The sequence below is a fragment of the Thermostichus sp. OS-CIW-20 genome, assembly GCF_054061455.1.
Window position 1 is genome coordinate 1 of record NZ_JBSSEF010000011.1, and the last position, 54704, is coordinate 54704.

The 54704-nt window shown below is 61.1% G+C and carries 53 protein-coding genes, 2 tRNA genes and 1 pseudogene (1 of these 56 running past the window's edge); 26 read left to right on the plus strand and 30 right to left on the minus strand.

Annotated elements, in window-relative coordinates:
* Window positions 1–215: pseudogene (locus ACVWXC_RS05970) on the plus strand (hypothetical protein); the annotation flags it as partial.
* On the opposite strand, the gene ACVWXC_RS05975 reads toward ACVWXC_RS05970, so the two are convergent.
* Together ACVWXC_RS05975 and ACVWXC_RS05980 are read right to left on the minus strand one after the other, a co-directional pair.
* Window positions 202–3045 carry a tetratricopeptide repeat protein gene (locus tag ACVWXC_RS05975; protein WP_457391697.1) on the minus strand — a complete coding sequence of 948 codons (2844 nt, stop codon included), beginning with the start codon at window positions 3043–3045 and terminating at the stop codon, window positions 202–204. The pseudogene ACVWXC_RS05970 and the gene ACVWXC_RS05975 sit on opposite strands and share 14 nt — an antisense overlap.
* An 87-nt stretch (window positions 3046–3132) precedes the next feature.
* Window positions 3133–4548, minus strand: a complete 1416-nt coding sequence (locus ACVWXC_RS05980; protein ID WP_457391695.1) for a hypothetical protein — start codon at window positions 4546–4548, stop codon at window positions 3133–3135.
* Window positions 4549–4935: 387 nt separating this feature from the next.
* Here ACVWXC_RS05980 and ACVWXC_RS05985 point away from each other — a divergent pair, with 387 nt between their 5' ends.
* The 8 genes from ACVWXC_RS05985 (at window position 4936) to gatA (ending at window position 10521) form a co-directional block, all read left to right on the plus strand.
* Entirely contained in the window at window positions 4936–6129 is a 1194-nt protein-coding gene (locus ACVWXC_RS05985) for an RNA-guided endonuclease InsQ/TnpB family protein (protein WP_457391693.1), read from the plus strand.
* Window positions 6130–6292: 163 nt separating this feature from the next.
* Complete coding sequence (locus ACVWXC_RS05990) at window positions 6293–6592, plus strand: ferredoxin (protein ID WP_011430272.1); 300 nt, start codon at window positions 6293–6295, stop codon at window positions 6590–6592.
* A gap of 228 nt (window positions 6593–6820) precedes the next feature.
* Window positions 6821–7201 carry a hypothetical protein gene (locus ACVWXC_RS05995; RefSeq protein WP_011430270.1) on the plus strand — a complete coding sequence of 127 codons (381 nt, stop codon included), beginning with the start codon at window positions 6821–6823 and terminating at the stop codon, window positions 7199–7201.
* 66 nt (window positions 7202–7267) lie between these two features.
* Complete coding sequence (locus ACVWXC_RS06000) at window positions 7268–7942, plus strand: Uma2 family endonuclease (protein ID WP_457391691.1); 675 nt, start codon at window positions 7268–7270, stop codon at window positions 7940–7942.
* Window positions 7933–8005: transfer RNA gene (locus ACVWXC_RS06005), tRNA-Ala, on the plus strand. The genes ACVWXC_RS06000 and ACVWXC_RS06005 overlap by 10 nt, the downstream gene beginning before the upstream one ends.
* Window positions 8006–8081: 76 nt before the next feature.
* Complete coding sequence (locus ACVWXC_RS06010) at window positions 8082–8420, plus strand: hypothetical protein (RefSeq protein ID WP_099812128.1); 339 nt, start codon at window positions 8082–8084, stop codon at window positions 8418–8420.
* Between the two features lie 107 nt (window positions 8421–8527).
* Entirely contained in the window at window positions 8528–8824 is a 297-nt protein-coding gene (locus tag ACVWXC_RS06015) for a hypothetical protein (protein ID WP_099834899.1), read from the plus strand.
* 167 nt (window positions 8825–8991) lie between these two features.
* A complete protein-coding gene (gene gatA / locus ACVWXC_RS06020) occupies window positions 8992–10521 on the plus strand; it encodes an Asp-tRNA(Asn)/Glu-tRNA(Gln) amidotransferase subunit GatA (RefSeq protein ID WP_457391688.1) in 1530 nt (509 codons plus the stop codon).
* A gap of 5 nt (window positions 10522–10526) precedes the next feature.
* On the opposite strand, the gene psb28 is transcribed toward gatA, so the two are convergent.
* The 4 genes from psb28 to gyrA form a co-directional block, all read right to left on the minus strand.
* On the minus strand, window positions 10527–10841 hold the full coding sequence (psb28, locus tag ACVWXC_RS06025) for a photosystem II reaction center protein Psb28 (RefSeq protein WP_011430265.1): 315 nt from the start codon (window positions 10839–10841) through the stop codon (window positions 10527–10529).
* A 171-nt stretch (window positions 10842–11012) separates the two neighbouring features.
* Window positions 11013–12197 (minus strand): glycerate kinase family protein, encoded by a 1185-nt coding sequence (locus tag ACVWXC_RS06030; RefSeq protein WP_457391686.1) that lies wholly within the window; start codon window positions 12195–12197, stop codon window positions 11013–11015.
* Between the two features lie 86 nt (window positions 12198–12283).
* Window positions 12284–12679 carry a DUF760 domain-containing protein gene (locus tag ACVWXC_RS06035; RefSeq protein ID WP_011430263.1) on the minus strand — a complete coding sequence of 132 codons (396 nt, stop codon included), beginning with the start codon at window positions 12677–12679 and terminating at the stop codon, window positions 12284–12286.
* Window positions 12680–12869: 190 nt separating this feature from the next.
* Complete coding sequence (gene gyrA / locus ACVWXC_RS06040; RefSeq protein ID WP_457391701.1) at window positions 12870–15425, minus strand: DNA gyrase subunit A; 2556 nt, start codon at window positions 15423–15425, stop codon at window positions 12870–12872.
* Between the two features lie 301 nt (window positions 15426–15726).
* Between gyrA and ACVWXC_RS06045 the strand changes: the two genes are divergently transcribed.
* Window positions 15727–17424, plus strand: a complete 1698-nt coding sequence (locus tag ACVWXC_RS06045) for a SulP family inorganic anion transporter (protein ID WP_011430261.1) — start codon at window positions 15727–15729, stop codon at window positions 17422–17424.
* 67 nt (window positions 17425–17491) lie between these two features.
* Entirely contained in the window at window positions 17492–18331 is an 840-nt protein-coding gene (locus tag ACVWXC_RS06050; protein WP_457391683.1) for a DUF6671 family protein, read from the plus strand.
* A 258-nt stretch (window positions 18332–18589) separates the two neighbouring features.
* Here the strand turns inward: ACVWXC_RS06050 and ACVWXC_RS06055 are convergent, their stop codons facing one another.
* The 7 genes from ACVWXC_RS06055 to groES all read right to left on the minus strand — a co-directional run bounded on the left by ACVWXC_RS06055 (window position 18590) and on the right by groES (window position 26965).
* The gene (locus tag ACVWXC_RS06055; RefSeq protein ID WP_457391681.1) at window positions 18590–20170 is read right to left on the minus strand and encodes an iron uptake porin; all 1581 of its coding nucleotides are present in this window, start codon (window positions 20168–20170) and stop codon (window positions 18590–18592) included.
* Between the two features lie 444 nt (window positions 20171–20614).
* Entirely contained in the window at window positions 20615–22195 is a 1581-nt protein-coding gene (locus ACVWXC_RS06060) for an iron uptake porin (RefSeq protein ID WP_457391679.1), read from the minus strand.
* Window positions 22196–22496: 301 nt separating this feature from the next.
* Window positions 22497–22568, minus strand: a tRNA-Val gene (locus ACVWXC_RS06065).
* Window positions 22569–22608: 40 nt separating this feature from the next.
* A complete protein-coding gene (locus ACVWXC_RS06070) occupies window positions 22609–23772 on the minus strand; it encodes a GuaB3 family IMP dehydrogenase-related protein (protein ID WP_457391677.1) in 1164 nt (387 codons plus the stop codon).
* A 155-nt stretch (window positions 23773–23927) separates the two neighbouring features.
* Entirely contained in the window at window positions 23928–24755 is an 828-nt protein-coding gene (locus tag ACVWXC_RS06075) for a DUF429 domain-containing protein (RefSeq protein WP_011430256.1), read from the minus strand.
* Window positions 24756–24928: 173 nt separating this feature from the next.
* Window positions 24929–26563, minus strand: coding sequence for a chaperonin GroEL (groL, locus tag ACVWXC_RS06080; RefSeq protein WP_011430255.1), 1635 nt, complete (start codon window positions 26561–26563; stop codon window positions 24929–24931).
* Between the two features lie 90 nt (window positions 26564–26653).
* Entirely contained in the window at window positions 26654–26965 is a 312-nt protein-coding gene (gene groES / locus ACVWXC_RS06085; RefSeq protein WP_414508742.1) for a co-chaperone GroES, read from the minus strand.
* 243 nt (window positions 26966–27208) lie between these two features.
* On the opposite strand from groES, the gene ACVWXC_RS06090 reads away from it, so the two are divergent.
* Window positions 27209–28021 (plus strand): PhzF family phenazine biosynthesis protein, encoded by an 813-nt coding sequence (locus tag ACVWXC_RS06090; protein WP_011430253.1) that lies wholly within the window; start codon window positions 27209–27211, stop codon window positions 28019–28021.
* Window positions 28022–28082: 61 nt separating this feature from the next.
* On the opposite strand, the gene ACVWXC_RS06095 is transcribed toward ACVWXC_RS06090, so the two are convergent.
* A complete protein-coding gene (locus ACVWXC_RS06095; protein WP_457391674.1) occupies window positions 28083–29066 on the minus strand; it encodes an apocytochrome f in 984 nt (327 codons plus the stop codon).
* Window positions 29067–29543: 477 nt separating this feature from the next.
* A complete protein-coding gene (locus ACVWXC_RS06100) occupies window positions 29544–30062 on the minus strand; it encodes a cytochrome b6-f complex iron-sulfur subunit (RefSeq protein ID WP_011430251.1) in 519 nt (172 codons plus the stop codon).
* Window positions 30063–30235: 173 nt separating this feature from the next.
* On the opposite strand from ACVWXC_RS06100, the gene ACVWXC_RS06105 reads away from it, so the two are divergent.
* Window positions 30236–30553 carry a DUF3067 family protein gene (locus ACVWXC_RS06105; protein ID WP_041439037.1) on the plus strand — a complete coding sequence of 106 codons (318 nt, stop codon included), beginning with the start codon at window positions 30236–30238 and terminating at the stop codon, window positions 30551–30553.
* 101 nt (window positions 30554–30654) lie between these two features.
* Here ACVWXC_RS06105 and ACVWXC_RS06110 read toward each other — a convergent pair whose 3' ends face one another.
* Genes ACVWXC_RS06110 through ACVWXC_RS06120 form a run of 3 tightly spaced genes read right to left on the minus strand, consistent with a single transcriptional unit; the run spans window position 30655 to window position 34188 of the window.
* Window positions 30655–32001, minus strand: a complete 1347-nt coding sequence (locus ACVWXC_RS06110; protein WP_240527913.1) for an ATP-binding protein — start codon at window positions 31999–32001, stop codon at window positions 30655–30657.
* Complete coding sequence (locus ACVWXC_RS06115) at window positions 31961–32287, minus strand: hypothetical protein (RefSeq protein WP_011430248.1); 327 nt, start codon at window positions 32285–32287, stop codon at window positions 31961–31963. Before ACVWXC_RS06115 ends, ACVWXC_RS06110 begins: the two co-directional genes overlap by 41 nt.
* Before the next feature lie 29 nt (window positions 32288–32316).
* Window positions 32317–34188: an FAD-dependent oxidoreductase gene (locus ACVWXC_RS06120; RefSeq protein ID WP_457391671.1), complete on the minus strand. Its 1872-nt coding sequence runs from the start codon at window positions 34186–34188 to the stop codon at window positions 32317–32319.
* 76 nt (window positions 34189–34264) lie between these two features.
* Between ACVWXC_RS06120 and metG the strand changes: the two genes are divergently transcribed.
* Complete coding sequence (gene metG / locus ACVWXC_RS06125) at window positions 34265–35815, plus strand: methionine--tRNA ligase (RefSeq protein WP_011430246.1); 1551 nt, start codon at window positions 34265–34267, stop codon at window positions 35813–35815.
* Window positions 35816–35818: 3 nt separating this feature from the next.
* On the opposite strand, the gene ACVWXC_RS06130 is transcribed toward metG, so the two are convergent.
* Together ACVWXC_RS06130 and ACVWXC_RS06135 are read right to left on the minus strand one after the other, a co-directional pair.
* Entirely contained in the window at window positions 35819–36346 is a 528-nt protein-coding gene (locus tag ACVWXC_RS06130) for a hypothetical protein (RefSeq protein ID WP_011430245.1), read from the minus strand.
* Window positions 36343–36714 (minus strand): YtxH domain-containing protein, encoded by a 372-nt coding sequence (locus ACVWXC_RS06135; protein ID WP_011430244.1) that lies wholly within the window; start codon window positions 36712–36714, stop codon window positions 36343–36345. The genes ACVWXC_RS06130 and ACVWXC_RS06135 overlap by 4 nt, the downstream gene beginning before the upstream one ends.
* Window positions 36715–36897: 183 nt before the next feature.
* Between ACVWXC_RS06135 and deoC the strand changes: the two genes are divergently transcribed.
* The 3 genes from deoC (at window position 36898) to rpaB (ending at window position 39678) form a co-directional block, all read left to right on the plus strand.
* A complete protein-coding gene (gene deoC, locus ACVWXC_RS06140) occupies window positions 36898–37599 on the plus strand; it encodes a deoxyribose-phosphate aldolase (protein WP_457391668.1) in 702 nt (233 codons plus the stop codon).
* Window positions 37596–38501: a DNA repair protein RecO gene (gene recO, locus ACVWXC_RS06145; RefSeq protein WP_457391666.1), complete on the plus strand. Its 906-nt coding sequence runs from the start codon at window positions 37596–37598 to the stop codon at window positions 38499–38501. Before deoC ends, recO begins: the two co-directional genes overlap by 4 nt.
* A gap of 445 nt (window positions 38502–38946) precedes the next feature.
* On the plus strand, window positions 38947–39678 hold the full coding sequence (gene rpaB / locus ACVWXC_RS06150) for a response regulator transcription factor RpaB (RefSeq protein ID WP_011430241.1): 732 nt from the start codon (window positions 38947–38949) through the stop codon (window positions 39676–39678).
* Here rpaB and ACVWXC_RS06155 read toward each other — a convergent pair.
* The 3 genes from ACVWXC_RS06155 to ACVWXC_RS06165 form a co-directional block, all read right to left on the minus strand.
* Window positions 39648–41450, minus strand: a complete 1803-nt coding sequence (locus ACVWXC_RS06155) for a tetratricopeptide repeat protein (protein WP_011430240.1) — start codon at window positions 41448–41450, stop codon at window positions 39648–39650. The genes rpaB and ACVWXC_RS06155 overlap by 31 nt on opposite strands.
* 169 nt (window positions 41451–41619) lie before the next feature.
* Window positions 41620–41820: a DUF2811 domain-containing protein gene (locus ACVWXC_RS06160; protein ID WP_011430239.1), complete on the minus strand. Its 201-nt coding sequence runs from the start codon at window positions 41818–41820 to the stop codon at window positions 41620–41622.
* 607 nt (window positions 41821–42427) lie between these two features.
* Window positions 42428–43102: a RibD family protein gene (locus tag ACVWXC_RS06165; RefSeq protein ID WP_011430237.1), complete on the minus strand. Its 675-nt coding sequence runs from the start codon at window positions 43100–43102 to the stop codon at window positions 42428–42430.
* A 90-nt stretch (window positions 43103–43192) separates the two neighbouring features.
* Here ACVWXC_RS06165 and ACVWXC_RS06170 point away from each other — a divergent pair, with 90 nt between their 5' ends.
* The 3 genes from ACVWXC_RS06170 (at window position 43193) to clpS (ending at window position 46009) form a co-directional block, all read left to right on the plus strand.
* The gene (locus ACVWXC_RS06170; protein ID WP_099812140.1) at window positions 43193–43588 is read left to right on the plus strand and encodes a hypothetical protein; all 396 of its coding nucleotides are present in this window, start codon (window positions 43193–43195) and stop codon (window positions 43586–43588) included.
* A 145-nt stretch (window positions 43589–43733) separates the two neighbouring features.
* Window positions 43734–45500, plus strand: a complete 1767-nt coding sequence (locus tag ACVWXC_RS06175; RefSeq protein WP_457391663.1) for a hypothetical protein — start codon at window positions 43734–43736, stop codon at window positions 45498–45500.
* Window positions 45501–45703: 203 nt separating this feature from the next.
* A complete protein-coding gene (clpS, locus tag ACVWXC_RS06180) occupies window positions 45704–46009 on the plus strand; it encodes an ATP-dependent Clp protease adapter ClpS (RefSeq protein ID WP_011430234.1) in 306 nt (101 codons plus the stop codon).
* Here clpS and cobT read toward each other — a convergent pair.
* Window positions 45958–47085, minus strand: a complete 1128-nt coding sequence (cobT, locus tag ACVWXC_RS06185; protein ID WP_457391660.1) for a nicotinate mononucleotide-dependent phosphoribosyltransferase CobT — start codon at window positions 47083–47085, stop codon at window positions 45958–45960. The two genes, clpS and cobT, sit on opposite strands and share 52 nt — an antisense overlap.
* Window positions 47086–47236: 151 nt before the next feature.
* Here cobT and ACVWXC_RS06190 point away from each other — a divergent pair, with 151 nt between their 5' ends.
* The 4 genes from ACVWXC_RS06190 (at window position 47237) to ACVWXC_RS06205 (ending at window position 49297) form a co-directional block, all read left to right on the plus strand.
* The gene (locus tag ACVWXC_RS06190) at window positions 47237–47560 is read left to right on the plus strand and encodes a DUF1825 family protein (RefSeq protein WP_011430232.1); all 324 of its coding nucleotides are present in this window, start codon (window positions 47237–47239) and stop codon (window positions 47558–47560) included.
* Window positions 47561–47594: 34 nt separating this feature from the next.
* Window positions 47595–48044, plus strand: a complete 450-nt coding sequence (locus tag ACVWXC_RS06195; RefSeq protein ID WP_011430231.1) for a Fur family transcriptional regulator — start codon at window positions 47595–47597, stop codon at window positions 48042–48044.
* On the plus strand, window positions 48041–48544 hold the full coding sequence (locus ACVWXC_RS06200) for an AbrB family transcriptional regulator (protein WP_228375487.1): 504 nt from the start codon (window positions 48041–48043) through the stop codon (window positions 48542–48544). Before ACVWXC_RS06195 ends, ACVWXC_RS06200 begins: the two co-directional genes overlap by 4 nt.
* 75 nt (window positions 48545–48619) lie before the next feature.
* Window positions 48620–49297: a chorismate pyruvate-lyase family protein gene (locus tag ACVWXC_RS06205; RefSeq protein ID WP_240530983.1), complete on the plus strand. Its 678-nt coding sequence runs from the start codon at window positions 48620–48622 to the stop codon at window positions 49295–49297.
* Here ACVWXC_RS06205 and ACVWXC_RS06210 read toward each other — a convergent pair.
* Entirely contained in the window at window positions 49294–50094 is an 801-nt protein-coding gene (locus ACVWXC_RS06210; RefSeq protein ID WP_099812143.1) for a DnaJ domain-containing protein, read from the minus strand. The genes ACVWXC_RS06205 and ACVWXC_RS06210 overlap by 4 nt on opposite strands.
* A gap of 252 nt (window positions 50095–50346) precedes the next feature.
* Between ACVWXC_RS06210 and ACVWXC_RS06215 the strand changes: the two genes are divergently transcribed.
* Window positions 50347–50577, plus strand: coding sequence for a hypothetical protein (locus tag ACVWXC_RS06215; RefSeq protein ID WP_041438301.1), 231 nt, complete (start codon window positions 50347–50349; stop codon window positions 50575–50577).
* A 3-nt stretch (window positions 50578–50580) separates the two neighbouring features.
* On the opposite strand, the gene ACVWXC_RS06220 is transcribed toward ACVWXC_RS06215, so the two are convergent.
* Together ACVWXC_RS06220 and ACVWXC_RS06225 are read right to left on the minus strand one after the other, a co-directional pair.
* A complete protein-coding gene (locus ACVWXC_RS06220; RefSeq protein WP_457391656.1) occupies window positions 50581–50892 on the minus strand; it encodes a hypothetical protein in 312 nt (103 codons plus the stop codon).
* 161 nt (window positions 50893–51053) lie between these two features.
* Complete coding sequence (locus tag ACVWXC_RS06225) at window positions 51054–51341, minus strand: hypothetical protein (RefSeq protein ID WP_011430225.1); 288 nt, start codon at window positions 51339–51341, stop codon at window positions 51054–51056.
* Between the two features lie 319 nt (window positions 51342–51660).
* Between ACVWXC_RS06225 and ACVWXC_RS06230 the strand changes: the two genes are divergently transcribed.
* Window positions 51661–51903, plus strand: a complete 243-nt coding sequence (locus ACVWXC_RS06230; RefSeq protein ID WP_041438297.1) for a hypothetical protein — start codon at window positions 51661–51663, stop codon at window positions 51901–51903.
* A gap of 16 nt (window positions 51904–51919) precedes the next feature.
* On the opposite strand, the gene ACVWXC_RS06235 is transcribed toward ACVWXC_RS06230, so the two are convergent.
* The 3 genes in view from ACVWXC_RS06235 to ACVWXC_RS06245 are tightly spaced (at most 36 nt apart) and all read right to left on the minus strand, a layout consistent with a single transcriptional unit that may run on beyond the window.
* Entirely contained in the window at window positions 51920–53134 is a 1215-nt protein-coding gene (locus tag ACVWXC_RS06235; RefSeq protein WP_011430221.1) for an SLC13 family permease, read from the minus strand.
* A 21-nt stretch (window positions 53135–53155) separates the two neighbouring features.
* Complete coding sequence (locus ACVWXC_RS06240) at window positions 53156–54664, minus strand: UbiD family decarboxylase (protein ID WP_457391653.1); 1509 nt, start codon at window positions 54662–54664, stop codon at window positions 53156–53158.
* A 36-nt stretch (window positions 54665–54700) separates the two neighbouring features.
* Window positions 54701–54704, minus strand: the 3' end of a protein-coding gene (locus ACVWXC_RS06245; protein WP_099812146.1) for a carbohydrate ABC transporter permease. The gene runs 893 nt beyond the window's last position; 4 of the gene's 897 nt are visible here — the last part of the coding sequence; its start codon lies off the right edge, out of view; it ends in the stop codon at window positions 54701–54703.

A 54704-nucleotide genomic window follows, 5' to 3' on the forward strand; every position in this document is an offset into this window, starting at 1 on the left:
AAGAGCTGGTTGACGCCTTGCAGCGCATTCAAAGCTACCCGGTGCGCTCTCCTCTGATTGCCAAGGGGCTGGAACGGGCCAAGGAGCTGAGCTGGTCAACAGTGGCCGCCAAGCTGTGGGAGATCTTTGACCGGGTTGCCCCCCCTGGTGAGACTTCCCGCGAATCCCAGGAATCACCAGGATCAGCCGCTGGCGGCAAACTTACTGGCCGCTGACCACCAGGTTTTTCCACATCTGCCAATAGGCCCGCTCCAAAGCGCGAGCATGGCTTTGCGGATCCCTCAGGGGCGATTGCTCCATCCTGTCCCGGAGGGTGTGGCGCAAATGGCGCAGCCGCTCCAGATCACTGGCCAAGTTCACGGCAATTTCCACGTATTCTTCCGGGGTTTGGGCCACCAGCTCCGGCAGCCCCACGTTGGTGAGGATGGAGACCCCCACCCGGCAGACATGGGCATTGCCCGCCAAGACCACCACTGGCGCACCGCCCCAGAGGGTTTCACAGGTGGTGGTGGTGCCGTTGTAGGGGAAAGGATCTAGGCCAATGTCAATCTCGCTGTAGATCTGGAGGTGCTCTGGAATGCTGCGGCGATCTCCCACCAAGTGCACCCGCTGCCGCTCCACCCCGTGCTCCTCAAAGTGCCCCCAGAAGATCTCGCAGACGCTGCGGTCGGTGTAGCGCATGTTTTTGAGCAGGATGCGGGCGTTAGGGAGCCGCTTGAGGATCTCTGCCCACACGGCCACCACGTTAGGGGTAATTTTGGTGGGGTTGTTGCAGCAGCCAAAGGTAATGTAGCCGGCAGCCAGGGCCGGCAGCTCGGAAACCGGCGGAAAGATATCCACAGGGTTGTAGCAGAGAAAGCTTTTGGGCAGGCGCATCAACTTTTCTGTGTGGTACCTTTCCGTCATGCCCGGCGGGTCGGCATAGGCATCGGTGATGCGGTAGTCCACCAAGGTCAGGCCGGTGGTGTTGGGGTAGCCCAGATAGGTGGCCTGGATGGGGGCAGGTTTGAGGGCCAGCACGCCCAAGCGGTTGTAGGCCGTATGGCCGGCCAGATCCACCAAAATGTCGATCTTGTCCTCGTGGATGAGGTCGGCCACCTCCACATCGGAGCGGATCTTGTGGATGTCTCGCCAGCCGTCAGCCTTTTCCTTCATCCGCTCGGTCACGATGTCCGAATACGGCCCGTTGGAATAGCAATAAATCTGGAAGCGCTCGTGGTCGTGGTGGTTATAGACATGCTCAAAGAACATGCTCACGGAGTGCAGCTTAAAGTCTCCGGAGATGTAGCCGATGCGCAGAGGCCGCTTCAGATCCCGATCCCGGTGGTAGGGCCGCCGCAGATGGGCCACCGAGGCTTGGGTGGCATCCCCCCACTTCTTGTGCTCCCGCAGGGTCTCTTCGGGGTCGAAATCGGGCGCGTAGTGCAGACCCATGAGGATGTTGCCGTGGAAGGCGATCACCCCCGGAGCCAGCTTGGCCGACTTGCGGTAGGCTTTGATGGCCTCCTCGTGGCGGCATTGCTGGAGGAAGGTGCCTGCCAACCCTGCATAGGTGGAAGGATCCTCGGGGTTGATCTCCAGGGCGCGCTGGAAAGATTCCAGTGCCTCGGTTAGGCGGTTCAGCTCTTTGTAAACGGATCCCAGCGCCCGGTGAACATCCAGGAAGTCCGGCTTGAGGCGGGCGGCTTCCTGCAAAACCGGCAGGGCCTCTTCGTTGCGGTGCTGGCTTTGCAACAACAGCCCCAAGTTGCAGTAGGCTTCTCCCAGTTCTGGGTCGTGCACCAGCGCCTGCCGGTATTGAATCTCTTCTTTTTCCGGCTCGTTCAAATGCCGATAGGCTAGGCCCAGGTTGTTGTAGGCCAGGGCAAAATCGGGCTTGTGCTCCAGGGCCGCCTCCAGTAGGGGGATGGCTTCCTTGAATCGCAGCTGATCCAGCAGCAGACACCCGGCCTCGAAGTAGGCCTCGGCCAGGTTGGGCCGCACACCCAGAGCGCGGCTGAGGTGGGCCATGCTGTCTAGCAGTCCATTGGAGAACACCTTGCGCAGCTTGCGATCTGACAGAAGGTTGGCCAAGCCGCGATGGGCCTCGGCGTAGTCTGGCTGCAGGCCAAGGGCCACGTGGTAGTAGTCCAAAGCGCGTTCCGGCTGCTGTAGCTTGCGAAAAGCCGTGGCCAGGTTGAAGTAAACCCGCGGGCGATCCGGCTGCAGGGCCAGGGCTGCCCGATAGGCCTCGATGGCCGCCTCCGGCTGATCCTGCTCCAATAGAGCAGTGCCCAGGTTGATGTGCGCTTCCACCAAGTGCCCATCCAGCTCCAGCGCCCGCCGGAAGGCGGCAATCGCTTCCTCCCACTTCCCCTGCTCTGCTAGAGTCAGGCCCAGGCCGTTGTGTAGCTCTGGCCGCTGCGGATCCTGCTCCAGGAGCTGCCGATAGAGCTCAGCGGAGCGCTCCAACTGCCCCGCCTCGCGGCAGAGCTCTGCCAACTGCTGTGCCCGTTCGGGGGTGAACTCCGCTTTCAGAGTCTCTTCTAAATAGTCAATAGCCGTCGTCAGCCGCCCTTTTTGCCGCTCAATGTGGGCCAAATCTGTCAAAATCTGAGGATCTTGGGGCTGCAGGGCCAGGGCCCGCCGGTAATACTCCTCGGCTTGGTCATACTGGCCCAGTTGAAAGTGGCAGAGGCCCAGGTTGAAGAGGGCCTGCAGGTGATCCGGCTGCAGAGCCACCGCTTGGCTGTAGCATCCGATGGCTGCTTCCCGCTTGCCCAGCGCTTGATATACAGCGCCCAAGTTGCTGTGAAAAGCTGCCTGCTCTGGCCGCAGCTGAGTGGCTTTGGCCATGTGGGCCGCGGCTTCCTCAAGGCGGCCCGTCTGGTAGCAGAGGATGCCCAGAAAATGCAGAGCCTCCGGTTGGTCGGGCTGGAGAGCCAGCACCTGGCGGTAGGCCGCCTCCGCCTGCTGCAGATCCCCTGCCTGGTGGTGGCGGATGGCCACTTCCAAAGTAGCTATCAGCGCATCGGGTGTCACTTGGCCTGGATCCCTAGATTTCATAACCTCTAATCCTACACCATCTGAGTTCCGCGAGAAAAAAACGGGCCTGAACTTTCAGGCCCGCCGAGGGGTTAAACAGCCTGCCGACTAGCGCGGGACAGTGAAGGTGATGTCCAGCCGTGGCCCGCGAGCGGTGGTGATAGGGCCAGCACCCGTACCCGTGGCCGGCTCTTTGTCGAACTCGGCGCGGCAGGTGCCCGTAGCCCCCTGGCTAATCTCGAAACCAGCCGCATTAGCTGGCGTCCCCGCCGTGCTGGTGCTGGTGCTGAAGCTGGTCGAGAAGCTGGCCGTGTAGGAGAAGGTCTGGTTGGGGATAACCAGGGTCAGGTTGACAGGGCCTACTAGGAAAGTGTTGGAGGCAGTGGCGTTGGGACCAGCAGCTGGTGGGCCTGTGAATGTAAAGTTTGCGGTGATACCCAGGTTAGACAGCTGGAAAAAGCTTTGGCTGATCGTCGTGCTACTGGTGGGCAAGAAGGCCGAGAAGGTGCTGCCCGCCGCACTGAAGCTCACCGTGATGGGGCCGGTGGCCAGCAGCGTAATCGTAGCAGTGGCTGGGTTGGTAGCGGGAGCTGAGTAGGTAGTTTCGTTGGGGGCTGCTGCGGTTCCTGTAACCACAACCGCAATGGGAGCCACTGCGTTAAACTGAGGAGCGCCACTGGCCGTGCCACTGTCCGAGCTGGAGACAGAGGTGGAAACCGACGCGAACACAGAGGTAGCCTGGTTGTTCCACACCTCCTTGGCGCACTGCAGCCGCACCTGGTAGAAGCGCGGGCCTGGCGCCGATACCGCCCGCTGCACCCCAGGCCCCACATCCGCCAGCCGCGGCCCCGCCGACACATCGCCCCCCAGCACGTTGCCGGTGAAGCTCAAAGCCACAAAGCCAGAAGTCGCCGGCGCAAAGAAGTCACTGGACACCACGTTGTCAACCGCGCCCAGCTGCACCTCTTGGAACACCACACTGTTGGCCGCTAGGTTGTGGGGAGTGACATCCAGGAAGAAGAAGCCCCGCCCCTTCTCGCCAGTAATACCAGGAATGGTGGTCGAGTCGTTGGAGGGCAACTGCACCAGCGTCAACTGCGCCCCCTGCACAATCGCGTTGCGGGGAATGGCGTCGGGAATGGGGAAGGAAAGCACCGCTCGGTAGTCAGAGTAGGTGGCCAGCGGCAGGTTCTCGGCTGTGCCGGAGCGGCGGATGCCAAAGCCAACGGGAATGACAATGGGGTTGGAGAAGACTTGTCCCCCCGGAGTGAGAGCGGCCAGTTGGGTGGGCAGAGCGCTGATGGGGCCAGCAGTGGTGGGAGTGGGAGCAGGAACAGGGGTTGGAGGTGGTGGCGGCGGAGCCGGGGGAGCCGGTGGGGGTGGTGGGGGCGGCACGGGTGTGACGGTGCTGGTGCTGCTTTCTTCGCCGCAACCGGTGAGCAGCAGGGGCAGCAGCACCACTGTGGAAGCCAGAGACAGAGACCCGAGTGACTTCAGGAGCCACTTGTGCATTGTTCCGTTCATTGTTCTCCTCTTAACCAAAAAAGTGGGGCTCGGCTGAACACTTTCCTTAACCTACCCGATCAACTCGCCCAGGGCAAGCCAGGCCGTAGGAAAGAGCCAATCGAGGAAAGACGCACACGCGCTTGGATAAGCGGCTCGTCTGTTTACTCTGCTTATCATACAAGCCCATTAGCCCGCTTTGGCAAGTACTGCCGATTTTTTCTGGACAAGATCAAAGGTGACGTGGGTCACAGACACTGGGCAGGGTCCCGGGAAGGAGTCGGGTGGCGGCTTCTGGGAGCAAAGCAGGTGGAGCCACCGGAAGAGCAGTCAGCTAGAAATCGCAGGAGCCCCGCACTGCACCCGTAGGGTCAGTGCCGGGAGGAATGCGGAAGTTATGATAGAACCATGATCCAAGTCCTGACCGTCTCCTGCAAGCTCAAGGTGTCCCAGTCGCAAGCCGCCAAATTGGACGCGACGATGGATGTCTTTGTGCAGGCATTGAACTGGGTCAACCAGAACACGCCGGAGAAGATCGTCAACGCGGTCAAGTTGCAATCCCTTTGCTACTACGAGATTCGAGCTCGGTTCGGCTTGTCCAGTAACTTGGCTCAACAGGTGTGCAGACGGGTGGCGGGCGCTCGCAAAGTGGCGAGACAGCGCAACCGTCCGGTTAAAGAGTTCAAGCGTAGGTTCGTTACCTACGATGCACGTATCTTCTCATTTCGCGAGAAAGACTGGACGGTGTCGCTGACCACGGTTGAAGGGAGAGAACGCTTTGAGCTAGCCATTGGCAACTACCAGCGTGGGATGCTGGCTGGCTCTAACCCCAAATCGGCCACCCTAGTCCAGCGGAAGGACGGCTCCTACTACATCCAGATTTGCGTAGAGAAAAAACCACCCAAGCAACAAGATACCGACAGGGTGATCGGGGTGGACTTTGGAAGGACAGATATTGCCCATACGTCAGAGGGGGACAACTGGAATGGACAGCAGTTGAGCAGAGTCCGAGAGCGCTACTCCCGGTTGAGGGCGGCACTTCAACGTAAAGCCAGTAAGGGCACACGCAGTTCGCGGCGCAGATGCCGTCAACTGTTGCAACGGCTGTCTGGCAAGGAGAGACGCTTTCAAGTGTGGGTCAATCATCGCATCTCTAAAGCTATTGTCTCTAGGGCAAAAGCTACCAACAGCGCTATTGCTCTGGAAGACCTGACAGGGATCCGGGAAAGGGTCAATCAACAGCCGCGCAGCAAAGCCGAGCGGCGCAGGACCAACAGTTGGGCGTTCTACCAACTACGCCAGTTTCTGGAATACAAGGCGAGGGTTGCAGGGGTTTCTCTGATTCTTGTGCCGCCTGCCTACACGTCGCAGACCTGTCACAAGTGTTTACACATCCATCCCGATCCTGCGCAATCCTACCGCAGTGGCAAGTCGTTCAAGTGTGGGCACTGTGGATGGGAAGGGGATGCGGATTTGAATGGTGCAAACGTAATTGCGCTCTTGGGGGCTGTCGTAAACCAGCCTAGAGGTTCGGGCTTGTTTTGTTCTCTGGTAGAGCAGAGCAGGCTCAGGGCTACTGAAAGCCCGCTCCGTACCGCTTAGCGGTCGGAGCCGGGTAGTTTACAATCCTTGCCCGGCACGGCTTTTGCGGATCCACCTGCAAAAAACCGGAAGATTTGCCTATTTCCTCACAAAAGGATGCTTGATCCGGGGCAGAAGGGTGGCAGGATGAGGAGTGGACGTTTTTTCTGGAGACCCAAGCAGGATGGCTGTCTACAAAGTTCGGTTGATCAACGAAGAGCGGGGCCTGGACGTCACCATCGATGTGCCGGACGACGAGTACATTCTGGACGTGGCGGAAGAGCAAGGGATCGACCTGCCCTACTCCTGCCGCGCCGGAGCCTGCTCGACCTGTGCTGGCAAGCTGGTGAGCGGCACGGTGGATCAAAGCGATCAATCCTTCCTGGATGACGATCAGATCGAGCAGGGCTATGTGCTGACTTGCGTGGCCTACCCCACCTCCGACTGCACCATCATCACCCACCAAGAAGAAGCGCTGTACTGAGCCCTCACCTCCGATCCCTCACCCCTGGCCCCTCTCCCATAGGGAGAGGGGTTTTTGTTTTGGGTGGTTCTTTCCGGCAGCCTCAAGCGCTGTGCGCCGCCGGCGGCCCTCACCCCCAGCCCCTCTCCCAGCCCAAGCGCTCCGCGCCGCTAACGCGACCACCCCCAGCCCCTCTCCCTGAGGGAGAGGGGAGTAGGATTTTTTTATCCTCTGTAGAACTTTTTGACGATGACCCCAGAACAAGAAGAGTGGTTAATCCGAGCTGTCCAGGAGCTGCAGGCTGCCCAAAAAGAGCTGCAAGCTGCCCAGCAGGAGCTGCGCCTTGTCCAGCAAAACCAGGAGGTTTTGATTCGAGAGCTGCAAGCGGGCCAGCAAAATCAACAGGTTCTGATTCAGGAAGTGCGCGAGGGGCAGGCGATGCTGGCGCAGTTTTTCCGCGAGGCGCTAGATCGCTTTGACGAGCGCACCCGCGCTATTGAACGCCGCACCGAAGCCCTGGAACGGCGCACAGAAGCCTTGGAACGGCGCACGGAAGCCCTAGAGCGCCGCACTGATGAGATGGCAGCGGAGATGAGGGATCTGCGCCGCGATTTTTTGGAACGGCGGTAGCAGCCTCAAGTGCTCCGCGCCGGCCCTCACCCCCAGCCCCTCTCCCTGAGGGAGAGGGGGGTTAGGATGGCAGCAGAGCAGCCTTTGGAGGTGGCTGTGGCTTTGACGATCGGATCCGTTTCTGCTTCTGGATCGACAACGGCTCGCCTGAGTTTGGCAGAGTACCTCAAGTATTCCGATGGCGGCGATACCCGCTATGAGTTGGTGGCGGGGGAGTTGGTGCCCATGGCCCTTCCAACCGGACGGCATGTCCAGATCCAAAAGTTTCTCAGCCAGGTTTTTGAGGCGGAGATCGCCAGACGGCAGTTGCCTTGGACAACAATCCAGGGCGGCCTGGGGATCCAGTCGCCGCGGGGCAACCGCTGGGAAACGGTGCGGATCCCGGATGTGGTGGTGCTGCCTTTGGAGCAGTGGCAGGAGATGGGATCCCGAGAGGCTTTGATTCGCTTGGAGGATCCGCCGCCGCTATTGGTGGTGGAGGTGGTGAGCGAATCCAGCCGGGCGGCGGACTACCGGGCCAAGCAAGCAGAGTATTGCGTTTTGGGGATCGGCGAGTATTGGGTTGTGGATCCTTTGGAAGAGAAGGTGAGCCTGCTGCTGTTGCACGAGGGCTGGTACGACCTGCTGGAGCTGAAGGGATCCGAGGGGGTACCTTCGCAGGTTTTTGTGGGGCTAGAGTTGCAGGTGGGGGAGATCTTGGCTGCCGATTCAGGTTATCCTGGTAGAGCTACGGGGAGTTAGCTCAGTTGGTAGAGCGCTGCGATCGCACCGCAGAGGTCAGGGATTCGAGTTCCCTACTCTCCATCGCCCTCACCCCTGGCCCCTCTCCCAGGAGGAGAGGGGTGGTAGGATTTCCTTATTCCGTAGTGCTTCAGTAACCATGACGCCCGAGCAAGAACAGTGGCTGATTCAAGCCATCCAAGAGTTGCAAGCCTCCCAAAGAGAGCTGCAAGCCTCCCAAAAAGAATTGCAAGCTGCCCAGCAGGAGCTGCGTCTTGTCCAGCAAAACCAGCAGGTTTTGATTCAAGAGCTGCGGGAGGGACAGGCGATGCTGGCGCAGTTCTTTCGCGAGTCAATGGATCGGTTTGACGAGCGTACTCGGGCCATCGAACGCCGCACAGAAGCACTGGAACGGCGCACTGACGAGATGGCCCGAGAGATGCGGGAGATGCGGCAAGAGATTCGGGATCTGCGCCGCGACTTTTTGGAACGGCGGTAGCTTGGGCCCAAGCGCTCTGCGTTGCTAGTGTAACCATCCCCGGATCCTTCTCCCAGGAGGAGATTTAGGGTGGTAGGATTTCCTTGTTCTGTAGCGCCTTGGTAACCATGACACCTGAGCAAGAGCAGTGGCTGATTCGGGCCGTCCAGGAGTTGCAAGCTGCCCAGCAAAACCAGCAGGTTTTGATCCAAGAGCTGCGGGAAGGGCAGGCGATGCTGGCGCAGTTTTTCCGCGAGGCGCTGGATCGCTTTGACGAGCGCACCCGAGCCATTGAACGGCGCACCGAGGCTTTGGAACGGCGCACCGAGGCTTTGGAACGGCGCACTGACGAGATGGCCCAAGAGATGCGGGAGATGCGGCAGGAGATTCGGGATCTGCGCCGCGACTTTTTGGAACGGCGGTAACTTGGGCCCAAGCGCTCTGCATTGCCGACGCCCTCACCCCCAGCCCCTCTCTCTCAGGGAGAGGGGAAATTGGCGGGATTTTGGGTAGGAAGGGATCCCACCTGGATTAGTCTAGAGGGAACTTGGTCTGGCCTCATCGGCGTTTGCCATTCCCTGCGAGTTTGCCTATGTCTGTGATTCGCGCCCTCCACAGCCAGTTGGTAACCAAAGAGCGCTCGGCGGAGGAGATCGCCCGCGAATACCTGGAGCGTCTCACCCAACTGGAGCCGCAGCTTAAAAGCTTTATTACTGTAACCGAAGAACTGGCTCTGCAACAGGCCAAGGCGGTGGACGCCCGCATTCGGGCCGGGGAAGAGATTGGCCCTTTGGCCGGGATCCCGTTGGCGGTGAAAGATAACCTTTGCACCCAAGGGATCCGCACCACCTGCGCTTCCCGGATGCTGGAGGGGTTCATCCCGCCCTACGAGTCGACGGTGACGGCGCGGCTGGCGGCTGCCGGCATGGTGACGGTGGGCAAAACCAACCTGGACGAGTTTGCCATGGGCAGTTCTACGGAAAACTCGGCCTTTCAGCGCACCGCCAACCCCTGGGACCTGACGCGGGTGCCGGGGGGATCCTCAGGCGGGTCGGCGGCGGCGGTGGCGGCAGACCAGGCGGTGGTGGCCCTGGGATCGGATACGGGGGGATCGATCCGCCAGCCGGCGGCCTTCTGTGGCGTGGTCGGCCTCAAGCCCACCTATGGGCTGGTCTCCCGCTATGGGCTGGTGGCTTTTGCCTCCTCTTTGGATCAAGTGGGGCCCTTTGGGCGCACGGTGGAGGACGTGGCCCTGCTGCTGCAGGGGATTGCCGGCCATGACCCCCTGGATTCCACCAGCCTCAAGGTGGAGATCCCGGACTACAGCCAGGCTTTGATCCCCGAGATCAAAGGCTTCAAGATTGGAGTCATCCGCGACCTGCTGGGAGAAGGGTGTGGGGAAGAGACCCGCGCTGCCGTGCAAGCGGCCATCCAACACCTAGAGGAGCTGGGGGCAGAGATCCTGGAGATCGACTGTCCTAGCTTTCGCTATGGCCTGGCCACCTATTACATCATTGCCCCTTCGGAAGCTTCTTCCAATCTGGCCCGCTACGACGGCGTCAAGTACGGCCTGCGGGAACCCGCCGACTCCCTCTTGGCTATGTACGGCAAAACGCGCGCCCGCGGCTTTGGGCCGGAGGTGAAGCGGCGCATCATGATCGGCACCTATGCCCTCTCTGCCGGCTACTACGACGCCTACTACCTCAAAGCCCAGAAGGTGCGCACCCTGATCAAGCAGGATTTCCTCAGGGCCTTCGAGAAGGTGGATGTGCTGGTCAGCCCCACCACCCCCACGCCAGCCTTCAAAGCGGGGGAGCGGGAGGATCCCTTGAGTATGTACCTGTGCGACCTGATGACGATCCCGGTCAATTTGGCGGGCCTGCCGGGGCTGAGCCTGCCCTGTGGCTTTGCCAACGGTCTGCCCATTGGCCTGCAGATCATAGGCAACGTCTTGCAGGAGAGCAAGGTGCTGCGGGTGGCCTATGCCTATGAGCAGAGCACCGACTGGCACAAGCGGCGACCTCCCCTGGGACAGCCCCCCCTTGAGCAGGCCCAGGGAACCGCTCAACAGCCCAAAGCCAAGAGCAAGTCCACCAAGGGGAGCAAAAAATCCAAAAGCTGAGCCCACTAGGCCATGCCCATCTGGTTGGCTGCCGAGAAGCGCTCCATGAAGCGCAGGAAGCGCTCCCATTCTGCTTCTGTTTCCATGTCGTAGATCACTTCCAAGGCCTTGAATTCCCCGTTCAAGAACTTGGCTTTGATGTTGCGGGTGGTCAGCTCCCCTTCCTCGTCGATCATCCGCATGCCAAGGATGCTTTGCGTGTCGGACTTCAGCTCCTCAAAGCGAAAAATGGCGGATCCCCGCTTGCCGGTTTTGGATTTCAGCAACCGCACCTGCGTTGGCACTTCTGGAATACCGGGAGAAAACTCAATAGTGGCCATAATTTTTAAAAAAACTCATTCAAGTCATTATAGTTGTTCCAAACACGATGATTAAGACACTTTGTCGCTGACCCAAGCGATCCCCGCCCCTAGCGGCCCTCACCCCCAGCCCCTCTCCCAAGGGGAGAGGGGAGCTGGAGATCGATGGATAAGCTGTTTCCCAGCCATTTGCTAGGTGGGGATCGGATCCCCGGCCAGAAACTTTTTCAACTCCCAAGCGGCCATCTGCTCCAGGTGGTAACCGGCCTGGCGCTGCGCCTCGGCCACATCCGGGATCCGGTCACAGAGGGCAGCAACTCTAATGGGAAGGGGTCGGGCGGCCAAGTCGGCCCGGGCTGCCGGGGTGGCCTGGCCACAGAGAATCAGCAGGGGCTTCTGGGCCACCATGGCCTGCTCCAGCACCGCCCCCACTACCTTGCCCATGCTGCTCTGTTCGTCAAGGCGGCCCTCGCCAGTTACCACCAGATCGCAGCGGCGGAGACGCTCCGGCAGGGCCAAGTGCTGGGCCAAGAGCTGGATCCCGGACTCCAGGGTGGCGCCCAAAAAAGCCACCAATCCTGCCCCCAGCCCGCCGGCGGCGCCGGCCCCTGGGATCCCCTCCACGGCCCGGCCCAGATCCCGCTCCACCACCCTGGCCCACTGCTGCAGTGCCTGCTCCAATTGCCGCACTTGCTGGGGAGTGGCGCCCTTCTGGGGGGCAAAGACGGCAGCCGCCCCCAACGGGCCGGTGAGGGGATTTTGCACATCGCAGAGGCCGCGGATGCGCTTGCCTTGCCAAATGCGCTGTTTAGGTGGCTCGATGCGCGCCAGGCGGGCCAGCTCCCCTCCCCCCCAGCCGATGGGATCCCCGGCCCCATCCAAGAGGCGATAGCCCAAGGCCTGCGCCATCCCCGCACCCGCATCGACGGTGGCGGATCCGCCCAGCGCTATCCAAATCTCGGCGATGGGATCCCGGCAGACGGCCCGCAACAGCTCCCCCAGGCCATAGGTGGTGGTGCGGGTGGGATCCCGCTGCTCAGGGGGCACCAAGGTCAGGCCGGCCACCTGGGCTACTTCCAGCAGCGCCCGCTCGCCTGCCACCCCGTACTCGGCCCAGACGGGATCCCCCAGCGGGCCAGTGACCCACAGCCCTCGTTTCTCTCCCCCCAGCGCCGGCAACAAGGTCTCCAGCGTGCCCTCGCCCCCATCGGCCAGGGGGAGTAGCTCCACCTTGGCCTTCGGCAAGACCTGGCGGATGCCCCGGGAGATGCTCTCCGCTGCTGCCTTGGCTGTCAGGGATCCTTTGAAGCTATCCGGGCAGATCAAAACCCGCCGAGGTGGGCGGCTGAACTCAGATCCCTGGTCTGGTGAACCCATACCCAGCATCAGCCCTAAAACGTCCTCGGCGGCAACAGAGAGGATGGATTGAACTTGGCTGCGGGCCCGCAAGGCTGAGCCCGGAGCTATTGGGCACTGCCCCCCTCCGCTGTTGGAGGTTGATCCGGTGTTGAAGGTTGGGGAGAGGGGACGGCGGCGGATGAGTTGCCCAAAGACTGCTCCAGGGCCAGACGCTGCTCCATCACCCGCAGAAAGTAGCCACCCATCATCGCCCCGGAGAGCATTTTTGCCAAGCTCTCGCGGTTGGTGATGATTTGAACGCCAAATTGGTCTGGCGGCAAACTGCCCACCAAGCTGCGAATGTTGTGGCCCAAGATCTCCAGCACCTCCGGCGACGAGTTGCGGGCGATGTCTTGAAAAACGCTGGGATCCTGAGACTGCAGATATTGCCAGAGCCGGTTGTTGGGGCTGGGCGTTTGCGCGGCCTCAAAACCAGGAATGAAATTGATCGGGCTCGACATGGAGTCACCAAGCTCCCCAAACACAGCAAATCTAGCCCAACTCGGAGCTGTTGGCCCCATTCCTTAGGCCTTCGCAGCTCCGCCAATTGGGCTATGTCAAACCTAACACCCGAGCCTCCCCGCCTTCGGTACGGGATCCCACCCCTTTGAGGCGGCAAATGCCGTACCTCGGGAGGCGCCGCCTCGGAGATCAACCGTCGGCCTCGGGGATCCCCTCTGCCGGCTCCTCTTCAGCTTCCGCCGGATCCCTGATAAACGAAGCGGGCACCACCGTCACTCCTACAATGCTGTCCTCCGGATCCAAGCGCTGCACCAGCACCCCTGTCGCCTCGCGGGACTGGGTGGGAATAGCCTTGGCCAACTGGCGCATGACAATGCCCCTGGCGGTTACCAACAGGATCTCGTCTTCGGCATTGACGATGCGCAGGGCCGCCAGCTCGTCCGACGCCTGGCGGAACTTGGTGGCGATCACCCCCTTGCCGCCGCGGTTTTGCTGGCGGAAATTGTCGATGGCCGAGCGCTTGCCCCGCCCTTCTTTGGTGATCACCAGCACCCAAGGGTTAGCCAGCTTCTCCCCCTCTCGCTCGGCAGCCATCACCGATTCGGCAGAGATAATATCCATGCTGACGATGTCATCGCCGGCGTTGAGGGTAATGGCCCGCACGCCCCGGGTGGCCCGTCCCAGAGGGCGCAGTTGCTCGTCATCCGCCGGGAAGCGAATGGACATGCCTTGGCGGGTCGCCATGACCACATCATCGCTGGAGCGGGCGCGGCGCACCCAGCGCAGTTCGTCGTTTTCTTCCAGAGAGATGGCAATCAGGCCGTTGGAACGCACATTGGCAAAGGCGCTGAGGGCCGTTTTTTTGATGTAGCCCGCTCGGGTGAGCATCACCAAGTATTCGTCGTCGCTGAACTCGCTCACGGGCACCATCGAGGTAACCCGCTCTTCCCGAGTGATGGGCAGCAACTGGACGATGGCGCTGCCGCGGGCGGTGCGGCTCCCCTGCGGGATCTCGTAGGCGGGCAGGGTATAGACCATCCCCCGATCCGTGAAAAAGAGGATAGTGTCGTGGCTGCGACAGGCAAAAAACTGCTCGATGGCATCGTCGTCTTTGATGCGGGCGCCGGCCTTGCCGCGGGTGGCCCGCCCCTGCACCTGGAACTCTTCAAGGTCCATGCGCTTGATGTAGCCCTGCTCGGTGAGGAAGATGACCGTCTCGCGGTTCTCGATCAGATCGGCAACCTTGAGCTCACAGTCTTCCAGGCAGAGGCGGGAGCGGCGCGGGCTGGCAAAGCGGCTCTTGAGCTGCTGCAGCTCTTCGCTGATGATCTGCATCACCCGCTCCCGGCGGGCCAAAATATCCCGCAAATCGGCAATTTGCCTCACCAAGTCTTCGTGTTCGGCCTGGATTTTCTCCGCTTCTAGGGCGGTGAGGCGGCGCAGTTGCATCTGTAAAATGCCATCGGCTTGCGCTTCGCTCAGGCCCAACGTTGCCTGCAACTCAGCTCGGGCTGTGGCGGCATCGGCGGCTCCGCGGATGAGGGCGATCACCCGATCCAACTGCCCCAAAGCCAAAAGGTAGCCCTGCAACAGGTGATCCCGCTCTTCGGCTTTCTGCAGCTCGTAGCGGGTGCGCCGCTCGATCACCTCTGCCCGAAAATCCAAGAAAGCCTGCAGTGCGTCCCGCAGCGTCAGGGTGCGCGGCTCGCCGTTGAGGATGGCCAGCATGTTGACCCCGAAGTTGCTCTGCAGAGGGGTTTGCTTGTAGAGGTTGTTGAGCACCACCTGAGGCTGAGCATCCCGCTTCAGCTCGATCACCACCCGCATGCCCTCGCGGTCGCTTTCGTCGCGGATGTCGGCAATGCCCTCCAGTTTTTTCTCGTTGACCAGCTCGGCAATTTTTTCAATCATGGCTGCCTTGTTGGTTTGGTAGGGCAGCTCGGTGATGATGATGGCCTCCCGCGTCGGTCGGCCCCGCTGCTCGATGGTCTCCACCGTGGCCACCCCCCGCAAGGTGATGGAGCCGCGCCCGGTAGTATAGGCTTCGCGGATGCCTTCCTGGCCCATGATCAGCCCGCCGGTGGGGAAATCGGGGGCCGGGATCCACTGCATCAGCTCCAGGCTGGTCAGGTTGGGGTTGTGGATGAGGGCGATCAGGCCGTCCACCAGCTCTCCCAGGTTGTGGGGCGGGATGTTGGTGGCCATGCCCACGGCAATGCCAGAAGAACCGTTCAACAGCAACTGCGGGATCCGCGCCGGCAGCACCAGCGGCTCCTGCTGGGATCCGTCGTAGTTGTCGATGAAGTCGACGGTGTTGGCGTCGATATCCTGCAGCAGGGCTTCCTGGGCAAAAGCGGTGAGGCGGCACTCGGTGTAGCGCATGGCCGCCGGCGGGTCGTTGTCGATGGAGCCGAAGTTGCCGTGCCCGTCCACCAGGCGCTCCCGCATGGAGAAGTCCTGGGCCATGCGCACCAGGGCTTCGTAAACCGCCTGATCCCCGTGGGGATGGTATTTCCCGATCACATCCCCCACGACGCGGGCGCACTTGCGAAAAGGGCGATCCGCCGTCAGGCCCAGCTCGTGCATGGCGTAGAGGATGCGGCGATGCACCGGCTTGAGGCCGTCGCGGGCATCCGGCAGAGCCCTCCCGACAATCACGCTCATGGCGTATTCCAGGTAGGACTGCGCCATCTCCCGCTGCAGGTCGGTGGAGATGATGCGCGCGGTCAATTCGTTGTCGCTCATGGGTGGGGGTAGAGGTGAGGGATCCCGGTCGGCTTGGGCGCGGGCACGGTTCGAGGTTACAAAGCTGTCGCAGCAGCAATCGCCATTGCCGGCCAACGGTCGGCAACCCAGGAAACTAAAATAAAGTGCGCCTGCGTCTAGTCTACCATTGCCTTTTGCCGGGGCAGAGGGAGTTGCCCGGAGCCGCCCCCTGTCCCAAGGGGATCCCTGAAGACATTTATAGATAAAAATCTATCCTCTAATCGGGGCGTTATGGTAACGCTCAATGATAGGCTGCCTATAGCATTGAGGGCAGTGGGGCATGTTGGGCCAAGTGACGGGGCAAGGTGGGGGAGTGCTGGCTTGGCGTCGGCGTCTGAGCCTAGAAAACTGGCGTGGGGATCTCTTCGGTGGCCTGACGACGGCTATTGTCTCGCTGCCGATGGCCCTGGCCTTTGGGGTGGCTTCTGGTGCCGGGCCGGTGGCGGGCTTGTATGGGGCGGTGTGTGTGGGCTTTTTTGCTGCCCTGTTCGGCGGCACTCCCACCCTCATCTCCGAGCCCACCGGGCCGATGACGGTGATGATGACGGCAGTCATTGCCAAGGTTACCGCCAGCTATCCGAACCAGGGACTGGGGCCGGCCTTCACGGTGGTGATGGTGGGGGGCCTGTTTCAGGTGCTGTTTGGATCCCTGAAGCTGGGCAAATACATCACCCTTATGCCCTACAGCGTCATCTCCGGCTTTATGTCGGGGATCGGCTGGATCATGATTTTGCTGCAGATCCCGCCCCTTTTGGGCCACGCCAGCCAGGGGGGAGTGATCGGGGCGGTGCAGAACCTGCCGACCTACCTGCTCAATCTCAAGTTCCCGGAACTGGGGTTGGGGCTGCTGACCCTTGCGATCCTCTTTGGCTATCCCAAGCCTTGGCGAAGAGTGGTGCCGCCCCAGTTGGTGGCCCTGGTGCTGGGAACGCTGGTGGCCAACTTGTTCATGGCTGACTGGGATTTGCGGCGCATCGGGCCCATCCCCACCGGCTTGCCCCAGGTGCAATGGCCGCAGTTGCCCTTTGCTTCCCTGGCCAGCTTGGTGTTGGACGGGGTGGTGCTGGGCATGCTGGGCTGCATCGACACCCTCTTAACGGCAGTCATTGCTGATAACCTCACCCGCACCCGCCACGACTCCGACCAAGAGCTGATCGGGCAGGGGATCGCCAACCTGGTCTCCGGCTTCCTGGGGGGCTTGCCGGGGGCGGGGGCGACCATGGGCACGGTGGTGAATATCCAGTCAGGGGGACGTACGCCCTTGGCGGGCATCACCCGCGCCCTCATCCTCTTGATGGTGGTGCTGTTTGCCGCTCCCCTCACGCAAGGGATCCCAATGGCGGTGCTGGCGGGGATCGCCTTTAAGGTGGGGGTGGATATCCTCGACTGGAGCTTCCTGAAGCGGGCCCACCGCCTCTCCCTCAAAGGGGCAGCCATTATGTACGGGGTGATGTTCATGACGGTGTTCGTGGATCTCATCGCCGCCGTGGGGGTAGGGGTATTTGTGGCCAATTTGCTCACCATTCAGCGTCTGAGCGAGCTGCAAGCGGAAGAGGTGAAAGCCATTACCGATGCGGACGATGCCGTAGATCTCACCCCGCGGGAAAAGGAATTGCTGCGCCAGGGCCGCGGTCAGGTGTTGCTATTTTACCTGAGCGGGCCCATGATCTTCGGGGTTTCCCAGGCCATTTCCCGCCAACACCAGGCGGTGGCCTCCTGCCAGGCTTTGGTCTTGGATTTGTCCGATGTGCCGATGCTAGGCGTTTCGGCGACGCTGTCCTTGGAAAATGCCATCCGCGAAGCTCTAGATCAACGCAAACAGGTGTGGATCGTCGGGGCCAAGGGTCGGATCCGGCAGCGCTTGGAAAGCCTGCATCTGCCCTTGCCGGCAGAGCGATTTGTGGAGAGCCGGGAGGCCGCTTTGGCCGAGGCCGTCGCCCAGTTGGGCTTGCCGCTAGAACCCAGCCCCCTGGTTTGAGCCCTCCGATGAGCCCAACAAGAAAGCTGCAGACTTCGTTTGCCGGATCGGGGTCAGTTCTGGATCTATGCACTGGAAAGGTCGGGTTGCCTACTTGGCAACCCTGCATCGCAAAGAGCAGGTGATCGGCCCTCTCTTGGCCCACCACCTGGGGATCCAGGTGCAAGTGATACCTCTGGACACCGACCAACTGGGCACCTTCTCGCGGGAGCGGCCCCGACCGGGGGATCCCATCCACACCCTACGCCTGAAAATTGAGAGAGCCCGCCAAGCTCATCCCGTCTCCTTGGTTTTGGCCAGCGAGGGATCCTTTGGCCCCCACCCCCAGATCCCTTGGATCCCTTCGAATCAGGAGTGGGTCATGCTCAGGGTTTTTGAACCCGGCGCGGAGCCCTTGGAGCTGGTCGGCTATGCAGAGAGCACCCAAACCAATTTCAGCCATCGCTGGGTGCAGAGCTGGGCAGAAGCGCTGGACTTTGCCCAAAGGGCGGGTTTTCCCCAGCACGCCCTGATCGCCCTCGACCAGCCAGAAAAGCCCCAGGTTATCCACAAAGGAATCCAAGACGAAGCAACCCTGAAGCAGGTGGTGGGGGAGCTGCTGGCTCGGCAGGGTGGCCTGCATCTGGAAACCGACATGCGGGCCCTGCACAACCCAACCCGGCTCCAAGTCATCGCAGCCGCCACCCAAAACCTAATCGCCAAAGCCCAAAGCCTGTGCCCGGCCTGCGGCACTCCCGGCTACTGGCAGATCCGCTCGGTCTCTGGACTGCCCTGCGGCCAATGTGGCGCCCCCACCCCCGTGGCCAAGGCTTGGGTATATGGCTGTTCCCGCTGTTCTCACACCCACACCGAGCCTGTGGCAGAGCCTTGGGCGGATCCCGCTCAGTGTGCTTTCTGTAATCCCTAGCCTTGTCTTGAGCCCGACCTCAGGCTCTCCAGAGCCGGCATTGTCATCCCCGCAGAGGAGTTGTAGTCGTTTCAGGTTAGGGTGAGACACCTGGGCTATAGAGAAAAAGCCCTTCGCTGTATGCACTCAACGTTTCAGACGTGGGTGCAGTGTCCTAGTCTGAATCGAAATGACCATAAAGGAAGGTTTGAACCAAAAAAGGGATCCACTGCAGTGGATCCCCTAACCAGCTATGAACCTGCAAAAGAGGTCAACTCATCAGAAGTTGAACACAGCCCGCAGAGCACCTACACCAATGGTTGGGTCGTTGTCTCCCGGCTTGCCACCATTGGGGTTGCTCACAAAGTAGGCCGCCGGGGTAAGGGTGAGGTACTCGTTCACCGGGAAGCTGTAGTAAACATCCACAATGAACGGGCGGGTATCCCAAACTCCTTCATTTTTGGTGGTCACAATTGGCTGGCCAAAAACCACACCCCCTTGAGCACCCTCAATGAACAGATCTGGGAAGGCGAAGCCAAACAGGAATCCGTTAAAATCTTCATCACCCGGATCGATGGTGCCAGCCGGTACCACATTGGGCAAGTTGTAATCCACATTGCCAGCAGTAAACCAGCCAGATACGATGACGCGGGGGGTAATCTCCCAGTTGGCAGCCACAGAAAAGGCGTTCACCCGTGCAGAGGTGGACACATTGGTTACTCTCAGAGGGCCACGGAAAAGAGCTGTACCGTTGGCCAAGAACTCAGGGCCATCGTTTGCCGTCTGCAGATAGGTACTGGCAAACTGCAGGTAAATCTCTAGATTTTCATTCGGCAGGAAGCCCAGCTCCACCGCGTGGGCACTGTCGCTACCGGTTATACCGCTGTCGCCGAAGCCCTTGCCCAAGGCTTGAGCGTTCGTGGTGCTGTAGCTGTAGGCCAAGCGTAGTTGATCCGAGAGTCGGTAGCGGAAGCCAAACAGAGCTCCACCTGGCACGTCCGCCGTGGAGTTGGGAGCATCAGCAAAGTCGGAGAGAGCTTCGAAGGGTGTGCTGTAGTTGAATACATCGAACACACCTGAGCCAACGATACCCGTGTAGATGGTGGCTGCTCGGTTGAAAGCTGGGAATTGGTAGATCAGCTTGGCCAGGGTGAAAGTGCCGCCGCCACGGCCGCCAAACTCAAGGCCGGGATCCCCATCAAAGAACTCAGTCACAGCATCGCGAGCTTGGAGACGAATGCGCAGGCGATCGCGACCCACAAAAGAAGCATCGAAGTTCAAGCGTACCCGATAGGGAAGAGTCATGTTGGCTTGGTTTTGCTCTGCCACTACCTTCCCATCAACAACTCTGTCTTCCGTGAGAGCGCTGCCTACAACAGCGGCGATGACTTGGGCATTCAACTTGGTAACCGGGTTGAAGACCTTCCCTTTCAAATCAGTAACATCGGCCTCCAGGGCATCCACCCGCCCGCGTAGGGCTGCCAGCTCAGCAGCAAATTCCTCTTGCAAGCGCTGCAGAGTGGCCAAGTCTTCCTTGGAGACTTTGTCGGCCAAACCGGCTGCAATCAACTCATTGATGCGATCCAAGCAGGCGTTCATACCGGCGGCAAACTCAAAGCGAGTCATGGCCCGGTTGCCGCGGAAGGTGCGGTCAGGGTAGCCGGCAATACAACCGTAGCGCTCCACCAAGGATTGCAGGGCTTGGAAGGCCCAGTCGGTGGGCTGCACATCCGAAAGCTCAGAGATGGAGGTGACCGGCCCGGTAGCTTGGGCATAAGCCACTCCAGGGGTCAGGATCGCTGCTGCACCCAGAGTGCCGGCCAGCAGCGTTTTCCAGTAGTTCGCGTGTTTCACGGGCATGTTTCTCTCCTTGTTCTTTTCCTCACACCTTTTTGGCTGTAGGGATGTCTTCTAGAGGTAACCAATTGCCTAACTCAAGAACAAGTCTGGCAACTGCGGACTTCGGTGAAGACATGATGTGGAGATTATGATACAGCCGAAGTCCACATCCTCTTGCTGTCCGGCCTGCCCTACAGTTAATGCGGTGTCCCCACATCTGTGGCCAAGACATGGGTATCTGTTCCCGCCATTCTCACACCTACACCGAGCCTGTGGCAAAGACCTGGGCAGATCTCACGCAGTGCGCTTTTTGTAGCCCATGGCCTCGTCTTAAGCTCAACCTCAAGCTCTTCAATGTCAGCATCCTTATCCCCACAGAGGAGTTGATTATTCTTATTCAATGAAGAGATCCACCGTAGTGGATCTCTGCCTGGCAATTTGGCTGTAAGCGTGAGGAGCTAGGAACTAGAAAGTAAACACAGCTCGCAAAGCCCCCACACCAATGGTTGGGTCGTTGTCTCCTGGCCTGCCTCCGTTGGGGTTGCTTACAAAATAGGCAGCAGGTGTCAAGGTAATGTACTCATTGACCGGGAAGCTGTAGTAGACGTCCACAACGAAGGGGCGAGTATCCCACACTCCGTCGTTGTCTGTGGTCACGATTGGCTGCCCAAATACAATCCCGCCTTTGGCACCCTCCACGAAGAGGTCGGGGAAAACAAAGCCAAGGAGGAAACCGTTAAAGTCTTCCTCTCCCGGATCCACAGTACCAGCCGGTACCACATTGGGCAGGTTGTAATCCACATTGCCAGCCGTAAACCAGCCAGACAAGGTAATGCGAGGGCTGATCTCCCAGTTGGCTGCGAACGTAAAAGCATTCACCCGTGCAGAGACATTGACCTGCGTTCTTCTTACCGGCCCGCGGAAGAGACTTTTACCCGTGGCCAGGAAGGTAGGACCGTCATTTGCTTGCTGCAGGTAGGTGGAAGCAAACTGAAGGTAAAACTCCAAGCCCTTGGTTGGCAAGAAGCCCAGCTCGACGGTGTGAGCGCTATCATCACCTGTCAAGCCACTGTCGCCAAAGCCTCTCCCCAGAGCTTGACCTCTTCTGGTGCTGTAGGCGTAGGCTAAACGAAACTGGTCGCTCAAACGGTAGCGAAAACCAAATAAGGTTCCGCTGGGCACATCTGCCGTAGAGTTGGGAGCATCGGCAAAGTCCGACAGAGCATCAAAGGGCGTGCTGTACTGCAGAACGCTAGACACCCCTGTACCTGTAATACCTGTGTAGATGGTAGCAGCGCGGTCGAAAGCAGGAAATTGATAAACCAGCTGGGCAAGAGTAAAGGTACCGCCCGCACCTCCTTGGAAGCCAACGCCTGGGTCACCCTCAAAGAAGGTGGTTACCGCATCGCGAGCTTGGAGACGAATGCGCAGGCGATCGCGACCCACAAAAGAAGCATCGAAGTTCAAGCGTACCCGATAGGGAAGAGTCATGTTTGCCTGATTTTGCTCGGCTACCACTCTTCCTTGTACGACCCGGTCTTCTGTAAGAGCGCTACCAAGAATTGCGGTAATGACCTGAGCGTTAAGCTTGGTAACTGGGTTGAAGATCTTCCCTTTCAGATCGTTAATATCAGCCTCTGCCGCATCCACCCGCCCGCGCAGGGCTGCCAGCTCAGCAGCAAATTCCTCTTGCAAGCGCTGCAGAGTGGCCAAGTCTTCCTTGGAGACTTTGTCGGCCAAACCGGCTGCAATCAACTCATTGATGCGATCCAAGCAGGCGTTCATCCCAGCGGCAAACTCATAGCGGGTCATGGCCCGGTTGCCGCGGAAGGTGCGGTCGGGGTAGCCGGCAATACAGCCGTAACGCTCGACCAGAGATTGCAGCGCCTGGAAAGCCCAGTCAGTAGGCTGCACATCCGAAAGTTCAGAGATGGAGGTGACCGGCCCGGTAGCTTGGGCATAAGCCACTCCAGGGGTCAAGACTGCCGCTGCGCCCAGGGTGCCAGCCAGCAGCGTTTTCCAGTAGTTCGCGTGTTTCGCGGGCATGTTTCTCTCCTTGTTCTGTGTCCTCACACCTGTCTCGGCTGTGGCGATGTCTTCTAGAGGTAGTCAACTGTCTAACTCAAGCACGAGTCTGACAACCGCGGACCCTCGAAGAACATGGTACAGCCCTGTTTCACATCGTCTACCACTTTACACACTTTTTGAATGAGACTCAACGTGAGGCTCAACGGCGGCAGACGCTCCAGGCCCCATACCCATTACTTTACCTCAGGGATCCGACCCTGACTAGCGGGTGCACGCCAAAGCCGAGACAGAGCTCCTAAGTCGCGGGCTGAAGCGGGGATGGGCGGTACCGGACTCGAACCAGTGACATCCTGCTTGTAAGGCAGGCGCTCTACCGCTGAGCTAACCGCCCTGGGGGATCCCAGTCCACCGAGTTTAGCATTCCCAAAGAACTATTTCCCCATGCCCAGGCTTTGCGCCTTCTGGTACACCTTCCCCTCGGTCAGGAGGGAGGGGGCGATGCAGATCTCCACCTGCTGCATTTCTCGGAGATTGGCAGCCCCCAGGGTGGCCATGCTAGTGCGCAGAGCACCCCAGAGGTTGTGGGTGCCGTCATCGAGGCGGGCGGGGCCGCACAAGATCTCTTCCAGGGTGCCGGTGGATCCCACGCGGATGCGGGTGCCGCGGGGCAAGATGGGGCTGGGGGTAGCCATGCCCCAATGAAAGCCGCGACCGGGGGCCTCATAGGCGCGGGCCAAGGGGGATCCGATCATCACTGCATCGGCTCCACAAGCGATGGCCTTGCAAATGTCGCCACCGGTCACCAATCCCCCATCGGCAATCACAGGGACATAGGTGCCGGTTTCCGCCAAAAACTGCTCCCGTGCAGCGGCACAGTCGGCAATCGCTGTAGCCTGTGGTACCCCCACCCCCAACACGCCGCGGGAAGTACAGGCAGCGCCAGGGCCGATCCCCACCAAGACACCGGCAGCTCCGGCCTGCATCAGCTCCAGAGCGACATCGTAGGTAACGCAGTTGCCCACCACAACAGGAATGGGCATCGACCGGCAAAATTGGGCCAGATCCAGCAGTTCCATGCCTTCGGGAACCTTGTGGTGAACGGAAACCACCGTGGCCTGAACGAAAAACAGATCCCCCCCGGCTTCAGCCACCAGGGGGCCATATTCAGCTGCGTGGGCGGGCACACAGCTAGCGGCCGCGATGGCGCCGGAGGCTTTAATCTGGCGGATGCGCTCTTGGATTAGCTCCGGCTTGACCGGCTCGCTGTAGAGGCGCTGCATCAGAGGCACAAACTCGTCTTTGCCCACCGACGCGATCTGAGCCAAAACCTCATCGGGATCAGCATAGCGGGTTTGGATCCCATCCAGGTTCAGCACCCCGAAGGCCCCCAGCTCCGAGAGCAAAATGGCCACTCGCACATCCACCACGCCGTCCATGGCGCTGGCGATGATGGGGATTGGCCTTTGGATCCCTCCCAGGGTGAAGTGGGTGTCCACCAAGCTGGGATCCAGGGTTCGCCTGCCCGGCACCAGCGCAATCTCATCCAGCCCGTAAGCGCGTCTTGCCTGCCGATTGCGCCCCAGTTGTGCGTTCATTTCCCTCCCCTCTGACAGGATCCCTTCTTCCTATCATGCCGCCAACGTGTGATTTGAGACTAGCAAGAGCCGGGTTTTCCCTCCGGTTTAGCTTCGCTTGTCTCTGCCTCAACGGAAGTCTGGCCGGTCTGGCAGAAGCCATACCCTCGCCCGAGTTAAAGCCCTTGTGGAGTTTCCGGCGAGGAAACAGGGCTCTTCCCTTGCAATGAGGGGGGCAGGGGAGTGAAAATGTGGCCTTCTTGCAGGTTGCCGAAGCTGTGGCAGCGCTCGGATCCCCAGCGGAAGCCGTAGAGGGCGATGTAGGCGCACATTAAGGCATCGACTTGGTCTTCGTAGTTTTTGAGTTGGCGGCCCCTAAGGGATCCCACCTCCACTTGGAGCAGGGGCTCGTGGCCTTGCAGAGACGGATCGGCGCTGGCCAAGGCGCGCAGATGTTGCTGGTACAGCCGCCACGCCTGTTCTCGTTGCAGCCAGGTGCGGCGGGGACGCGCTTTGTAGGGGAGGCTGCGGCTGAGGCCAAACAGGCTCACCATGGCGCTGTGGGGGAAGACTTCGGTGATCTGCCGGGCCAGGGATCCCTGCTCGATGCTGGCCTGCTCGCGAAAGCCATAACGGGAGAGAGCTTGCACCAGGGCCTCCCCTCGCACCTGGCCGTTTTTGGCCAAGAGGCGGCGGTTGGCCGGGTGGGCGCCAGCGGCATAGGCGCGAAACACCCGGTTCAGCTCGGCTTCCGCCCGCCGCTGGCCGCTGGGGTTGGGGACGCGCAGGGGGGCATCCACCGCCACCAGGCAGGGATCCCCTCCCGCTTGGGCTTGGATGTAGTCCACAATCTCCTGGTCGGTTTGCAAGAGGCGGTTGTCCCGCAGGTGGCCCGTCAGGTTCGGGGCTTGGGGATCCCCGCTCTCAACCTCCAGCGTTGCCACGCCAGAGGGGTTGCGGGCCGACCAGGCCAGGTCTAGGCCAATGCAGATTAACCGTGCCACGCCGCCTTCTCCTTCCGTTAGTAGGATGGCTCGCCCTCACCCCCCGGACGCCTGGGAGAGGGAAATGCCCAAGAATAAAGGGATCCCAGCCGGGATCCCGGAAGATGGTTGCTCTGACAAGGCAGCAGACTTTCCGCTAGCTGGCGAAGCCTCTGCCTCTTCCTGCCCGAAGATTAGTAGTCGTAGTCATCCACGCCGCCGCCACCGCCAGCGGGCTTGTTGCTCTTGGGCTCCGGCTTGTCCACCACGATGGCCTCGGTGGTGAGCACCATGCTGGCAATCGAGGCGGCGTTTTGCAGGGCAGAGCGAGTGACTTTGGCCGGGTCAACGATGCCCGCCTCAAACATATCCACATAGGCGTCGTTCTGGGCGTCGTAACCCACCGTGAAGGGTTTCTCTTTCACCCGCTCCAGCACGATCGAGCCGTTCTGGCCGGCATTCTCGGCAATGCGGCGCAGCGGAGCGCCCAGCGCGCGGGCCACCAGCATGGCCCCTACCAGCTCATCGCCGGACAAGTTGGCCTGCGCCCACTCCGTTACCGCCGGCATCAGGTGCGCCAGGGTAGTGCCGCCGCCGGGGACGATCCCCTCTTCCACCGCCGCCTTGGTGGCGTTGATGGCGTCCTCCAGGCGCAGCTTGCGATCCTTCATCTCAGTTTCGGTGGCCGCGCCCACTTTGATCACCGCCACACCGCCGGAGAGCTTGGCCAGGCGCTCTTGCAGTTTTTCTTTGTCGTAGGTGGAGTCGGTTTCTTCAATTTGGCGACGGATTTGCTCACAGCGGGCTTTGACAGCCGCTTCGTTGCCTTCCGCCACGATGGTGGTGTGGTCTTTGGTTACCGTGACGCGACGGGCCGAGCCGAAGGAGTCGAGACGGGCGTTCTCCAGCTTCAGGCCGCGCTCTTCGCTGATGACCTCACCGCCAGTGAGGATGGCGATGTCTTCCAGCATGGCCTTACGGCGATCCCCAAAGCCAGGCGCTTTCACCGCCACCACGCTCAGCACGCCCCGCAGCTTGTTCACCACCAGAGTGGCCAGGGCTTCTTTCTCGATGTCTTCGGCGATGATCAGCAGCGGACGACCGGCGCGGGCCACTTGCTCCAGCACCGGCACCAGGTCTTGTACCAGGGTGATTTTCTTATCGGTAATCAGGATGTAGGGGTTTTCCAGAACCGCCTCCATCCGCTCCGTGTCGGTGACGAAGTAGGGGGAGATGTAGCCTTTGTCAAAGCGCATCCCCTCCGTCACTTCCAGCTCAGTGGTCATGGACTTGCCTTCTTCCAGGGAGATCACCCCTTCGCGGCCCACTTTGTCCATGGCCTCGGCGATCATGCGGCCCACTTCCTCATCGTTGCCGGCGGAAATGGCCGCCACCTGGGCAATGGCTTTGGAGTCTTCCACCGGGCGGGCATGTTCGGCGATCTTGTCCACCAGGAACTTCACGGCTTTGTCGATGCCGCGCTTGAGGGCAATCGGGTTGGCGCCGGCGGCCACGTTTTTCAGCCCTTCTTTAACCATGGCGTGGGCCAGGACGGTGGCGGTGGTGGTGCCGTCCCCAGCCGTGTCATTGGTCTTGGAAGCCGCCTGACGGATCAAGGAGACGCCAGTGTTTTCAATGTGGTCTTCCAGCTCGATCTCTTTGGCGATGGTTACCCCATCGTTAACAATTTGGGGTGCGCCAAACTTCTTCTCCAGGACGACGTTGCGCCCTTTGGGACCCAGGGTAACGGCTACGGCTTCTGCCAAAATATCCATGCCGTGCTCTAGAGCGCGGCGGGCTTCTTCACTGAAGATGATTGATTTGGCCATAGTCAACCTCTCCGATGCAAATGCAGGTAAGGGTGAAACAGAGTCTTAAGGATTCAATCGTTCGTTGAACTGCTGCTGAATCACTGACTATTACTGAACAATGGCGAGAATGTCCCGCTCGGCCAACAGCACATATTCATCGCTGCCCAGCTTGACTTCGGTTCCGGCGTACTTGGAGTAGAGCACTCTGTCGCCGGCTTTCAGTTCCATCGGGATCAGCTTGCCCTCGTCGTTGCGCTTGCCAGGGCCAACAGCAACCACTTCCCCCACCTGGGGCTTTTCCTTGGCAGTGTCCGGCAAGAAGATCCCACCTGCGGTTTTCTCGTCCTGCTGAGCGATTTTGACCAGCACGCGGTCGCCCAGCGGCTTCAGGGTAGAGACGTTAAGAGCTACTGCAGCCATGACGAATGTCCTCCGTGATCCTAAAGCACGAAGCTGAAGTTTTCATTTCCATTAGTTCCACTTCCCCGAAGGGAAGCGACTTAGCACTCTCGACTTACGAGTGCTAGTTTATCAGCCAACTTTCTGGCCTGACAATAGCCTCTGTCGGTGGGATCCCGCTTTTGGCGGGTACGGTCGGGGTGCGGATCCCCCTACTTCTGGGCCTGTTGTGGGATCATGGCCTGAGGTAGGTTGGGCAAGCAGGTGCGGATCCCGTTGTTTCAAGTGGATGCGTTTACGGCAGTGCCTTTTAAGGGCAATCCGGCAGCGGTGTGTTTGCTGCCTCAGGAGCTGCCGGCAGCTTTGATGCGAGCAATTGCGGCGGAGAACAATCTGTCGGAAACGGCTTTTTTGCTGCCCCAGGGATCCGAAGGCGAGGTTCCCCACTATGGGCTGCGCTGGTTTACTCCCACCACGGAGGTAGAACTCTGTGGCCATGCCACGTTGGGCAGCGCCTATGTGCTCTTGACCGAGATTCACCCGGAAGCTCAGGGGGTGGCCTTTTCCACCCGCAGTGGCCGGCTGCAGGTGCGGCGGCAGGGGGAGCGGCTGGCGATGGATTTTCCCGCCCAGTTCCCGCAACCCTGGCCGGAAGGCCAAGAGCAGGTGGCTGCGGCATTGGGGATCCCTCCTCTGGAGTTGTACCGCGGCAGCATGGGGGTAGCGGTGCTGACTTCGGCCCAGCAGGTGCAGCAGCTGCAGCCGGATTGGGAGCGGGTTCAGGCACTGCCTGTTTCTGGGTTGATCGTCACTGCCTCGGGAGGGGATCTAGAAGACCAGCCAGATTTTGTCTGTCGTGTTTTTGCCCCCCAGTTGGGGATCCCGGAGGATCCGGTGACCGGGTCTGCCCAGTGCCTGTTGACACCCTATTGGTCGCAGCGCCTGGGCCGGACTGAGCTCAAAGCCCGCCAGCTCTCGGCGCGGGGAGGCGAGCTGTGGTGTCGCGATCTCGGCACTCGGGTGGAGATTGCCGGGCAGGCGGTGCTGGTGATAGCGGGAGAGCTGAGGATTCCCTAAAAAAACACCCCGGCTGGCTCCGAGGTGCTGGGAAGACTCTCGCGAAGAATAAGTGCGCAAGCTAGCCCAAAAGTTCTGCCGCCTGGATGAGCTCCACTTGCTTTTTCTTGAGCACTAGCAGAAGCTGGGTGATGGCCACCGCTGCCAGGAAGGCCACCAACCACTTCACCCGTTCCGGGTTCTGCAGCACCAGATCCCGCTCCACTTGGCCAAAGCCGCCCACGTTGGGGTTGTTGGTAACCGGATCCCCTTCTTGGACGCTGTCGCCAATGTTAACCAGCAACTCCGGCCCCGGCGGCACCACCAAGTGCTTCAGTCCGCCTTCAGTCTCGAAGCTGAGCACCCGCGTGCCCGGCAACTCGTATTCGGGCGGCACCAGGGCGGCCAGCTCAGGCGGCAGATCGCTGAGGTCAGATTCGATGGTGGCGATGCTTGTCAGACGACCCGTGGCAGGAGCGCGGAAGACGTTGTTGTTGCTGAGGCTGCCATCGGGGTTGATCTGGCCACGACCGCGGTTGGCGCCAATGTAAACCCGATATTTCATGAAGGCCACGGAGGGATCCTCCTTCGGGTCAGGGGCGACCACCGGGAAGACGATTTCCTGGTGCTGCTCGCCGGGCAGGGGACCCACCAGGAGAATGTTGGGCTTCTCGTCGCTGTAGGGAGTGATGTAGGTCTCAGCGGTTTCCTGGCGCTGCTCCTCCGTCATCTCCTCCTCGGTGGCCAGGCGGAAGCCTTCTGGCAACACCACCACAGCGCCAACGTTCAAGCCGCCCTTGCTGCCATCCGCCAACACCTGTTGCTTGCTCAAGTCATAGGGGATCCCGACCTTGATGGTGAACACCTGGCCCGGGGTAACTGCCTGCGGCACTTCGGCACGGGCAGGCATGGCGTTCAGGTGGCAGTTGGCACAGACGATTTTCCCGGTGGCCTCGCGCGGGTTGTCGTAGGCCATCTGGGCGTAGTACGGATAGGCTGCTGCCGGACGGGATCCCGTCCCCAGCAACAGCAGCAGCGCACACAAGGCCAAGTAAATTCGCTTCATAAGTTAGCTCAGAATCTCAATCAAAATTCTCGCAAGCCCTTTGGGGCAATCTGATACATTTACGCTGAACACTGCTGAACATCACTGTTCAACTATGCAGCGATAGCATTCTGCTTGTTTCCATTCGCGTTAGCGGGACGGAGTCCAAACAGAATGGCGGTATCCCGCAAAGCTTTGAGTAGAATACCCAAAGCGCAGTTTCCGTGTCGTCTTACTACCAATTTTCTGCTTTGCTTTGGCTACCATGTTGGCAGACTCGAAAGTAAACAGAAAGATCAACTGGTAGTAATCCGTACTGAACATATTATACATTATTTTCAGTATAGTTGAGCTTATTATTGACTAGAGTCATGCTCCTCAAAGCTCACAACTCATGCTCTAGCCAGGACTAGCGCAGCAACCTCTCTGGCCTTTTCCCCCACTTCTGACCCGGCTGTGGCCCCTTACAGGGGTCTCTCTGGAGCCTATCGTAACGCCTCAGGCCTCGCGGAAATCGGGGCCTTGCCAGGGGCTGAAGCGAACGTTGTCGCCGTCCACCGTGGCGCTCACCAGCTCCAGGGAGCGGGGAGCCGGCCCCCGGATGACCTTGCCGTTGGCCGCGTACTGGGATCCGTGGCAGGGGCACTTGAACAGGTTTTCCCCCGCGTTCCAGGGCACCACACAGCCGAGGTGGGTGCAAACCGCGTTGAGGCCGTAGTTGGCCACCGCCCCGTTGTCGATCACAATGTAGGTGGGATCCCCCTTCAAGCCTTGAGCCAGCACGCGATCCGTGGCGGCGTGAGTGGCCAACAGCTCACTGACGCTGATGGGCTTGCCGAGAGCATCTTGAGCTATCACACCTTCTCCTGCCCCACCGGAAGAGGGCGGAATAAAATACTTCACCACCGGGTAGAGGGTGCCCACCACCACCACCCCCACCGAGCTGCTGAGGAGGGCATTCAGAAAAACCCGCCGGCTCATGGGGGGTGCCTCGAAGTTGCTAACCGCTTCCGTCATAATGGCCAGTACAAACCTGAGAAGTTTTAATGTTCGTTGACAAACGACATCATCCTAACCGAGCTCCTTGGCTAATATCATTAAGAAATGCAAAGCTAAAGGAAGTGCAAGGGAAGAGGCGGCGGTTTTTCTGCTGCGGCCCAGCTCAGTCCCAACCCAATCCGAGCCAGACCATGACGGGATCCGACTTTCAAGCTTTGCTGCGGGAGAAGTGGGGCTATTCCTACGACGTGCAACTGCGCCGCATGGGGGGCAGGGTGGTTCTGTTGGTGATGTGGCGCTACCTGGAGCAGCCCTCTTTCCCCTTGAGCGAGGCCGAGTATCTGGCTCGCCTGGAGTCTGTCATGGCCCATTTGCAGGCGTGGGGCGTGTGGGAAGCGGTGCAGCGAGAAATTGAGGCTACCCGTCAGAAACCCCGCATAGGCAAGGCGGTGGCCATTCCTTTGAATTTGCAAGGGGTGGGAGAGCGCGCCTCCGAGTGGCTGCTGTAGTCTTCCTCGCCCCCGGCTCTTCCCTGAAGGGGAGTTTGCAATTGCAGCAACCGACAGGTTCGTCCCTATGACGAAAACTCCAGACCTCAGCCGGCCTGCGGCTATCCAACTTCCACCAGGCCGGCCTGCAAGGCATGCAGGAACTGGCGGGCGGTGCGACCGGAAAAGCCGTTCTGCTGTTGCGCCCAGAGGAGGGCTTGGCGGCGCAAGGTATCTAAAGGGTGCGGGAGGCCCAGCCGTTGCGCCAGGTGTTCTACCGTGGCCAGGTAGTCAGCTTGGCTAAAAGGGGTGAAGGTAAGGGTAAGGCCGAAGCGATCCCGCAGCGACAGCTTTTCCTGCACCGTATCCCAGGCGTGGACCTCTTGATCTTGGGGACTGGGACGATCGCCAAAAAACTCGCGGATAAGGTGGCGGCGGTTGCTGGTGGCGTAGAGACGGACGTTGGGCGGTGGTGGAACAAGATCTCCTTCCAGGAGCACCTTGAGCTGCTTAAACTCAGTTTCGTCGGCCTCAAAGGAGAGATCGTCCACAAACAGGACAAAGGGCAGCCCCCACCCTCCCAGATCTGCCAAGATCTGAGGCAATTGACCCAAATCTCCCCGTCTCAGCTCCAAAAGGCGCAGCCCCTGGGAACCGTAGCGGCGCAGCAACGCCTTCACCAGCGAAGACTTGCCGGTGCCCCGCGCCCCATAGAGCAGCACATGCAACGCCGGATCCCCCCGCAGCAGGGCTTCGGTGTTGGCAGCCAACTGCCGTTTCTGCCGTTCATAGCCGTAGATCTCTTCCCAGTCGGGCAAGTCGGGAGTGGGGATCCCCTCTAGCCCTGCCGGCCCCCAGCGAAAGGCCCAATAGCGGCCACAGAGCCCCACCCCCGCTCGGCGGTAGTGGGCGATCAGCGCCTCCAGGCTCAGGCCCCAGTCGGCAAAAGAGCGCGGATCCCAGCCAGGGCTCTCCCCTTCCCCATCCGGCCAAGGGATCCCCAGGCCCAGCGCCCGCATCTGCTCGGCAATGGTCTCCTGGCTATCGGCCAGGATCTGCAGGCAGCGGAGATCGTGGCGGGCCGCTTGCACAAGGGGGGCTGGGATCCCTTGGGGTCGAAGCGCCGCCCGCGAGAAAGGGTTATCGGCCCAGCGGATCTCTCGGATTAGCCACTCCCGCCAGCTCAAGCCCTCCTGGGCCAAAAGCTCAAACCAGCGTCCGTAGGCTCTCCAGCAGGGCAAGGGATCCCCGCTCATCAACTCCTGGGTGAGCTCCTGCCAGGTCAGGGCCAAGGGGTGGGCGCAGATTTCCCGAAACACCAGCAGCTTAGCCGCCGCTTCCGCCGCTTCTTCGAGGGGGGTCATCGCTTCAAGTCGCTCTAACTTGGCGTTGTCAAAGGGGCTGGGGGTGAGGGCCGGCCCAGAGCGCTTAGCGGGCATTGTCCCGCCGGCCCAGCTCGTAGAGGCCACCGCCAACGCAGGCAATCAGACCCCAGGAGACGGCCCAGCTGTTGCCCAAAGAGAGTTCGGTGAGGGCCACCACCACCGCTGCTGCCAGCAAGAAAGGAAGGACGCTGAGCAAAGAGGCCAGAGCTCCGCTGGGATCCCAGGCCAACTGTTTTTCCCAACCCTCCTGCAGGCGGCGGTGCAGCGGCGACAAGCCCCACATCAGCCCCAGACTCCACAGGGCTGTGGCCGCCCACAACGAAGGGCGGATCGCCTCCAGTCCCCCCAGTTCAACCCCCATAGCATCCATCGGCCAGCTCCCAACCTTGCCTTTCTAGGCTAGCGAGATTGGGCCCACTCAGTGGCGGTGATGGTGGTGCCGGGAAATTGGATGGGATTGCCCAGGCTCTGGATCTGGGCCTGGAGAGCCGGCAACAGCCGCAAGTCCAGCAGCGGCTCGCGCAGGATCTCCGCCGGGATCAGATCCCGCTCCAGGGCAAAGTGGGCCGTGTGGCCGGCGGCTGTGCCGATGGCCCATTCCACCGGGTGCACCCGATAGGAGGCGCTGGCAATGCGGCTGGTGGCAATGTTCTTGTTGCCGGCCAAGAGGTTGTCGATGCGCTGGGGGATCAAAGCCCGCAGTGGGATCTGGTAGGGGTAGCTGGGGGCCTGGGCATTCTGGTTGTGGCTGGGGGGCAGGGAAAAATCCGGCAATAGACAATCGTGAAAGTCGATGGGGTACTGGCCCACCCCCACCGAGTCGTAGAAAATAAAGGGCCGCCCGCGATTGAGCTCCGATTCTCGCGTGGTGATATCCGACTCGTAGATGGTAAATCCCTGCGGGTAGGCAGGGCTGGGCCGACCGATGATGCGCCGCGACTCGCGAATGTAGGGGTACTTGGAAAGGCCGCTGGCAGTTCCCATGGGGCTATCGGGCCCCCGCAGGTAGGCATAGCGCAGGTAAAAGTCTTTTTGAAAGTCGGGATCCGCCTGCTGCAACAGAAAATCCGTCCGCCCCGCCACCAGCCAGTAGAAAAAGCCCTTGGCATGCTGCTCGGCCCGCCGCAGCGCCTCCACCCGCAAGCCCCCCATCCAGCCGCCGGGATCCAGTTGGCCTGAGGCTTGCAGTTGCTCGTGGGTGAGAATCAGGTTCATCTCCGGCCCGGTGATGCGCCAGTCGTTGCCCCAGGTCCAGTTTTGCATGGATTGATCCCCCACCCGGATGGCCTCTTCCCCAAAGCCAAACACCTGGCCGCGGATGCGGCGGTAGGTAAAGACCATCCCAAAGTTAAAGCGTGGATGTTCAAAGCTGTAGTAGGGGCCGTGCAGCGGGTCGTTGTAGAACTTGGGCTTGATGGGCACCTGCGGCACAGCAGAGCGCTCCATAACAAAGGTGTAGGTAAACCCCTGGGTGCAGTAGGGATCCCTGTAGGGCTTGGAGCTGGGCTCCCAGCGGCTTTCCCCATCCGTGCCAAGGCGGTAGGGCACCCGCGCCAGCGGCAGCAGCTCGCCGGTTTCGGTAGCATCGATAACCACCCAGGGCAGGGTTTTGCCTTGGCGTTCTGGCGGCGGCTCAAAGCGCAGGATCTCTTTGTCCCAATCCTCGGTGGGCTCTAGGCGGTAAAAATCCAGAAAGTAGCTGGAGAGATCCCCCCGATTCTCCGGCTGGACGCCGGCGTGTTTGGGGATGTTGCGGATGGCCTGCACGCTGCGGATTTGGTAATCCTCGATCTGCAAGTCCTTGACCACCGTCTCGGTAAACAGCCGCAACTGCCCCGACTGCAGATAGGGATCCACCATCTCCCGCAGGACCTGGTGGCCCACCTGGGGCGAGAAGCAGAGCACACTCACCCAGCACTTGCCGGGATTGGGATCACCGCCGTACTTTTCCCGCACCCGGCGGCGAAACTCTCTATAGCCCTGGGGAAAGATCTCGTTTTCCCGCTGCAAGGGCCGCTCATCCAAAGCCGAGACCCCCTGGGCGCTCACCTGGCCGCCAATCCAGTCGGTGATCTCGGTCATGCACACCTGTCGGCCCAGTTGCAGAGCCTCGTAGGCCGCTGCCACCCCCCCCAGCCCGCCCCCGGCGATGAAGATCTCACAGGGGATGCGGGTTTCCGACAAGGGCTGGGCCAGAGCCGCCCCGGCGCCCAGGATCCCGGCCCCCGCAAGGCCGCCGCCCCATCCCTTGAGGTTGAACAGAAGTTTCATCCCACCTCCGCCCCGTAACTGGGCCTGTCGGACTTTCCGGCAACTTTTATCATGGGGGAAAGCGCTGCGAGTGCTCATGCCGAATTCCACCTTCGTCATCACCACGCCGATCTACTACGTCAACGCTGCCCCCCACATCGGCAGCGCCTACACCACCCTGGCGGCGGATGCCATCGCCCGTTACCATCGCCTGCGGGGCAAGGATGTGCTGATGGTAACGGGAACCGACGAGCACGGCCAGAAGATCCAGCGCACCGCCGAAGAGCGCGGCCTTCCCCCGCAGCAGCACTGCGACGAGATCGCGGCCCAGTTTGCCCAGCTTTGGCAGTTGCTGGACATCCGCTACGACCGCTTTATCCGCACCACCGACCCTCGCCACAAAGCCATTGTGCGGGAGTTTTTCCAGCGAGTGTGGGATCGGGGGGATATTTTCGTTGGCCGGCAGCAGGGCTGGTACTGTGTTGCCTGCGAGGAGTTCAAGGACGAGTCAGAGCTCTTAGAAGGCGGATTTTGCCCGCTTCACCCCAACAAAAAAGTGGAGTGGAAAGACGAAGAAAACTACTTTTTTCGCCTCTCTCGCTACCAGGAAAAACTGGAAGCCCTCTATGCGGAGCACCCGGAGTTCATTCAACCAGAAAGCCGCCGCAATGAGGTGATCAACTTTGTCAAGCAGGGCCTGCGGGACTTCTCCATCTCTCGCCCCAGCGTCTCCTGGGGGATCCCCTTCCCGGCGGATCCCAGCCAAACCCTTTACGTCTGGTTTGATGCCCTCATCAACTACCTCAGCGCCGCCGTGGATCCCGAGGACGAGCCGACGCTGGAAAACGCCTTGCGCCGCTACTGGCCTGCCGACGTGCACCTGGTGGGCAAAGATATCGTCCGCTTCCACGCCATCTACTGGCCGGCCATGCTCATGTCGGCAGGGCTGCCGCTGCCCAGACAGATCTTTGGCCACGGCTTTCTCACCAAAGATGGCCTCAAGATGGGCAAAAGCCTGGGCAACACGCTGGATCCCTTTGAGCTGGTGCAGCGCTACGGTGCCGATGCCGTGCGCTACTATTTCTTGACTGAAATTGAGCTGGGCAAGGATGGAGACTTTAGTGAGGGCCGCTTCATCGAGGTTCTCAACGCTGACCTAGCCAACGACCTGGGGAACCTGCTCAACCGCACCCTCAATATGCTCAAAAAATACCAGCCCGACTACCGCATCCCCGCCGTCGAGATCCCTGCGGATCACCCCCTCAAAACCCTGGCCGAGCGCCTGGCCCCGACAGTGGCCGACGCCTACGAGCGGCTGGATCCCAGCTCTGCCGCCCGCAAAGCTCTCAGCTTGGCCCAGGCCAGCAACAAATACCTCGACGAGCAGGCCCCCTGGACGTTGCACAAACAAGGGCAAAGCGAGCAGGTGGCCCAGATCCTCTACGCCGTTTTGGAAAGCGTGCGCTGGGTGGCCGTGGCCCTTTCGCCCATCATTCCCAACCTCAGCCTCAAGATCCTGCAGCAGATGGGGTTTCCTTTGCAGGATGTCGCACAACTGCGCTGGGATCCCGATGCCCGTTGGGGCCGGCTTCCGCCTGGGCAAGAGCCCCAACCTCCTGTGCCCGTCTTCCAGAGAATACTCAAGTAGCTCCTAAGAATTGGCGGCATCGGGTTGGGAAGGCTGGGATCCCTCTGGTGTTGCCTTGCCGGCGGAAAGACCCATATCTCCCAAGGAAATGCTTGGCACAGCAGCAGAGAAAGAACGGCCAGCCTGGCCCGAGCGCAGCTGAGAGTTACCCATGGCGGTGGGGGGAGTCTCGCTGGACAGCGCCTGCCAGGCCGCCCGTACCCCTGCCCAAAAGCTGCGGACATTGACCTGAGCGCCGCGGGCTTGCTTGCGGGCCCCTTCCAGGGAGCGGTTCACCTGCTTCACCACCTGTCCGGCCCCCTTGACCCCTTCGTCGAGGCTGTCGGCGATCTCGCTCACTTCCAAGCTGGTCAGACGCAGAGCCTCCAGCGTGGGCGGTAACTCCCGCAGCAGCGTGTCGAAAAAGCGTTCCACGCTCTGGGCGGCTCGACCCAATTGAATAACGGCGGGCAACAGGGTCAGGATCACCGCCAAAATGGCCACTGCCACCAGACCTACCGAGAGGCCCAACCAAAATACCGGCTCGGTCATCGCGCCGCCTCCTCCCGACCTTGGGCTTCTGAGTCGGCTTCCTCCCGGGCGAGGGGACGCAGGTTTTGGGCTTGCATCAGCTCTTGCCGTTTCTGCAACATGGCTTCCCTGCCCACCGCCACTGCCTGCTGCAGCCGCAGCAGGGCCTCATCCAGACTTTTTTGGGCGGAGTCGAGCAGCTTTTCCGATTGGTATTGCAGGCTGGTGGTCACGTCTTCTGCCACTTCCGGCAGGGCCTCTGCCGATTTTTTCAGCAGTCGCCGCGTCTCCCGTCCGCTGCGGGGAGCCAAAAGCAGACCGATGACCGTGCCCACCGCCGTTCCCAACAGCAGCCCGCCGACAAACGCGCCAGTCCGGTTTTCCGCCATGCCTTGCCAGGGTTGAGGGGGGATACAGGTGGCCCCCAAACCAGACTATCAAATGATGCTGTGCTTTGCCGTGGAGGCGTCGAATTGGCTGAAATCTCAGGGGTAGGGGGGATTGGCTGCTGCGGCTGCTCTCCGGGATCCTTGGGGCTAAAGTAGAGGTAGTGCTGTGGGATCTGGCAACTGATGCTCTCTCTGGAGCCCAAGGGCCTGGCAGACGGCCCGATCAACTTGGCGGAGTACATCGACCATACCCTGCTGCTGCCAATGGTGACCCCAGAGGAGATCGACCAGGGGTGTGAAATTGCTCTGCGCTATGGCTTCCCCACCTTTTGTGTGCCTCCCTGCTACGTGCCGCGGGTGGTTGAGCGGCTGCACGGGTCGCCAGTACGGGTGAGCACAGTGGTGGGGTTTCCCCTGGGCACCAACACGGCGGAGGTCAAGCTCTACGAAGCTCAACTGGCGGTGGAGCAGGGGTGCCGGGAGCTGGATGTCCGCATCAACTTGGCCTGGCTCAAGGCGGGGGAGCTGGATCGCCTCCATGCCGAGATTGCCCAACTGGTGGAAGAAACGGGGGTTTGCGTCAAGGCCATTTTGGAAACTGCCCAGCTCACTGATGAGGAAAAAAAGCTGGCCGCCGAGATCTGCATGGACGCGGGAGTTGCCTTCTTGATGACCTCCACCGGCTGGATGGGAGGGGCGACACCGGCCGATGTGCAACTGCTGTGGCAGCTTAGCCGCGGCAGGGTGGGAGTCAAAGCTTCCGGCGGCATCCGCACCGTGGCGCAGGCGGAGGCGATGATCGCCGCAGGAGCCACCCGGATCGGCACCTCTTGGGGGTTGGAGCTAATGCAAGAGCTGCAGGCTAGGGAAGCTGGCAGAGCATGAGCGGGCGAACCTACCGGGTTACCGGCATCACTCTCAAGGGCATCCCCTTGGGGGAGTCGGATCGGGTGGTTACCATCCTAACTCGCGAGCGGGGGCTGGTGCGGGCAGTAGCCAAGGGATCCCGCAAGCCGTCTTCCAAGTGGGGAGGGCGACTGGAGCCCTTTGTCATTAACGACCTGCTGCTTGTTCGGGGGCGGTGGTCAGCTCAAGCCGATGCCTCCCAGCGTCTGCAGCGCATTGTCCAGGCAGAAACCCTGCAGAGTTTTCCCCGTCTGGGCCGCAGCTTGGCCCACCTCACAGCCGCCCAGTACCTGGCAGAGGTGGCTTTGCTATTGGCCCTGCCAGATCAGGCTCAGGAAGAGCTGTTTGTGCTGCTGGTGGAGCATCTGGAGCGCATCGAGCAGGCCCCTGCGACAGAGGCCGTTTTGCCGCTCCTTGTCCATGGGCTCTACCACCTTTTAGTGGTGGGGGGGGTTGCCCCCTCAGTACAAGCCTGCTACTCCTGTGGGGAGGAGTTAGCAGGTGAGGCTTTCTTCTCTCCCCACGCGGGTGGCCTGGTCTGCGATCCTTGTCGGCTGGCGCAGCGGCTCAGCCCAGTTGCCTGGGTCTCCAGTTCTGTCCTGCAGGCCTTAGGATCCCTGCCCAACCCGACCTTGCCCTCGCTGGCCGAGCGTGCGCTGCCTCTGGCGAGTTGGCTGGCGGCAGAACGTCTGTTGCGGCGGGTTTTGGAGCTGCATGCCGACCGCGCAATCCGTTCCGCTGGCCTGCTGGCCAGTTGCTACTCTGTCCCTGTTGCCGAAACCCTCCCTCCTACCCCCAGTGGCCAGGGATCCCCAGTGGCGGCAGCAGCTTTTTCTGAGGAGGATTCCGAAACGCTTGGCAGCAACCTGAAGAAGTTGTGAAGGTATGTATCAAGTCGAGCAAAATAGCTGCACAATAAAGGGTTAAGGCGGGTTAGCAGCCGCTTCTGGATGATAAATTGGGTGGTAGAAAGTAACCTCTTAGTAACTTCTTACGAAGGCCTCTCAGGTTTGGCGGCGGTCGACCGGGGTAGCGTTTGGGGAGGAGTGCCACACCTGTGCTACCGAGCAGGAGCAAGTGAAGTTGAAGTTGGCGCTTTTAACAAGATTGAATCGACTGCCGGGCGAGCCTTCGGTGTTTGTTTTCTGAAGCTCCATCCTTGGGTTGCGGTTTCCGTTGCCGACAAACAAGGGTTTGGCAGCGTTGCAGCTCCCGGGGTGAGTCCACCCCTCCAGGAGGAGCCCCTGAGGAGGCTGCATCTGACCACCTCGAGTTCGCGCTCTTTTTCCAATCCTTTTCATTTAGAAGTTTAGGAGTTGCAGCACCGTGGAAGCCCAGCGCAAAGAACGGATTCTCGTGGTCGATGATGAGGCCAGCATCCGCCGCATTTTGGAGACCCGCCTCTCGATGATCGGGTACGACGTGGTTACTGCTGCCGACGGAGAGGAGGCGCTGGAGGTTTTTCGCAAGCAGGATCCTGACCTGGTGGTGCTGGATGTGATGATGCCGAAGCTGGATGGCTACGGGGTCTGCCAGGAGTTGCGCAAAGAATCCGACATCCCGATCATCATGCTCACGGCGTTGGGGGACGTGGCCGACCGCATTACTGGCTTGGAACTGGGGGCAGACGACTACGTGGTTAAGCCGTTTTCGCCCAAAGAACTGGAGGCCCGCATTCGTTCGGTGCTGAGGCGGGTGGCGCGGTCGTCCCATGAAGGGATCCCCAGCTCAGGGGTAATTCAGGTGGGGGATCTTCGCATCGATACCAACAAGCGGCAGGTTTACAAGCGGGACGAGCGCATCCGCCTGACGGGGATGGAGTTTAGTTTGCTGGAGCTGCTGGTCAGCCGGTCGGGGGAGCCGTTTTCCCGCGCCGAGATTTTGCAAGAGGTGTGGGGCTACACGCCGGAGCGCCACGTGGATACGCGGGTGGTGGATGTCCACATCTCGCGGCTGCGGGCCAAGTTGGAGGATGACCCGAGCAACCCTGAGCTTATCCTGACAGCCCGCGGTACCGGCTATCTGTTTCAGCGCATCGTTCCAAAAGGCGAGGAGTAGGACGGGATCCCCCTTAGTAGCTCTTCCAGGGCTGCCCGCACCTGTTGCAGCACACCAACCCAGTTGCCGCGGGCTTCTTGGCGGAATAGGCGCATCACCCTGGGGTACCAGGGGCTGTCTTGCCGCTGCAGTAGCCAGCGCCAATCAGCGGCAAAGGGCAGCAGCACCCACACCGGCTTGCCCAGCGCCCCAGCCAGGTGGGCAACGGCAGTATCGACGCTAATTACCAGATCCAACTGGGCAACTGCCCTAGCAGTATCAACAAAATTCCGGAAACGGGATCCCAGCTCCACCACCTGGTGCTGCTTGAGAAGGGGTTCTACCTGGCTTAGATCTTCACCCACCTGCAGGCTAACCCACTGCACCTGGGGCAGATTAAGGTACTCGAGGAAGAGGTTAAGAGAACAGCTTTTTAACCTCTGCACCCGGCTGAGGGCGAGGTCGTCGCGGCGGCCACTGGCCCACACCAGTCCCACCTTTATCCCCCTCTGGGGAAGCTCTGGCCAATCTTCCGGCCAGGCGGAGCTCCCATCGGGACAAACCAGATAGGGGATGCGGTCGGGAATTGTCTCCAGCGTGGTGCCCAGGCGATGGGGCAAGCTAAGCAAGGGCAGGTGCCAGTCGAAGGGGGGCAGGGGATCCGTATCGGAAATGACCTGGACTTGAGGAAAGGAGGCTCGCAGCAACTCGACTAGGGAGTGAGGGCAGCGGAAATAGAGGGAGGCCTGCGGATGGGCGGCGGCCAAAAGGGGCAGGTAGCGCGCGAACTGAATTGTGTCTCCCAGCCCTTGTTCGGCGTAGACAAGCAGCGTCTGCCGGCCCAAGGGGGATCCCGTCCACAGGGGCAAAGGGAAGCAGGGGTAGGCCGCTCCCTGGCGCTGCAGCCGCCACTCGTACTCCTGCCACCCCTCCTCGTAGCGGCCCAGGGTGAGCAGGGCCGTGCCCAGGTTGTAGTGGATCTCCGGCCAGTCGGGGGCCAACTGCAGGCCGCGCCGATAGGCCTCGATAGCGGCCTCGAGTCGGTTTTGCTCTTGCAGGACGGTGCCCAGGTTGTTGTGGGGCTGCGCCTCCCCTGGCAGCAGCGGGATGGCCCGTAGCAGACAGTCGGCGGCCTCCTCCAGGCGATCTTGCAGGTGTAGGCAGTGGCCGAGGTTGACGAGGATCCGCCCCTCCTGCGGCGCCAGGACAAGAGCGCGGCGAAACCAGGCTTCGGCTTCTGCAAGCTGGTTGTCGAATAGGAGGGCATTGCCCAGAGCTGCCAGCGCATAAGCCTGAGGAGGTTGGGCCGCTGCCGCCTGTCGCAGCACTGCAATCGCCTGCTCCCGTTTCCCCAAAGCCAGCCAACAACTGCCCAACCGGAAGAGCAGTTGCCCGTCGTTAGGGGCAAAGGCCAGCCCCTGCTTGTAGGCGCGCGCCGCCTCCTCCGGGTTGCCCAGCAGCATCCAGGCATCGCCCAGCTCCTGCCAGGCCGGCACCCAATCTCTCCGTAGGTGCAGCGCCAGTTGCAAAGGGGTCAAAGCTTGGCGGGGATCCCCCATCTGCAGATAGAGGGATCCCAGCAACGCCTGGGCGGCGAACAGGTGGGGATGGGCCCGGGTAAGCTGCCGGCAGAGGTGCAGTGCTGTCTCCAGATCCCCTGCTTGTCGGTGGCGCTCGGCCAGCGCCAGGGTCGCCTCTGGGGAAGGGAAGGGGGATAGACCGGAGCCTCTTCCTAGGCCTTTTGGCCCAGCCGTCTGCCGGTCGCCCTTTCCTCGCCCAAAGCCCTGTGGCACGGTTTTTCCCTTGGTGGATCCCTTTTTTGCCCTTCCCGCCGGTATTCAGCAACAGCGGGACATCTCCCTACTCAGGTTAACAGTTCAGGTGAATAGGACGTTCTTGACAGAGCGTTCCTACCCCCCCGCTCCTGAATCGGGCCATCCTCGGCGCTTGCCTTGCGAGGGCTCAGTTGCGGCGAAACAGGCTGTCTAAGTAAATACGGGCAGCGCGCCGATCCGTGTCTCCGCTCTGGAGCAGGAATAACGAGAGCGCTGCCGTTACGACCCGATCTTGATCCCAATCGGGGTGACGAGAGAGGTAGTTTTTGAGGGTGTCGTGTAGCTCCTCGGGAATTTCGCTCAAAATGCTGACGGTGGGAGAATCCATAGCCCAACCACCTACTCGGGGTTAACAGGGAAACCAAGAAAACCTAAGGAGCCGGCCAAAACCGGGCCTGCCCAGAAGGGAAAAAACAAGCCAACCCAGCTCTCTAACTTGGGTACGCCGGGGGCCGCATCGGCCCCGCCAAAAGCAAGACAGTGTGTAGAAGTTTGCCCCTAGCCCGTCCGGCAGCCGCCAGAGGATACCAAACTGCCCCTTGGCCTTGTCTCAGGCAGGAGAAGGGATAGAGTTTTTGGGCAAAGGGTTCTTTGCCTCTGAGGAGAGCTGCCAGGAAAATCTCCCCCTCACCTCAGGTGCGGCTATTCTGCCCTCTGCCCCATGGGGGGTGTCAATCCTGGGCAGCGGCTCCAAGTTTGTTCAAGCCCGCCGCCGGCTTTGATGCCATCGGCAAAAACGGCGCGATCCCGTTGCGTTTCTCAAGGTGTATCCGTCTGAACTTTCCAGTTTGGACTTTTCCACAAAAACCCTCGCTGCCGTTTCCTGAGGTCACAGGCCTGTGGAAAACAGGCCTCCTCTCTGTGGAAAGTCTGGGGAAAACCTGTGGATTTCTGAGAAATCTAAATTTGTCCAAAAATTTTTCTCGCGAGCCCCCTCAGGGCCACTCGACCCGGTAGCGCAAAAACAGCTCCTTAGAGCCACGGTGGCACTCCAGCAGCTCCAGTTGGGGCGGGGATCCCTGCAGCTGCCAGCCCTCGATGCTGGCGGGCGCATCGGCATACCCACTCAGCAGCACCGGCGCCAGGGTCACCCACAGCTCATCCAAGGCCCCTGCCTGCAAAAACGCCCCCAAAAGCCGGCCCCCGCCCAGCAACCCCACCCGTTCGATGCCCAAACTGCGCAGGCGCGCCAGCCGTGCCGGCAGATCCCAATCGGCAGCCACCCAGATCTCTTCAAAGCCGGTTCGGTTCTGCCAAAGCCGGGATCCCTGGGGAGTTGTCCACAGCCAGCGGGTGAGGGGCTGGCGAAAAAACGGCAAATCCTCAGGAATCTCCCCGCTGCCGGAGCAGATGATCGTCAGGGGCTGAGGGGAGAGGCCCTGCTGGAGTCGGCGTTGGATGAGCTCGGGATCCCGGATGCGCAGGCTGGTGCCGTAGGCCCGCAGCGTGGCCGCCCCCATGATCAAAGCCTGTTGCCGGGCAGCTTGGGTTTCCAGGTGCTGGTGGTCTTCGGCGCTGGCGAAGTGGGGCCTTTGCCCGCGGTGGGTGGCGATCCTGCCGTCCAGACTCTGGGCCAGGATGGCAACCACGTGAGGACGAGCTGTTTTCAAAGGCAACTCTCGAACAATTGGCCAGAATGGAGTTAGAAGTTGTCGCCCCGGCTGCCGCTTCGGTTCTGGGGTCGCCTCAGCCGGATAAGTATGCTCGGGACATTCCAATCTTCCACCATCCGCATCGAGGTCGAGGCCAGTTCCTCGACCTTGCAGCGCTGCTTGACCGAGGTGGGGCTGTTGCAGCAGTGGCTCTGGCCGCAGCAGTTGCAGGGATCCCTGCCCGCTAGGCTGGAGCTGGGCAGCACCTTTGCCGTCCAGTGGGGCCCCGTCTCGATCACGCACCAGGTGGAAACCCTGCTGCCGAAACGGCTACGCCTACTAATGTGGGGCGGAGCCGATGGCTACTGCGACTGGATGTGGGGCAACGGCTGGGTACAGCTCCGGGTTGAGGCCGTCTCCCTCCTGCCCCTTGGACTGGGGCAGTTGCTGCTCCTGAGGCAGTTGCAACAGTTTGCCCGACGCCAAGAACAACAGCCCTCCTGAGCAGGAATTAACCAAAGCGGGCGCTGCAATAAAATCCGTGGATCCGCGGTTTATCGAGCTAACTTGTAGGTTTAAATCTCCCTTCCTCAAGGGTTTTCTGCTACGAGAGATGTACTAGATTTACTAGTCACAGCGAAGGAGCCCGATGAACCCTCCCCTAGCTGCAGCCGACCAGGAAAAGTTTGAGATCCGTTTGGGGGAAGCCCTCAACAAAGCGGGGTTGCTCACCCCCGCCCAGTTGGCTCAGGCCATGTGGGAAAAGGCGGATAACCCCTTGATGTTGGGGGAGCTGTGCATGCAGCACGGCTGGGTTGCCCCGCAAGATCTCTATCCCTTTATCCCGGTCGAGTTGGTGCGCATCGGCGAGATCCTGGTGCTGCATGGGTATCTGGAACTGGAGCACGTGTATCAAGCTTTGCTTCAGCAAAAGCACCACCCCGAGCGCAAGTTGGGGCAGATCCTGGTGCAGCAGGGCTGGGTGCAGCCCCACTGGTTGGAGTGGGCCCTCGACAAGCAGCAGCAGCTCCGGCGACGGCGAGGAGCTGCCAACAGTTGGGAAGTGATGCTGGAGCAGTGGTCCACCATTCCGGATCAGCCCCCCCTCTACGCTTCGCCGCTGCAGGTGGCGCAGCAAGTTCACAAAGCTACCGCGCAATACCAAGCCCAACTGGAGCGCTACCAAGAGCAGGTTGCCGCCCTAGAAGCGCAACTGGAGCGGGAGCGACAGCAGCTCGTTGAGTCTCAATCCCGCCAGCAGCAGCAGCAACAGCGCATTGCCGAGTTGGAAGCCCAACTGGCGGCTCAAATCCAGCAGGGATCCGAGCAACACAGGGCTGCCCAGCAGCGCATTCAGGAGTTGGAGGAGCAGCTCCGAGCGCAGCAAGATCGGGGATCCGCGCAAGTCCAGGCACTGGCCGAGCAGTTGCAAGCTGCCCAGGCCGAGCTGGAGACCCTGCGGCGCCACTGCCACGAGCTGACGGAATGGCAATCTCAGGCCAAGCTCAAGCTGCAAGAGTTGGGATCCCGGCTGCAGCAGCATCAGCAAGCTGAGGCTCAACTGCGCCAGGCTCTTGAGCACAAGGAAGCCGAATTGGCCGCTCTCAGCCAATCGCTGCAGGAGCAGCAGCACCAGCTTCAAGTGGCCCAATCGACGAAGGCCCGCCTCATTGCCGACCTGGCCCACGCCCGCCAAGAAGCCAGCCAGACCATCCACCGGCTGCGGGGGGAACTTCAGGAAGCCCAGACCCAACTCCAGGTAACTCAAGAACGCCTGCAGGAAGTCCAAGCCCAACTGCAAGCCACCCAAAGCCATCTGCAGTCCACCGAAGCCCAGCTCCAACAGGCCCGAGAGCAGGTGCGCCAGCTCCAGGCCCAAGTGCAGGCCAACCGGGCGCCGTCGCCTGCCCCGGCTACCCAAACTGCGAGCGTGGCCGAATCGACCGCAGATGCCGAGCTGCCGCCTCAGGAGTATTTGGGAGAAGAAGATCTGGAAGCGCTGCAGCGGGCCAACCCTTGGGTGCGGCGGATCTTGACCCAGTTGCGCGCAGCCGGTCTCCTCGACAACGCCGGCATCGAAACCGTCCTCCACGCCTGGGAAACAGAGGGCGGCACTTTCACAGACGTGCTGACCCACCACAGCGGCCTCAAGCCGGAGACAGTCAAGTTTTTCAGCGAAGACGGCTACTCTGTCTACCTGGCAGGCGGACGGCACGTGGCCGACTACCTTAAGGCTTCGGGGCTGGTCAGCGCCGCGCAAATCCAGCAGATCCAAGAGCACCTACCCCCTGGGGGATCCCTCTGCCAGGCGCTTGTCGAAGCCGGGATCCTGTCGCAAGCCACCGCCCTCTATTTTGAGCGCCACTTCGGTGGCAAAAAGCCCCGTCGCTCCCTGCGGCAAGAGCTGATGTTGTGAGAGCGGATCGGGGATCCGCACCTCTTTCCCATCTCTTGCACCGGCAAGGGATCCAAAGGCAAATACGGGCTGCCGGCAGACCCCATGCGTCCACTGGAGACTAGGAACTAGAATGGACTCAGAATCAACAGCGACCGATTTTTGGCTGTTGAGAAAGTTGAATGTGACCTAGGTATCCAGATGTTGTCCTGAGTTCTGCTGCTATGACCACGGAAGCTCCCACTCGACCTGCTCAGCAGTCGTCTCCGTCGAGAACCCGGGTTCGCCAGCCCTACCCCCACTTCAAGGTGATCGTCTTGGATGACGATTTCAACACCTTTCAGCATGTTACCGAATGCTTGCTCAAGTACATCCCCGGCATGACCCTGCCCCTGGCACGGCAACTGACCGTGCAGGTGGATGCCGAAGGGCAGGCGGTGGTTTGGGTCGGCCCGCAAGAGCAAGCAGAGCTCTACCATCAACAGTTGCTGCGGGAGGGCCTGACGATGGCCCCCCTGGAGCCGGCCTGAAGCACGAGCTGCTCGTAGCTGCGCTCAACGGCGGCCAGTAGCTCTGCCTGGCCCCAGCCGGCATAGAGGCTGCTGACAATGGCCAGCCCACCCGCCCCCACCCCTTCCTTGACATAGCCCCGCTCGTAGGCCCGGAGGGGGGCATAGCGGCTTTGGGCAAAGCTGAGTTGGGTGGCCAAAAGGGGAACCTCGCCCAGCAGCTCCGCCAAACCCACCGTATTGCCCGAGGGATCCTCGGCCACCCAGCGGGTGGTACCTATGGCTACATTCTCCGGGGGCCAGGGGATCCCTTGCTCTTCCCCCCAGCGCCGCATCAGGACCAGCACCGCCAGCATTTGGGTGCCGCCCGCCAGCAGCACCGGCCCCCGCTGGGCTGCCGCCATCGCCAGCCCGGCTACAAAAGGCTGCATCGGATCCCCCACAGCGGCCACCACCTCTGGGGCGGTAGCCCTGGCGGGAATTCTGGCCAATCCCTGCCGGGCCAAGGCCAGCTTTTGGGCGTGGTTACAGACCGGGTGGCTGCTGTTGACCATGCCCTCTGCTTGCCAGCCCAGCCCCAACAACACTGCCAGCGCCGTGGTGGTGCCTCCCGCCACACATTCTCCGATGACGCAGTAGCTCGACTCCAGCCGGGATCCCCGCTCATACCCCTCCTGCCACAGGGATCCCACCTGCTCCAAAGACAGAGCCTGCCCTGTGCTCAAGCAGCGGGCTATTCCCCTGGCGCTGACCGTTTCTGCCCCCGGCAGAGGCTCCGGCAAACCACAGTCGAACACGCGACAGGGGATCCCCAACTCCCTCAGGACGGCGCGGCTGATCACCACCGGTGAAGGATAGCCATCGGGAGAGGTGGGCAGGCGGTGAGAATAGTCCCCCAGCAACACCTCTCCATCGGCAAGGGCCGTGTAGCGCCGCAAGGAGGGCGTGGCGCCGGCAGCCGAGATGCCGGGAATAAGGGCCGTTTCCGTAAACCCCAGGCAGGCCAAAAACAGCGGTCGGGATCCCTGCACCCGTTGGCACCACTGCTGGGCCAAAGACGGCTGCGTATAAGCCTTCACACCAGGAAAGGGGAACATAAGCGGGGCAGACAGGTCAAAACTCCATTCTCCACCCAAGCGAAGGACGGGATCCCGTACTGGCCGGAAAACGGCAGGGACTGCGACCCCCCAACCCGATCGGATAGGATGGGTATACCCAATGCAGTTTATTTAGGGCAGACGAAAGGCCATGAGCTTCTTCGACTCGGAGATCGTTCAAGAAGAAGCCAAGCAGCTGTTTCAGGACTTCCAAAACCTGATGCGACTTGGCGAGCGCTACGGCCAATTCGACCGGGAAGGCAAAAAAATCTTCATCGAGCGAATGGAAGAATTGCTGGAGCGGCAGCGCATTTTCATGAAGCGGCTGGAGCTCTCCGACGACTTTATGGCTCAGATGACCATCAAACAACTGCAAACCCAGCTTGGGGGGTTTGGGCTCACCCTCAGCCAAATGTTCGACCAAATGCACCAAACCCTAGAGCGCATGAAAGCCGAGGCCGACGCCGAGCGCTAACCTTGCTGGTGACCCCTCACAACGAAAAGGGATCATGTCCTCCTCCCGCCAGACCCGCAGCCAAAAACTGATCCTGGAAGTCTTGAAGCAGAGCTTGCGGCCCCTCTCGGCCCAAGAGATCTTCCTGGAGTTGCGCAATGCCAACCATAGCGTTGGCTTGGCCACGGTCTACCGGGCTTTGGAGGCTCTGCGCAACGAGGGCAAGCTGCAAGCGGTCAACTTGGGAGATCAGCAGACCTACTATCAGGTTTTGCCCAGCAACGGCCACAACCGCCATCACCTCATTTGCACCGAATGTCGGCGGGTGGTGCCTCTGCCGGATTGCCCAGTGGGAGACCTGGAGGAGCAGCTTGCCAGCCGCTACCAATTTGTCATCGAGTACCATGTGCTTGACTTCTACGGGATCTGCGCCGAATGCCGTGGGGAGAGCAGCTCCAACCCTGGCTCACAGCGATCCTCTTGCCTTGAGGCCAAACCGCAATGATGAACTATCTCTGGACGCTGTTGATCGGATTGGCGGGCGCCCTGATTGCAGTCAAGCTGAGGCTGCCGGCAGGAGCTTTGGTGGGTTCGATGGTAGCAGTGGGTTTGGTCAATGTTTGGGGAGCGATCCCGATCCCCACTCCCCCAGCCGGGATCCGCTTTGTCATGCAGGTGGTGCTGGGCATTCTTTTGGGCAGCAAGCTCACCGCCGATACGCTGTTGGCCTTGAAAGATCTGTGGCGACCGGCCCTGCTCTGTACGGTGATTGCGGTGGGCACGGGAGTTTTGTCGGGGTACTTGATCTCCCGTTGGCTGGGGATCGAGCGCCTGACCGCCATCTTGGGCACCGCTCCGGGAGGCATTTCGGACATGAGCCTGATAGCCCTGGACATGGGGGCGCAAGCCAGCACGGTGGTGGTCATGCACCTGGCCCGCCTGATCAGCGTCATCGTGGTCGTCCCCTGGCTGGTACGGCTGCTGATCCAGCCGGGCACCAGCTAGGAACATCCCTAGAGCAGAGACATGGGGTGGGCTAGACTAAGGAGCGACACAGAACTTAACAACTCAACCTCCGCCTTGGAACTTTTCCCTTCTTCACTCACCTGCCATGGCGACGCTGCGGGATCCCCTTGGAGCGCTGCCCTCTGTTCTAACGTCTCCTCTGGCCAAGGCGATTGGTGGCCCCTGCAACTGTATTGGCAGGGGGAGGCAGATCCGCTACAGCCTGAGTTGGTGCAGGTGGATCCTGTGTTGCGCTTGCTGCTTTTGGGGGATGGCTTGACCACCCGCACTCTGGCTGCCTTGACCCAAGAGCCGATTCAGGCCCATCTGCTCGACACGGGCCGGGTCGAGCTGCTGGCAGAGCAGAGCGCCGCCCCCCAGTCCATGCAACGGCTGACCAAGGATCTGGCGCGGCTGGGATCCCCCTTGCTGCGGCGGCGGGTTTGGCTGTGTGGAGCAACCTCTCAGCAGCCCTTGCTCTATGCCACCTCTTGGTGGAACTCCGACCATCTGGCCCAATACTTGCCCCATCCCGATTTGCCCATTGGCCAAAATCTGATCCAAGAAAAACTGGAGACCTTTCGCGAAGTGCGTCGCCTCTACTATGGCGAAGCCGAGCCAGTTGCCCGGCTGCTCAACTGTCGCGGCCCTTTTTGGGCTAGGCATTATCTTTTGCTGCACCGAGGCCAGCCTTTGACTGTTATTTACGAAGTTTTTTCTTCCCGCCTACAGGCCAGGGTCTTGTCGGGCTAGGGCGACATCCAGCGGCGCACGGCTGCGGTGACTGCGGCTGCCACACCCGGATCCGACTGGGCGCTGGCAGAGATGCGGTGATAGTCCTCTGGGGTCAGTTGATGGGCGGCGATGATCTTGGCGGCTGCGGTTTCAAACTGTTGTTCAATTTGCCGACGTTCCTCGCTGCCCTTGGCCTGCTGCAGGCGAGTTTGGGTGGCCGCCAGAAGGGGCTGCACCGCCAGCAGAGCGCGGGCGAAGCGGTCGACCTGCTCTGGGGAAGGCTTCAAGAAGTCTTCAGAAGGGGCGGCTGGGGCCGAGATCCTCCTTTCCGAGGCGTTGCCCGTCTCGGATGTCTGGGGGACGGTGGCCAGGGAGGGATCCGCGTTGCCGGACAACTGAGGGGCGCCAACAACAGCCGTTTTGCCGGCCACATCCAAACCTTGGGCCGGGATGCGAGCATTCCAAAGGGCCAAGCTTGCCAAACAGAGAGCAGCTCCGCTCAAGACAGCGCTCAAGAGGGCCAGCCAACCGGCAGGGGCCACGGTCGGCTGCGGCACCGGCAAAGGAGAAGGCTGGAGGCTGAGATCGTAGGCCCGGCGCTGCCGGCTGTCGCTGAGGACGCGGTAGGCCTGTTGGAGCTGAAGAAACTCTCGCTGGGCCAATTGCCGCAACCCCTCGGGGAGATCGGCAGGCAGACGATCCGGATGAATCTCGCGCACCCGCCGGCGGTAGACGGCTTTGATCTCCTCCAGGCTGGCTTGGGGAGAAAGCCCCAACTGTTGGTAGTAGGTGGGGAAAACAGACGGAGTAGACATGGAAGACTCAGCTAGAAAACCATCGCCTCGGCAAGTGGGGATCCCTCTCTGTCGCCCAGCATATCCTCCCCGTTTCGGGAAAGCTGCTGGCCCATGCGTGGGGGCTTGCGGACAGGCTTTCCAGGGATGATTCTGGGATCCAGAACAACTTTCTCAAGGGATCCCTGTTTAGAAGCCCCAGAAGCGAGGGGATAGGGTCTCAGAGCGCCCACCCTGGCAGCAGCGGCATCGACCGGAGCGGCGGCTGAGCAGGTGCAGCGGCAGACCCACCCGCCTGGCGCGGGATCTCCTCACCGGCTGGAGCTGATGCCGCGCCATACCCGACGCGATTGCGATGGGGATCGGGTAGAGGTGGGCCCACAGTTGAACATCTGGGCGGGCGTTTGCAAGTACGAGCTGAAGAACTTGCACGATCCGGAGTTGCAATGGCTGGCCGCCGAGCTGGGCTGCTGGCTGCAGGTTTCGGTCGAGAAGAAGGTATAGCGGTTAATCCAAGTAGGCGCTCAGCTCCTGCTCCAGGGTGGGCAACTGCACCTCTCCCTGCTCCAGCTCTTCCAAGTCTTCCAGTTGTTTGCGCAGGCGGGCAATCCGCTCTCGGAGATACTCTTTGATGCCCTTGGCCCCCAGACTAAGGCAACTGCGGCAGATCTCGCCGTAGATTTGGCCGCGGTCGTTATAGACCACCGCCAGCAACACCTGCTGCCCCTTTTTTGGGATAGGGGCGGCCCATCCACCGCAGACGATGCAGGGCACCCGGCCATTGCCCCCGTAAATGCTGCGTTCCCAGACAACTCTCACGCGCGGCCTCACTGCAACTTTCGCCCACCAGCATAAAAACTCAGGGGGATCCCTTGCCACCCCGGAGCGCTCGCCAACTCCCCTCTCCCTTTGGGAGAGGGGTCGGGGGTGAGGGCTGGGAGAGGGGCCGGGGGTGAGGGTTGAAAAGGGATCCCTAAAGTCTAGGTGCCAGGCGAGGTGGGCCGAGAGCGATCGATGGTGCGATAGGTGAGGCTGGCCGCTACCTCCAGAGCTTTGGCGGCGTCGCGGAAGTAAAATCCCAGCTCCTCATCCTTTTCGGTGCGGTTGGGTTTATTGAACTTGGCCTTGAACTGCACATTGCAATACATGGCCAACCCCACCAAAACCTCCGACAAACCGTGCTGGTTGATCAGCCGCTCCACATCTGTAAGCAGGCTTTTGATTAGGGCATCGGCTACCGGTTCTGGCAAACTGTCCAGGTCGTGCATCGGGTTTCCTCAGCAAACGAGATGGAGAGCCGGTGGGTCTGGGATCCCGGCTCAACTTCTCCTGATTTTCCTGCATCTTTTTGGGAATGCCCAATCCTGTCGCTAACGCTGCTGCCCCTGCCGGAGCCCCAGGGTAACAACTGGAGGGCTCCCTGGCCGCCTGCTCCAGGCGACGGGCAAGCTCTTTGGAGCCGGGATGCCGCACGCGGTTCAGGTGAAGCAAATAGGCGTACGGCGCATCTGTTTTTGGAGCTTCCCCGCAAGGGACAATGCGAAAATAGGCCAAGCGCAGCGTAGAGTCCAGGTTTGGAGTGGAGCCATGCCGGTAGCTTCTGAATATGCCTTTCCCTTCGAGCACCACCAGAAGTTTTCCCTGGATAACCCCACCATCTCTAGCCCCGGCGTTTCCAAACGGGAATACGTGGCCAGCAGGGTGTTGCAGGGCATGCTCAGCAATCCCCAAACTGCCATTGGCAATCTCTCGCCTGAGCAGCGACAGGCTTTGGTCTACACGGCAGTGTTGTTGGCAGATGAGCTTTTGGCCGCCCTTAGTGCCCAGTGAGGGCTCCCGGCAAGGCTCAGGGCTGACCCAGCCACAGACCGCTAAACCCAAGGGTAAGCAGCGTCAGGGGCAGGCCAAAGCGGAGATGTTCCCCGAACGTTAACACATACCCCTTTCTAGCTGCCGCTTCGACGGTAATTAAATTGGCCACTGCCCCAAACAGAGTCAAGTTACCGGCCAGCGTAGAGCCGGCAGACAGCAACAGCCAGGCCGTCTTTCCCTGCAGCGGGAGCAGCGACTGCAGCAGCAGCACCGCCGGCACGTTGGAGATGAGGTTGGACAAGAGGGCGACAGCGGCCAGCAGCGCCAACGGGGATCCCGCCACCTGCTCCGCCCAGGGCCCCAGACTCGTTCCCCAGCCGGCCAGCAGCTCTCGGGTTGCCCGTGTCAGGATAAACAGCCCGGAGAACATCACCAGCAAGTTCCAGTCCACCTGCCCCAAAAACCGCTCCGGCTTCAGCCGGCGGGTAATCAGCAGCAAGGCCGCCGCCACCAGGGCCGACTCCGCTAGGGGCAGGCCGGCCACAAAGGCCCCAAACAGGCCCGCTGTAATGGCCACGCTCTTGCGCAACAGGGGGGGATAGAGGCGCAGCGGCGTCCAAGGCACCTGGGCGAAGGGCTGCAGCGAGCGCACCTCGGGGTAGTAGAGCCACAGCAGCCCCACCTCCAACAGCAGCCCCACCACGGCAATCGGGGTCATCTGGGCGGCAAACTCCAGGTAGCCGATCCCGGAGAAGGAGCCGATGAGGATGTTCTGCGGGTTGCCGCTCAGGGTGGCTACAGACCCTAGGTTGGTGGCCGCCGCCAAGCCCAAGAGGTAAGGAATAGGGTTCAGCCCCAGCACGGCTGTCACCTGCAACGTGAGGGGGGTAAACACCAGTGCCAGGGTATCGTTGAGGAGAAAGGCCGAGAGCAGCCCGCTGCCGAACACCAGCATGAGCAAAAGGCCAAAGGGACTGCGGCTAACCCGAATCAGGCCCAGCAAAGCTAGCTGGAAGGCGCCGCCCTGGGACAAGCTGGCGTTCACCACCATCATGCTGAGGAGAAAGACAATCGTGGTCGCGTCGATGGCTGCCCAAGCCTCCAGCAGCGGCACTGTTCCTAGGGCAATCAGCAAAGCGGATCCCGCCAGGGCAATCGTGGCCCGGTTCATGCGCAGCCTGGGCAGGGATCCCAGCCCCAGCCCGACATAGCTCAGGAGCAGCACCAGCCAAGACAGCGCTTGTTGCACCTGCCAGCCTCTTAGCCACCCCTAGAACTCGTAGCCAAATAGGCGCGGATCCGCCGGCTGCAAGTCCAGATCCGCCAGGCCGTATTCCGCCCAGCGGCGATCCACCAGACGGGCCACTTGCGGATCCGGGGCAAGCGGTTGCCGCCAGGGGGTGTCGGTTTCCGGGGGGATCTTGGTGGTGGCATCGATCCCCATCTTGCCCCCCAGACCCCGTTTTTCGGTGGCAAAGTCCAGGGCGTCAAAGGGGTTGTCCGGCAGAATAAACACATCCCGCTGCGGATCCACCCGCGAACACAGGCACCAGAGCACCTGCCGCGGATCCCGCACATTGATGTCCTTGTCCACCACGATGACGAACTTGGTGTAGCTAAACTGGGGCAAGGCGCTCCAAAAAGCCAGGGCCGCCCGCCGCGCCTGGCCGGGATAGGCCTTGTCGATGGACAGAATCGCCACCTTGTAGCCCAAGCCCTCCATGGGCAAAAAGAAATCCACGATCTCCGGCACCTGCTGCCGCAGAATGGGGGTGTAAATGCGGTTCAGGGCCAGCGCCATCATGTCGTTTTCTTTGGGAGGCTTGCCGCTGAAGGTGGTGAGGTAGATGGGATCGCGGCGGTGGGTGAGGCAGTGGAAGCGGATGAGCGGAGCTTGCTCGTTGCGAGGGCCGTAGTAGCCGATGTGATCCCCGGCAGGGCCGTCGGGGGCCACCTCCTCTGGCGTGATGGTGCCCTCCAGAACAATCTCGGCGTGGGCTGGCACCTCCAGATCCACCGTCTTGCAGCGGGCCAGGTGTAACCCTTCGCCGGCGTAGAGGCCGGCAAACAGCCACTCCGACAGATCCACCGGCAGGGGCGTAGCCGCCGCCAGGATCACAGCGGGATCCACCCCGATGGCCACTGCCACTTCCAGCTTCCGGCCCAGGGCCGCCGCCTTGCGCAAATGCCGGGTGGCCCCCCGCACCGACAGCCACTGCACCGTCATCGTGTTGCGGCTCTGGAGCTGCAGGCGGTACACCCCCACATTGGGAATGCCATTTTCCGGGTCTTTGGTAACCATCAGCCCCAAGGTCAGCACCCGCCCGGCATCGCCGGGATAGACCCGCAGCAGGGGCAGTTGGGTGAGATCCACCGCCTCACCCAGCAGCACCACCTGCTGACAGGGGGGGAAGAGATCCCGGCTGGGTCGAGCTTGGAAGACTCGGAACAGCGCCTGCCCCAGCTCCAGGGCCTGGGCAAAATTTTTGGGCGGGCGCGGCTGGTAGAGCAAGGCCAGTTTTTTCCCCAGCTCCTCCAGCTCCCGCGGCTGCTCCATCCCCAGCGCCCAGCAGATGCGCTCCACCGTGCCCAAAACGTTGATCAGCAGGGGCATCGAGGATCCCTTCACCCGCTCAAACAGCAGCGCCGGCCCCCCGCAGGCCAAGAGGCGATCGGCGATCTCGGCAATTTCCAGGTCGGGATCTACTTCTGCTGAAATGCGGCGAAGCTGGCCACGGGACTCCAGCAGGGCGATGAAACGGCGCAGATCTCTGGGCATGAAGGGAGCACTCGCGGGGATGAGGATCTCGCTAACTTAC

What these genes read in the sequence shown, in the direction of transcription:
- ACVWXC_RS06010 (WP_099812128.1), top strand. Translation starts at nt 8,082, where the DNA reads ATGACGCCCGAGCAAGAACAGTGGCTGATTCAAGCCATCCAAGAGTTG.
- ACVWXC_RS06130 (WP_011430245.1), bottom strand. Translation starts at nt 36,346, where the DNA reads ATGACCGAGCCGGTATTTTGGTTGGGCCTCTCGGTAGGTCTGGTGGCA.
- ACVWXC_RS06160 (WP_011430239.1), bottom strand. Translation starts at nt 41,820, where the DNA reads ATGGATTCTCCCACCGTCAGCATTTTGAGCGAAATTCCCGAGGAGCTA.
- ACVWXC_RS06175 (WP_457391663.1), top strand. Translation starts at nt 43,734, where the DNA reads ATGAACCCTCCCCTAGCTGCAGCCGACCAGGAAAAGTTTGAGATCCGT.
- ACVWXC_RS06225 (WP_011430225.1), bottom strand. Translation starts at nt 51,341, where the DNA reads ATGCACGACCTGGACAGTTTGCCAGAACCGGTAGCCGATGCCCTAATC.
- ACVWXC_RS06050 (WP_457391683.1), top strand. Translation starts at nt 17,492, where the DNA reads ATGCACTGGAAAGGTCGGGTTGCCTACTTGGCAACCCTGCATCGCAAA.
- ACVWXC_RS06120 (WP_457391671.1), bottom strand. Translation starts at nt 34,188, where the DNA reads ATGAAACTTCTGTTCAACCTCAAGGGATGGGGCGGCGGCCTTGCGGGG.
- recO (WP_457391666.1), top strand. Translation starts at nt 37,596, where the DNA reads ATGAGCGGGCGAACCTACCGGGTTACCGGCATCACTCTCAAGGGCATC.
- ACVWXC_RS06115 (WP_011430248.1), bottom strand. Translation starts at nt 32,287, where the DNA reads ATGGATGCTATGGGGGTTGAACTGGGGGGACTGGAGGCGATCCGCCCT.
- ACVWXC_RS06000 (WP_457391691.1), top strand. Translation starts at nt 7,268, where the DNA reads ATGGCAGCAGAGCAGCCTTTGGAGGTGGCTGTGGCTTTGACGATCGGA.
- ACVWXC_RS05980 (WP_457391695.1), bottom strand. Translation starts at nt 4,548, where the DNA reads ATGAACGGAACAATGCACAAGTGGCTCCTGAAGTCACTCGGGTCTCTG.
- psb28 (WP_011430265.1), bottom strand. Translation starts at nt 10,841, where the DNA reads ATGGCCACTATTGAGTTTTCTCCCGGTATTCCAGAAGTGCCAACGCAG.
- ACVWXC_RS06190 (WP_011430232.1), top strand. Translation starts at nt 47,237, where the DNA reads ATGAGCTTCTTCGACTCGGAGATCGTTCAAGAAGAAGCCAAGCAGCTG.
- ACVWXC_RS06105 (WP_041439037.1), top strand. Translation starts at nt 30,236, where the DNA reads ATGACGGGATCCGACTTTCAAGCTTTGCTGCGGGAGAAGTGGGGCTAT.
- ACVWXC_RS06015 (WP_099834899.1), top strand. Translation starts at nt 8,528, where the DNA reads ATGACACCTGAGCAAGAGCAGTGGCTGATTCGGGCCGTCCAGGAGTTG.
- clpS (WP_011430234.1), top strand. Translation starts at nt 45,704, where the DNA reads ATGACCACGGAAGCTCCCACTCGACCTGCTCAGCAGTCGTCTCCGTCG.
- ACVWXC_RS06135 (WP_011430244.1), bottom strand. Translation starts at nt 36,714, where the DNA reads ATGGCGGAAAACCGGACTGGCGCGTTTGTCGGCGGGCTGCTGTTGGGA.
- ACVWXC_RS06195 (WP_011430231.1), top strand. Translation starts at nt 47,595, where the DNA reads ATGTCCTCCTCCCGCCAGACCCGCAGCCAAAAACTGATCCTGGAAGTC.
- ACVWXC_RS06055 (WP_457391681.1), bottom strand. Translation starts at nt 20,170, where the DNA reads ATGCCCGTGAAACACGCGAACTACTGGAAAACGCTGCTGGCCGGCACT.
- metG (WP_011430246.1), top strand. Translation starts at nt 34,265, where the DNA reads ATGCCGAATTCCACCTTCGTCATCACCACGCCGATCTACTACGTCAAC.
- ACVWXC_RS06045 (WP_011430261.1), top strand. Translation starts at nt 15,727, where the DNA reads ATGTTGGGCCAAGTGACGGGGCAAGGTGGGGGAGTGCTGGCTTGGCGT.
- cobT (WP_457391660.1), bottom strand. Translation starts at nt 47,085, where the DNA reads ATGTTCCCCTTTCCTGGTGTGAAGGCTTATACGCAGCCGTCTTTGGCC.
- ACVWXC_RS06200 (WP_228375487.1), top strand. Translation starts at nt 48,041, where the DNA reads ATGATGAACTATCTCTGGACGCTGTTGATCGGATTGGCGGGCGCCCTG.
- ACVWXC_RS06170 (WP_099812140.1), top strand. Translation starts at nt 43,193, where the DNA reads ATGCTCGGGACATTCCAATCTTCCACCATCCGCATCGAGGTCGAGGCC.
- ACVWXC_RS05985 (WP_457391693.1), top strand. Translation starts at nt 4,936, where the DNA reads ATGATCCAAGTCCTGACCGTCTCCTGCAAGCTCAAGGTGTCCCAGTCG.
- ACVWXC_RS06095 (WP_457391674.1), bottom strand. Translation starts at nt 29,066, where the DNA reads ATGAAGCGAATTTACTTGGCCTTGTGTGCGCTGCTGCTGTTGCTGGGG.
- ACVWXC_RS06240 (WP_457391653.1), bottom strand. Translation starts at nt 54,664, where the DNA reads ATGCCCAGAGATCTGCGCCGTTTCATCGCCCTGCTGGAGTCCCGTGGC.
- ACVWXC_RS06035 (WP_011430263.1), bottom strand. Translation starts at nt 12,679, where the DNA reads ATGTCGAGCCCGATCAATTTCATTCCTGGTTTTGAGGCCGCGCAAACG.
- ACVWXC_RS05995 (WP_011430270.1), top strand. Translation starts at nt 6,821, where the DNA reads ATGACCCCAGAACAAGAAGAGTGGTTAATCCGAGCTGTCCAGGAGCTG.
- ACVWXC_RS06210 (WP_099812143.1), bottom strand. Translation starts at nt 50,094, where the DNA reads ATGTCTACTCCGTCTGTTTTCCCCACCTACTACCAACAGTTGGGGCTT.
- ACVWXC_RS06070 (WP_457391677.1), bottom strand. Translation starts at nt 23,772, where the DNA reads ATGAACGCACAACTGGGGCGCAATCGGCAGGCAAGACGCGCTTACGGG.
- deoC (WP_457391668.1), top strand. Translation starts at nt 36,898, where the DNA reads ATGCTCTCTCTGGAGCCCAAGGGCCTGGCAGACGGCCCGATCAACTTG.
- ACVWXC_RS06100 (WP_011430251.1), bottom strand. Translation starts at nt 30,062, where the DNA reads ATGACGGAAGCGGTTAGCAACTTCGAGGCACCCCCCATGAGCCGGCGG.
- ACVWXC_RS06230 (WP_041438297.1), top strand. Translation starts at nt 51,661, where the DNA reads ATGCCGGTAGCTTCTGAATATGCCTTTCCCTTCGAGCACCACCAGAAG.
- gatA (WP_457391688.1), top strand. Translation starts at nt 8,992, where the DNA reads ATGTCTGTGATTCGCGCCCTCCACAGCCAGTTGGTAACCAAAGAGCGC.
- ACVWXC_RS06030 (WP_457391686.1), bottom strand. Translation starts at nt 12,197, where the DNA reads ATGGGTTCACCAGACCAGGGATCTGAGTTCAGCCGCCCACCTCGGCGG.
- ACVWXC_RS05990 (WP_011430272.1), top strand. Translation starts at nt 6,293, where the DNA reads ATGGCTGTCTACAAAGTTCGGTTGATCAACGAAGAGCGGGGCCTGGAC.
- ACVWXC_RS06060 (WP_457391679.1), bottom strand. Translation starts at nt 22,195, where the DNA reads ATGCCCGCGAAACACGCGAACTACTGGAAAACGCTGCTGGCTGGCACC.
- groL (WP_011430255.1), bottom strand. Translation starts at nt 26,563, where the DNA reads ATGGCCAAATCAATCATCTTCAGTGAAGAAGCCCGCCGCGCTCTAGAG.
- ACVWXC_RS05975 (WP_457391697.1), bottom strand. Translation starts at nt 3,045, where the DNA reads ATGAAATCTAGGGATCCAGGCCAAGTGACACCCGATGCGCTGATAGCT.
- gyrA (WP_457391701.1), bottom strand. Translation starts at nt 15,425, where the DNA reads ATGAGCGACAACGAATTGACCGCGCGCATCATCTCCACCGACCTGCAG.
- groES (WP_414508742.1), bottom strand. Translation starts at nt 26,965, where the DNA reads ATGGCTGCAGTAGCTCTTAACGTCTCTACCCTGAAGCCGCTGGGCGAC.